Raw genomic sequence first — 57,277 nt, 5'->3', positions numbered from 1 at the left:
GGCGGTGATGCCGCCGGTCCACCACAGGTACGACGGGTCCTGCTCGACCAGGACGTAGACGAGGACGGCGATCAGCAGGACCGGCATCGCCGGCCACAGCGGCATCCGCCAGGCCTTCTTGGGGCCGTGCGCACCACGCCGGGCGAGCAGCGCGGCGATCGCGACCAGCAGGTACAGGCCGGTGACGGCGACGCCGGTGACGCCGTAGAGGGTGTCGAGGTTGACGAAGCAGAGGAAGGCACCGGGGACGCCGACGACGAGGGTGGCGACCCAGGGGGAGCCGAACCGGCCGAGCTTGGCGAGGGCGTTGTTGACCGGGGCGGGCCAGGCCTTGTCGCGGGCGGAGGCGAACAGGACGCGGGAGTTCTGGATGACCATGACGATGCCCGCGTTGATGATCGCGAGGGCGACGCACAGGCTGACGAAGGTGCCGACGGCCGAGTTGCTCCAGGCGATGACCATGCTGCTGATGTCGCCGCCGGTCAGGGTCTTCAGGTCACCGGCGCCCAGGGTGATCGCCACGACCGGCACCAGGATGACGACGCTGGAGATGGCGAGGGTCGCGAGGACGGTGCGGGCGACGCTGCGGCGCGGGTTCTCCAGCTCCTCGGAGAGGTAGATGGCGGTGGAGAAGCCCTGGGTGGCGAAGAGGGCGATGGCGAGCCCGGAGAGGACCATCATGGCCGTGACCGGGTTGACGTGAGCGTGGTCACCGGCCACCTGGAGCGAGCTGACGAGGCTGCCCGCACCGCGGTGGGAGTGGGTGAAGCCGAGCAGGGCGACGACTCCGGCGGCGACGACCTCCAGGACCAGGAAGATGCCGGTGATCCAGGCGTTGGCGCGCAGGTCCAGCAGGCCGGCGAGGGTGGCCGCGATCATCACGCCGGCGCCCGTCATGGCCGGGTCGAGGTGGACGATCGGGGCCAGGTAGTCGGCGGTGCCCATCGCGATGACCGGAGGGACGATCATCACGACGAGCAGCGACATCACGAACGCCAGCCAGCCGGCGAGCCGACCGGCCAGGGTGGAGACGATGGCGTACTCGCCGCCCGCGCTGGGGATGAGGGTGCCCAGCTCGGAGTAGCAGAAGGCGACGGGGATGCAGAGGAGCGCGCCGATGACGAGGCAGAGCGCCGTCGCCGTGCCCAGGCTGGAGAACAGATCGGGCACGATCACGAAGAGCGTGGAGGCGGGCGTGACGCACGAGAGGGTGAGCAGGGTGCCGCCGACGACGCCGATGGACCGCTTGAGTTTCTGAGGGCTGTCAGAAGCGGCTGTCACGGCTGTGTCGACAGAGCGGAGCGTGTCGGTCATGCGGCGGTTCCGATCGACTCGTGCGAGTGAGGGTGGGGGTCGGGAGCGCTATCGCCTCCGGCGGCTGGTCGTACATGCTCTGGTCCGCTCCCGGCGGCTGAATGGAACCCCGACGAAAACCGCCGCGTCAATGGGTGTTCACCTACGGAATCCGCAGCAAAGAAGCGGCCGATCACCGATTCTCGTATCAACGGTCCCTATGGGCGGGCTCTTGCGGCCGTACGAGAATCGCAGCGCCCCCGCGCAAAAAAACAGGGCCGTCCGCTAGCGGACGGCCCTGTCGGGCCCTCTCGATCGCTCAGTGGTTGCGCGGGAAGCCCAGGTCCACGCCCGCCGGTGCATCGGCCGGGTCGGGCCAGCGCGTGGTGACGACCTTGCCGCGGGTGTAGAAGTGCGTGCCGTCGTTGCCGTAGATGTGGTGGTCGCCGAAGAGCGAGTCCTTCCAGCCGCCGAAGGAGTGGTAGCCCACCGGCACCGGGATCGGCACGTTCACGCCGACCATGCCCGCCTCGATCTCCAGCTGGAAGCGGCGGGCCGCGCCGCCGTCCCGGGTGAAGATCGCCGTGCCGTTGCCGAACGGCGAGGCGTTGATCAGCGCCACGCCCTCGTCGTAGGTGCCGACGCGCAGCACGCACAGCACCGGGCCGAAGATCTCGTCCTGGTAGGCCTTGGCGCTGGTCGGCACCTTGTCCAGCAGCGAGATGCCGATCCAGTGGCCGTCCTCGAAGCCCTCGACCGTGTAGCCGGTGCCGTCGAGCACCACCTCGGCGCCCTCGGCCGCGGCCCCGGAGACGTACGACGCCACCTTGTCGCGGTGGGCGGCGGTGATCAGCGGGCCCATCTCGGACGTCGGGTCGTTGCCCGGACCGATCTTGATCTTCTCGGCGCGCTCGCGGATCTTCTCCACCAGCGTGTCACCGATCGAGCCCACGGCCACGACCGCGGAGATGGCCATGCAGCGCTCGCCCGCCGAGCCGTAGGCCGCGCTCACGGCGGCGTCTGCGGCGGCGTCCAGGTCGGCGTCCGGCAGCACCAGCATGTGGTTCTTGGCGCCGCCCAGGGCCTGCACCCGCTTGCCGTTGGCGGAGGCCGTGGTGTGGATGTAGCGGGCGATCGGGGTGGAGCCGACGAAGGACACGGCCTTGACGTCGGGGTGCTCCAGCAGGCGGTCCACGGCCACCTTGTCACCGTGCACGACGTTGAACACGCCGTCCGGCAGACCGGCCTCGGACAGCAGCTCGGCGATCTTGAGCGACGCCGACGGGTCCTTCTCGGACGGCTTCAGCACGAACGTGTTGCCGCACGCGATGGCGATGGGGAACATCCACATCGGGACCATCGCCGGGAAGTTGAACGGCGTGATGCCGGCGACGACACCGAGCGGCTGGCGGATCGCGGCCACGTCGACGCGGCTGGCGACCTGCGTGGACAGCTCGCCCTTCAGCTGGACGTTGATGCCACAGGCCAGATCCACGATCTCCAGGCCGCGCGCGACCTCGCCGAGCGCGTCGGAGTGCACCTTGCCGTGCTCGGCGGTGATCAGCTCGGCGATCTCGTCGCGGTGGGCGTCGAGCAGCGCACGGAACCGGAAGAGGATGGTGGTCCGCTGGGCCAGGGAGGACTGGCCCCAGGTCGTGAAGGCGTCCTTGGCGGCGGCCACGGCCGCGTCCACCTCCTCCACCGACGCGAACGCGACCTTCGTGGTGACCGCGCCGGTCGCCGGGTCGGTGACCGGCCCGTACGTGCCCGACGCGCCTTCGACGGTCTTCCCGCCGATCCAGTGGTTGACGATCTTCGTCATGCCCAGAGACTCCTTATTACAGATGGCGGCGTCGGGTCGAGACGTGCCGTTCGTACAGCTCTCGTGCCTTGACCGCGGACGGTCGGGTCGCGGTCTCGGCCACAGGAACATCCCACCAGGCCTGCGCCGGAGGCGCGCCCGACACAGTGTCGGACGTTTCGGTCTCCACGTAGACACATGTGGGAGTGGCGGCGGCTCGCGCCTCGGCGAGCGCCTCGCGCAGCTCCCGTACGGTCTGCGCGCGCAGCACCCGCATGCCCAGGCTGGCCGCGTTGGCGGCGAGGTCGACCGGCAGCGGGGCGCCCGTGAACGTCCCGTCCCCGGCCTGGAACCGGTAGGCGGTGCCGAACCGCTCGCCGCCCACCGACTCCGAGAGCCCGCCGATGGACGCGTACCCGTGGTTCTGCACCAGCAGGATCTTGATCGCGACGCCCTCCTGCACGGCCGTCACGATCTCGGTCGGCATCATCAGATACGTGCCGTCGCCGACCAGCGCCCACACGTTCCGCTCCGGCGCGGCGAGCTTCACGCCGAGCGCGGCCGGGATCTCGTAGCCCATGCAGGAGTAGCCGTACTCCAGGTGGTACTGGTCCACCGACCGCGCCCGCCACAGCTTGTGCAGGTCGCCGGGGAGCGAGCCGGCCGCGTTGATGATGATGTCGGACTCGTCCACCAGGGCGTCCAGGGCGCCGATGACCTGCGGCTGGGTCGGCCGGGCATCCGGCTCCTCGGCCTCGAAGCAGGCGTCGACGCGCTGCTCCCAGCGCTCCTTGTCCTCGGTGTACTCGGTGACGTACGACTGCGCCACCTTGTGCCCGTGCATCACCAGCGCCTCGGTCAGCTCGCCCAGGCCGCTGCGGGCGTCGGCGACCAGCGGGAGCCCGGACAGCTTGTGGCCGTCGTACGGCGCGATGTTGAGGTTGAGGAAGCGGACGTCCGGGTTCTCGAAGAGGGTGCCGGAGGCGGTGGTGAAGTCGGTGTAGCGGGTGCCGACGCCGATCACCAGGTCCGCGGTGCGGGCCAGTTCGTCGGCGGTCGCGGTGCCGGTGTGGCCGACCCCGCCGACGTCCTGCGGATGGTCGTGGCGCAGGGAGCCCTTGCCGGCCTGGGTGGAGGCCACCGGGATGCGGGTGGCCGCCGCGAACTCGGCGAGGGCCAGCTCGGCGCGGCTGTGGTGGACTCCGCCGCCCGCGATCACGAGCGGTCGGCGTGCCTCCCGGACCGCCCGGACCGCCTCGGCCAGCTCGGTCGGGTCCGCGCCCGGCCGGCGTACCGTCCACACGCGCGTCGAGAAGAACTCCTCCGGCCAGTCGAAGGCCTCCGCCTGCACGTCCTGCGGCAGGGCGAGGGTGACCGCGCCGGTCTCCACCGGGTCGGTGAGGACACGCATGGCCTGCAGGGCGCTCGGGATCAGGGCCTCCGGGCGGGTGATGCGGTCGAAGTACTTCGACACGGGGCGCAGGGTGTCGTTGACCGACACATCGCCGGCGTACGGCACCTCCAGCTGCTGCAGGACCGGGTCGGCGGGGCGGGTGGCGAAGACGTCACCGGGCAGGAGCAGGACCGGGAGGTGGTTGATGGTCGCGAGGGCGGCGCCGGTGACCAGGTTGGTGGCGCCGGGGCCGATCGAGGTCGTCACCGCGTGCGCGGACAGCCGGTTCGACTGGCGGGCGTAGCCGACCGCCGCGTGCACCATGGACTGCTCGTTGCGGCCCTGGTGGTACGGCATGACGTCGGCGTACTCGATCAGCGCCTGGCCGAGCCCCGCGACATTGCCGTGCCCGAAGATGCCCCAGGTGGCGCCGATCAGCCGCTGCCGTGCGCCGTCGCGTTCGGTGTACTGGGCGGCGAGGAAACGGACCAGCGCCTGCGCGACGGTCAGCCGGGTCGTCGTCATCGGTAGCCCCCTGTGCTTTCTACGTGATCGGGGTGGAAGCAGATCCGCCACTCCCGGGTCTCGCCCGGGCCCGCCATGACGTTCAGGTAGTACATGTCATGCCCGGGCTGCGCGATGGACGGCCCGTGCCAGCCGTCGGGGACGAGGACCGCGTCGCCGGAGCGGACCTCGGCGAGCACGTCCGCGCCGCCCGCACGCGAGGGGAACACGCGCTGGTAGCCGAGTCCCTTCGGGCCGTCGATCTCGAAGTAGTAGATCTCCTCCAGCTCGGACTCCTCGCCCGGCCGGTGCTCGTCGTGCTTGTGCGGCGGGTACGACGACCAGTTGCCGCCCGGGGTGATCACCTCTACGGCAATCAGCCTGTCGCAGTCGAAGGAGTCCGCCGAGGCGAAGTTGCGCACCCGGCGGGCGCAGGAGCCGCTGCCGCGCTCCTCGACGGGGACCTCCGGCGCGGGGCCGTAGCGGGCGGGGAGTCGTCGCTCGCACTTCGCTCCTGCCAGGGCGAAGCGGCCTCCCGCGCCGGAGGCGATCTGGACCCGGGCGTCCCGGGGAACATACGCGAAGTCGGAGACGTCCGCGAACACGCTTTCCCGGCCCAGGAGTTGGAACTCGGCATTCTCGTTCGATGCGGTCGCAATTTGTACGGTACATCCGCCTTCCAGCGGAAGCACGATCCACTCACTGTCCCCGGTGGTGAACGTATGTGTGCCACCCGGCGCCAACTCGACCACGCGCAGGCTGCTGTGCGTCCAGCCGGCCAACTTGGGGTCGATGTCGACGGCGTACTGGGCGTTCGCGGTGACGCCCCTGGGCAGATGCAGATCGGTGCTGGTCATGCGGCCCTCACAGCAGTCCTACGGCGGTGTCCACGGCGGCGGCCACATCGCCGTCCGCCGGGTACAGCAGCGAGCGGCCGACCACCAGGCCGCGCACGGTGGGGAGTTGCAGCGCGCCGCGCCACTTCTCGTAGGCGGCGACCTGGTCCTCGGGCGAGTCGCCGATGTCACCGCCGAGCAGGACGGCCGGCAGCGTGGAGGTCTCCATCACCCGGGCCATGTCGTCGGGGTTCTCGGTGACCGGCACCTTCAGCCAGGTGTAGGCGGAGGAGCCGCCGAGGCCGGAGGCGATGGCGATGGACCGGGTGACCGCCTCCGCGGACAGGTCGTTCTTCACCTTGCCCTCGGGGGTGCGGCGGCTGATGAACGGCTCCACGAAGACCGGCAGCCGGCGCGCGGCCATGTCGTCGATGGCGCGGGCGGTGGACTCCAGGGTGGTCAGGGAGCCGGGGTCGGCGTAGTCGATGCGCAGCAGCAGCTTGCCCGCGTCGAAGCCGAGCCGCTGGATGTCCTCGGGGCGGTGACCGGTGAACCGGTCGTCCAGTTCGAAGCTGGCCCCCTGCAGTCCGCCCCGGTTCATGGAGCCCATGACCACCTTGTGGTCGAGGGCGCCGAGCAGCAGCAGGTCGTCCAGGATGTCGGCGGTGGCGAGGACGCCGTCGACACCGGGCCGGCTCAGTGCCAGGCACAGCCGTTCCAGCAGGTCGGCGCGGTTGGCCATGGCGAGCTTGCGGTCACCGACGCCGAGTGCGCCCCGGGCGGGGTGGTCGGCGGCGACGATCATCAGCTTGCCGTTCTCGTTCAGGAGCGGCCTGCGGGCCCGGCGGGTGGCGGCCTCGGCGATCGCCTCGGGGTGGTGGGTGCGGACGCGGACGAGTTCGGCCACGTCGACACGGGGCCTGCGTCCGGCGTCCCCGCCCTCGGTGTGGGTGCCCGCGACCCGGCCGGCCCTCACAGCACCGCTCCGGCGTCGAGCGCGGCGGCCACCTCGTCCGGGGTGGGCATCGCGGAGGAGCACTCCAGGCGGGAGGCGACGATGGCGCCGGCCGCGTTGGCGTGCCGCATGATCGTCTCCAGGTCCCAGCCCTCCAGGAGTCCGTGGCACAGGGAGCCGCCGAAGGCGTCCCCGGCGCCGAGACCGTTGAGGACGTTGACGGGCAGGGGCGGGACCTCGGCGGACTCGCCGTCGCGGCTGACGGCCAGGACCCCCTTGGGTCCCTGCTTCACGACGGCGATCTCGACCCCGAGGTCGAGCAGCGCGCGGGCGGCCGCATGCGGTTCGCGTACGCCGGTGGCCACCTCCACCTCGTCCAGGTTGCCGACGGCGACCGTGGTGTGGCGCAGGGCCTCGGCGTAGAAGGGGCGGGCCGCGTCGGGGTCGGTCCAGAACATGGGCCGCCAGTCGAGATCGAAGACCGTGGTGCCCGCCTTCGCCCGGTGGGCGAGGGCCGCGAGGGTGGCCGTACGGCTGGGCTCCTCGCTCAGGCCGGTGCCGGTCATCCAGAAGATACGGGCGGCACGGATGGCGTCGAGATCGAGTTCATGGGCGTCGATCTCCAGGTCGGGCGCCTTGGGCTGCCGGTAGAAGTAGAGCGGGAAGTCGTCCGGCGGGAAGACCTCGCAGAAGGTGACCGGGGTCGGCAGGCCCGGGACCGGGGTGACCCAGCGGTCGTCCACGCCGAAGCCGCGCAGCGCCTCGTGCAGATAGACGCCGAACGGGTCGTCGCCCGTGCGGGTGATCACGGCGGTGTGCCGGCCGAGCCGGGCCGCGGCGACCGCGACGTTCGTCGCCGACCCGCCGAGGAACTTGCCGAAGGACGACACCTGGGCGAGCGGGACGCCGGTCTGCAGTGGGTAGAGGTCCACTCCGATCCGCCCCATGGTGATCAGGTCGTAGGCCATCGGCTTCCCTTCGTCATGACTCTCCCCGGCTTTCTAGTCCCGTACGGCGAACCCTGTCAATGTTTTGTCCAGACATTCGGACCAGCTCTTGACACCGCTTTCCGCGCACCCGCACGCTGACGCCCATGACGTCGCTGTCACCCTCCTCCTCACTGTCCCGTATCCGCATCGGATCGGCGCCCGACTCCTGGGGCGTGTGGTTCCCCGACGACCCGCGCCAGGTGCCCTGGCAGCGCTTCCTCGACGAGGTGGCCGATTCCGGCTACGAGTGGATCGAGCTGGGCCCCTACGGCTATCTCCCCAGCGACCCCGCGGTGCTCGCGGAGGAGACCGCGCGGCGCGGCCTGAAGGTGTCGGCCGGCACCGTCTTCACGGGCCTGCACCACGGTGAGTCCGTGTGGGACAAGACGTGGGCGCACGTGTCGGACATCGCGGCGCTGACCCAGGCGATGGGTGCCCGGCATCTCGTCGTCATCCCTTCCTTCTGGCGGGACGACAAGACGGGCGAGGTGCTGGAGCCGGACACGCTGACCGCCGAGCAGTGGCGGAACCTGACCTCGCTGACCGAGCGGCTGGGGCGGGAGGTGCGGGAGCGGTACGGGCTGACGATCGTCGTCCATCCGCATGCCGACACCCACATCGACAGCGAGGAGAACGTCAGCCGTTTCCTCGACGGCACGGACTCCGACCTGGTGTCACTGTGCCTGGACACCGGGCACTACGCGTACTGCGGCGGGGACAGCGTGCGCTTGATCGAGACGTACGGCGAGCGGATCGGGTATCTGCACCTCAAGCAGGTGGATCCGGGGATCCTGGCGGACGTACGGGCCGAGGGGACGCCGTTCGGGCCGGCGGTGGCTCGGGGCGTGATGTGCGAACCGCCGCACGGGGTGCCGGAGTTGGGGCCGGTACTGGAGGCCGCGCAGCGGCTGGGGGTGGATCTGTTCGCGATCGTCGAGCAGGACATGTATCCGTGTGCGCCGGATGCGCCGCTGCCCATCGCCCGGCGGACTCGGGCGTTTCTCCGGTCTTGCGGGGTGTAGGGGCGACTGTCGACCAGCGGGTCGCGGTTGCCGCTCGTAGCATGGGCGGCGTGTCCTGGGAGACCGTGCCTGCCCGGCCGCATCCGGCATTGCGGCCCGGTGTGATCACTTATCGCGGTGTCCGGGTGCACCTCGACCGGCCGCGCCGCCGGCTGGAGGCGCCGATCGGGGCGGCCACGTTGCTGCTGGGTTTCGAACAGCCGGTGCGCATCTCCCGTGCCGGGCGGCCCCCGGTGTCGCTGGTGTCCGTGGTCAACGGGCTGACCACCGTCCCGGCCCTCGGCGAGCACGGGGGCCGGATCTCCGGCATCGAGGTGCTGCTGGAACCCTGGGCCGCGTTCGGCCTGTTCGGAACGGAGCAGTACGAACTCGCCAACCGGTCGATCGGCCCGGACCAGCTGGACCCGGGCCTCGGCCAACTGGCGGGCGCCCTCGCCGCGTTGCCCACCTGGCCGGAGCGGTTCGCCCTGCTCGACCGGGTGTTGCTGGAGCGGTTCCGTGCCGGTGTGCCCGTCTCCGAGCGGGTGGTGCACGCCTGGTCACTGCTGCGGCGGCACTCCGGCGTGCTTCCGGTGCCCCGGCTGGCCGAGGAGGTGGGCTGGAGCGTACGGCATCTGGAGAACCGCTTCCGGGAACAGATCGGTCTGCCTCCGAAGGCCGCGGCCCGGGTGCTGCGGCTGCAGCGGGCGCGGCGGCTGCTGGCCGCGGGACACGGGCAGGCGGAGACCGCGGCGGTGTGCGGGTACTACGACCAGGCGCACTTCAGCGGCGAGTTCAAGGCCATGACGGGCTGCACTCCCGGGGAGTTCCTGGCGGCCCGGAGGCTGCCGGCGGCGAGCGCGGTGAACGACCGGCTGGCGGGCGAGGCCACCAGCCTGCTGCTCACCTCCGGGCGGGGTGCGCTTTTTTCCAAGACCCGCGCGGGCAGCACCAGGCACGCTGATCGCCCGGCCATCAGGCTCCCGGGGGAAGCGGGGGCCTCCGGCGGCCAGGGGGACTGATCCGGGAGGACGCCCCCGGGAAAGCGGCCGCCGGGGGGCGCGGGGAAGCCGGCGGGCGCGGGGGGAAGCCGGCGGGCCGGGTCTGACGCAGCGGACCCGGCCCGCCCTCGCGACCTGGTGCCACCGGGCCTGGACCGCCTGGTTCGTTGCCCCGGATCGGCCTGGTTCGTTGCCGTGGATCGGCCTGGTGCGTTGCCGTGGATCGGCCCGGTTCGTTGCCGTGGATCGGCCTGGTGCGTTGCCGTGGATCGGCCCGGTTCGTTGCCGTGGATCGGCGCGAAATCAACGCGCCGCGCCGACACCCGGGCGTATGCCTTTGCGTCGGCCGTGTCACAAAAACCCCTTCTGTGTCACACATGTTGCGTGTACGCGGATTCTGCGTCACATGGTGTCGACAGGCGCTTTCCCCTGGTCACTCTGCGTCGTTCACCGGTCGCAGGCTTGGTGATCGCCAGCGCAGCGCCCGGCTCCCCCGACGGCCGTCCACGGTCGCCGCTGCGGCGCGCGCAGGGAGGTGCAACTCATGACCGACCGAAGGCTCTGGTCCTACAAGGAGATCGCGGCGCACATCAGGGTGCAGCCGGACACCGTACGGTCCTATCGCAAGCACGGGCTGCTGCCCCCGCCCGACCATGTGGAGGGCGGCAAGCCCTACTGGTACGCCGAAACCGTCCGCGCCTGGGTCGCCTCCCGGCCGGGCAACCGCAGCCGCAACTGACCTCCCCGTGAATCGGCCGGCAGGCCGCTCTCAGCGCCACGGCTCGATGACCGTGACCCCGGCCCCCGGTGCCGTCCCCATCGCCGCGAGTGCCGCCGGTGCGGCGTCGAGGGTGATGGTGGACGTCACCAGGAGGTCGGGGCGCAGGGCGCCGGAGCGGACCAGGCGGAGCATCTCGGGGTAGGTGTGGGCGGCCATGCCGTGGCTGCCGAGGAGTTCAAGCTCCAGGGCGATGGCACGGGCCAGCGGGACGGGGGTGGTGCCGTCGGCCGAGGGCAGCAGCCCGACCTGGACGTGCCGGCCGCGGCGGCGCAGGCCGTTCACGGAGTTCGCGCAGGTGGCGGGCGAGCCAAGGGCGTCCAGGGAGAGATGGGCACCGCCGCCCGTCAGCTCCCGGACGGCGGCGGCCGTGTCCGGTGTGCCGGTCGCGTCCAGGCACTGCGCGGCGCCGAACTTCCGCGCGAGGTCGAGCGCCTGGGGTGACACGTCGACGGCGATCACGCGTGCCCCGGCCGCCGCCGCGATCATCACCGCCGACAGCCCGACCCCGCCGCAGCCGTGCACCGCGACCCGCTCCCCCGCCGCCACCCGGCCCTGCTGCACCACCGCGCGGAAGGCGGTGGCGAAACGGCAGCCGAGCGCGGCGGCGGTGGTGTACGCCATGTCGCCCGGGATCGCTACCAGGTTGACGTCGGCGTGGTCGAGTGTGACGTACTCGGCGAAGGAGCCCCAGTGGTGGAAGCCCGGCTGGGTCTGGCGTTCGCACACCTGCTGGTCGCCCGCCGCACAGGCCGGGCAGGTGCCGCAGGCGCAGACGAACGGCGCGGTGACCCGGTCGCCGGGCCGCCACCCAGTTACCCGGGAGCCCACCGACGCGACGACACCGGCGAGTTCGTGCCCGGGCACGTGCGGCAGCGTGATGTCGGGGTCGTGGCCCATCCAGCCGTGCCAGTCGCTTCGGCAGAGGCCGGTCGCTTCGACCCGCACGACGACGGCGTGCTCGGCGGGTTCCGGGTCGGGTACGTTCCGCACCTCTGCCGGCTCACCGTATTGCTCGAAGACCACCGCTCGCATCTGCGCTCCCATCGCCGTTGCGGTCTGCGGGTACATCGTGGCTGGTCGCTCCCCCAAGGTCTCGGCTTCGCTCGAACCCTGGGGGACCCCCATCGCGGCGGTAGCCGCACATTCAGCGCAGTCCCGCGCCCCTGTCGGGGCTCTTGTCGTCCCCCTCGCTCACACCGAACCGTTCGTGGAAGCGCCGCAACGGCGCCGGCGCCCACCACGTGGCCCTGCCCGTCAGCCGCATGATCGCCGGTACCAGCAGGCTCCGGACGACCATCGCGTCCATCAGGACCGCGAGGGCGATACCCAGGCCGAGCATCTTGGTGTTGGTCACCCGGGAGGTGCCGATGGCGACCATCACCACCGCGAGGATGACCGCCGCCGCGGTGATCAGCCCGCCGGTGCGCTGGAGTCCGTGCCGCACCGCCGCGTCGTGGTCGCCCGTGCGGTCGTACTCCTCCTTGATGCGGGAGAGCAGGAACACGCCGTAGTCCATGGAGAGCCCGAAGGCCACGCAGAACATCAGCACGGGCAGGGTGGTCTCGATGGAGCCGGAGCTGGTGAAGCCGAGCGCGCCGGAGAGGTGGCCGTCCTGGAAGACCCAGACCACGGCACCGAACATCGCGGTCAGACTGAGCGCGTTGAGCACCACGGCCTGCACGGGTATCAGCACGCTTCCGGTGAGCAGGAAGACCAGAAGGAGCGTGACGACGGCGATGAACACGGCCGCCCAGGGCAGGCGCTGGGCTATCGCGTGCTTGGTGTCGACGAGGACGGCGGCCGTGCCGGTCACCTTGGCGCCGAACGGCGCATGCAGTGCGCGTATGTCGCCCACCAGGCGCTGGGCCGGGTCGTCGACCGCTTCGCCCTTCGGCTGCACCGTGAAGTAGGCGGCATCGCCCCTGACCAGCGGGCCGTCGACGCGGGCCACCTCGGGCAGGGCGGCCACCTGCTGCTTGTAGGCGGCGTACTGGGCAGCGGTGGCCCTGCCCTCGGCGAGGACCTCCAGACCACCGCCGGGGCTGCCCGGGAAGCCCGCGCGGATGTGCTCCTGCACCACATGGGACTCGGCGGTCGAGGGCAGCTGGCGGTCGTCGGCGGTGCCGAACTTCACGCCCAGGAACGGCAGTCCGAGGATGACCAGGAGGACCGTGGTGCCCAGCGCGAAGAGAGGGGCGCGGCGCATCACCAGGCCGGCGGCTCGCGCCCAAGCGGTCCCGGTGGTCGCCGTGGTCCCGCTGGTCGCCGTGGTCCCGGTGGCCCCCTCGGCGGGCTTCGGGGCGCGTCGGCGGCGGAACAGGCGCCGCAGGTCCAGGGAGTTGACGCGGTGGCCGAGCAGGACCAGCGCGGCCGGGAGCAGGATCAGGGCGGCAGCCGCAGCGAGCAGGACCACGGCGATGCCGGCGTAGGCGAAGGACCGCAGGAAGTACTGCGGGAAGACCATCATCGCGGCCAGGGACACCGCCACCGTGAGGGCGGAGAACAGGATCGTGCGGCCTGCGGTGCGCAGGGTCGTACCGACCGCCGTCAACGGGGTGGCGCCCGTGGACAGTTCCTCGCGGAAGCGGCGGACGATGAACAGGGCGTAGTCGATGGCCAGGCCGAGGCCGAGCGCCGTGGTGAGGTTGAGCGCGAAGACGGAGACGTCGGTGAAGGCCGTCAGACCGCGCAGGACGGCGTTGGTGCCGAGGATGGCGACGATGCCGATGCCGAGCGGCAGCAGGGCGGCGATCGCGCTGCCGAAGACCATCACCAGCAGCACCAGCGTGATCGGCAGGGCGATCATCTCCGCGCGGGCCAGGTCCTCCTTGATGATCGTCTGCATCTCGTGCCGGACCGCGACGACACCGCCGATCTTCACCTGAACCGGGCCGTGCGCGCCCCGGTAGTGCGGGGCGATGCGGTCGAGCGTTCTGCCCATCGCGTTGTCGTCGCCGGTGATGCGGGCGGCGATCAGCGCCTCGTGGCCGTCCTTGGCGCGCAGGGCCGGTGACCTGCTCTGCCAGTAGGAGCCGACGCCGGTCACGCCCTTCTCCCCCGCCAGCCGGCCGGCCAGGTCGCGGGCCTCGGCGGCGACCTGCGGATCGTCGACGGAGGCTCGGCCCGAGTCGACCATGAGCAGCAGGTTCGGCTGGGAGTCGGGGAACTCGCGCTCCAGGGCCTTGGTGGCGTAGGTCGACTCGGCGGCCGGATCCTCCCAGCCGCCACTGCCGAGACGGTCCGCGACGCCACCGCCGGCCAACACGGCGAGGGCGGTGAGCACCAGGGCCACCAGGAGTGACAGGCGTGGGCGGGCGGTGACGAAGCGGGTGTAGCGGCCGGGCCGGGGCGGTGTCCGCTCAGGCGTCCCCTCCGGCGCGCCTTCCGATGTCCCCTCGGACGCCCCCTCGCCCGTCCGCGGCGGCGTGTTGACTTCGGTCATCTTGCGGTGTCCCCTTCACCGTGACCCATGTCTGTGCAGGCAGGCAGCATGAGTCGGTCATTGCCAATAGACTGACAAACACGAGAGATCGCTCGCGTTTCTCTAGAATGCGAGCGACCACTCGCATTTGTCAATCACGTTCGGAGAGCTGGGGATAGCGCGTGCCCGACAACCCGCAGACACAGAAGGAGCAGCCGCGTCGCCGGCAGGCCCGCGGGGAGCGCCGTATCGCCCAACTGCTCGAAGCCGCCGCTCGGGTCTTCTGCACCACCGGCTACACCGCCGCCAGCACCAACGCCATCGCGCGCGAGGCCGGCGTCTCACCGGGCACGCTCTACCAGTTCTTCCCGAACAAGGAGGCGATCGCGATCGAGCTGGGCGACCGGCTCGTGCACGAGATGCGGGAGACATACGGCGAGGCGCTGGCCCCCGTCGACCCCGCCACCCCGCTGGAGGAGGCCATCGGTTCCGCCATCGACCGGTTCATGGCCTTCAACACCGAGCACCCGGTGTTCTTCGCACTGATGCACGGCCCCGACATCCCGGGCCGGATGGCCGAGACGCACGACCAGCTGCACTCCACGCTGACCGGCCGGATCGAGGACCTGCTCGCCTCCCTCATGCCCGGCGCCACCTCGGCCGACGTCACCCGCACGGCGCACATCTGCCTCGGCATCTACAAGTCCGGCCTGGAGCTGGTCCTCGCCCATGAGGGCCCCGAGCGCGCGGCCTACGTCCAGGAGATCAAGAACGTCCTGGTCCGCTACCTGCAACCGCTGGTGGGCGACCGTCTCGGCCGCGGGTGATCCGGGAGGCCCCAGGCACAGGCCCCCGTGCCCCCACCGCTCCACCCGGACTGCGGCCCCTGGCGCATCTGCCTAGAGTGCGGATAGATCGCCCAGCCGCTGTCCGAGGGGATCCCCGTGAGCCACTCCCCGCCTCCCGGCACACCCAAGGCCCGCATTCCCGGCCCCCAGCAGCCGCCACCGCCGTACCCCCGCATCACCGCGGGCCTGTGGCGGCGCTTCGCGGGCGGCGGGCTCGCCCTGTGGGCGCTGATCTCGTGGGTCACGTACGAGACGCGGAACAGCACGCTGCTGCCGACGCTGATCCTGCTCGGCAGCTTTCTCGTGCCAGTCGCCTTCATGCTGTGGGCGTACGAGCGGCACGGCCGTGACCTGGGCGTCAGCGCGATCCTCGGCTCATTCCTGGCCGGCGGGACCCTCGGCGTGCTCGGCGCCTCGCTGTCGGACTCGCATGTGCTGTACCCCTCGCCGGTGACGTTCACCGGCGTCGGCCTCATCGAGGAGGCCGCCAAGCTCGTGGCGCTGGTGTTCGTGCTGCGCCGGCAGCCGGCCATCCGCGGCCTGCGCGCCGGACTGGTGCTCGGCGCGGCCGTCGGCTTCGGCTTCGCCGCGCTGGAGAGCGCCGGGTACGCCTTCAACGCGGCCGTCTCCACCGAGGGCACCGATCTGCGCGCCCTGCTGGAGACGGAGATCCTGCGCGGGCTGCTCGCCCCCTTCGGGCACGGGCTGTGGACCGCGATCGCCGGTGGCGTACTGCTGTCCCGGCGCCGCCTGAACGGGCACTTCCGCGTCTCCGCCCCGGTCGTCGGCACCTGCCTGGGCGTGACCCTGCTGCATGCGCTGTGGGACTCCACGCGCGGCATCGCGGTCTGGGTGGTGGCCCGGCTGACCGGCAGCGGACCGGAGAGCCGGTTGTTCGCGCCGGGGTACCTCGTCCGGCCGAGCACCGAGCAGGAACACCTGTTCACGCTGTTCTCGGTCGGCGGGCTGGCCTTGGTGGCTCTGGCCGGGGTCGGCTGGGTGCGGTCGCTGGCGCGCCGGGGCCCCTCTTGGTGAGGTACCCCCTAGGGGTATAGTGTGGAGAGCGTGGGGTTCCCTCGCGGGCCCCACCGGCCCCACACGCCTCGACGAGGAGTAACGACATGACCGCCCACACCGACACCCCCGGCTCCGTCACCGCCGTCTACAAGGTGACCGGCATGAGCTGCGGCCACTGCGAGGGCTCCGTCTCCGGCGAGATCTCCCAGCTCCCCGGCGTCAGCTCGGTGAAGGCCGTCGCGTCCACCGGCGAGGTGACCGTGGTCTCCGAGCACCCGCTGGACGACGAGGCCGTGCGCGCCGCCGTGGACGAGGCCGGCTTCGAGCTCGCCGGCCGGGCCTGACAAGCCCGCATTCTTCCCATTCCCCGACCGGGCCGTGCCGACCAGCTGATACTGCCTCCGCACGGTCCGGTCCGATGTCTGGAGTCCGGACATGACGAGCACCACCGCAGAGACAGCCATAACCACGGGTGAGACCTCCGAAGCAGAGCTGCTCATCGGCGGGATGACCTGCGCCTCCTGCGCCGCCCGGGTGGAGAAGAAGCTCAACCGGATGGAGGGCGTCAGCGCCACCGTCAACTTCGCCACCGAGAAGGCGAAGATCACGTACGGCGCGGGCGTCCAGCTCGCCGACCTGATCGCCACCGTGGAGCGGACCGGCTACACCGCCGAGGAGCCCACGCCGCCGGCGCCCGAGCCCGAGGCGGCCCCCGAGGCCCCCGGGCAGGACCCGGAACTCGGCGCGCTGCGGCACCGCCTGCTCGTCTCCGCGCTGCTCGCCGCGCCCGTGGTGCTGCTCGCGATGATCCCGGCGCTGCAGTTCGACAACTGGCAGTGGCTCTCCCTCACGCTCGCCGCGCCGGTCGTCGTCTGGGGCGGATGGCCCTTCCACCGGGCCGCCTGGACCAACCTCCGGCACGGCGCCGCCACCATGGACACCCTGGTCTCGGTCGGCACGCTGGCGGCGTTCGGCTGGTCGCTGTGGGCGCTGTTCTTCGGTGACGCGGGCGTGCCCGGCATGCACGACGAGTTCCGCCTGACCCCCGGAGCGGTAGCGACCAGTGTCACCGCGCGCATGGACGGCGCCTCCACCATCTATCTGGAGGTGGCCGCCGGAGTCGTCGCGCTGATCCTGCTCGGCCGCTATCTGGAGGCCGGCTCCAAGCGGCGCGCGGGCGCGGCCCTGCGGGCCCTGATGGAGCTGGGCGCCAAGGACGTGGCGGTGCTGCGGGACGGCCGCGAGGTGCGGGTCCCGGTGTCGTCCCTGGCCGTCGGCGACCGGTTCGTCGTACGGCCCGGAGAGAAGATCGCCACCGACGGCACGGTGGTGGAGGGCGTGTCCGCGGTGGACGCGGCCATGCTGACCGGCGAGTCGGTGCCGGTCGACGTCGGCCCCGGCGACCGGGTCACCGGCGCCACGGTCAACGCGGGCGGGCGGCTCGTCGTCCAGGCGACCCGGGTCGGCGCCGACACCCAGCTCGCCCGGATGGCGAAGCTGGTGGAGGACGCGCAGAACGGCAAGGCCGAGGTGCAGCGGCTCGCCGACCGCATCTCCGCGGTGTTCGTGCCCGTCGTCATCCTCATCGCGCTCGGCACTTTCGGCGTCTGGCTGGGCCTCACCGGGGACACGGTCGCCGCGTTCACCGCCGCCGTCGCCGTGCTGATCATCGCCTGCCCCTGCGCGCTGGGCCTCGCCACACCGACCGCGCTGATGGTCGGCACCGGGCGCGGCGCCCAGCTCGGCATCCTCATCAAGGGCCCCGAGGTGCTGGAGTCCACCCGCCGCGTCGACACGGTCGTCCTCGACAAGACCGGCACCGTCACCACCGGCCGGATGACCCTCCAGGCGGTGTACGTCGCCGCCGGCGAGGACGAGAAGGAGCTGCTGCGGCTCGCCGGCGCCCTGGAGCACGCCTCCGAGCACCCGGTCGCCCGCGCTATCGTGGCCGGCGCGGAGGAACGCGCCGGAGCGTTGCCCACGGTCGAGCACTTCGAGAACGTCCCCGGGCGGGGCGTGCGTGGGCGCGTGGACGACCATGCGGTGGCCGTGGGGCGCCTGTACGATGAGCTGCCGGAGGAGTTGGCCCGTGCGGCACGCGCGGCCGAGCTGGAGGGTCGTACGGCCGTTGTGGCCGGCTGGGACGGGCAGGCCCGCGGGGTGCTCGCCGTCGCCGACGCGATCAAGGAGACCAGCGCCGAGGCGGTACGCGAACTGCGTGCGCTGGGCCTGCGGCCGGTGCTGCTCACCGGGGACAACCGCACGGTCGCCGAGGCGGTCGCCAAGAGCGTCGGCATCGACTCCGGGGACGTGTTCGCCGAGGTCCTCCCCGAGGACAAGGTGGACGTCGTACGACGGCTGCAGCGCGAGGGGCGAGCCGTGGCGATGGTCGGCGACGGCGTGAACGACGCGGCCGCGCTGGCCACCGCCGACCTGGGCCTCGCCATGGGTACCGGCACGGATGCGGCGATCGAGGCCGGCGATCTGACCCTCGTCCGGGGCGATCTGCGGGTCGCGGCCGACGCCATCCGGCTGTCCCGGCGGACGCTGGCCACCATCAAGGGGAACGTGGTGTGGGCCTTCGGCTACAACGTGGCCGCGCTGCCGCTGGCCGCGACGGGGCTGCTCAATCCGATGATCGCCGGTGCCGCGATGGCCTTCTCCTCGGTCTTCGTGGTGACCAACAGCCTGCGGCTGCGACGCTTCCGCTGAAGTCCCGTGGGGTTACCGGCGGTTCGCTCCAGCCGAAGTAAGAGACCCTCTAGAGTCCGGCGCGAGCCTCACATAAGCTCTTCACAAGGCTCGCGCATCATCCTTACGCTTGGGCTCCGATCGTCGTATCGGGGCTCTTGCGCACCTAAGGGACATATGCAAGAGACGCAGATCACAGTGATGCGAACGTAACCATCGAAGGGGTTCGAAGGTCTAAGTTGGCGATGTCAGCACAGCGTCTTGGGGGGCGCTGACTGGCATCTGGGGATGTCTTGGGGGACTTCCTCAGAGATGCGTTGCCGGGGCACGTGCGCCGGGAAGCTTTGAGCGGCCCTCCCAGCGTGCGTTGTCCCGGCAGATCGCAGTGCATCACTGGAGCAGGACGAGTTTTGCTCATTCTGCTCGAAGACAGCGATTCAGGCGCTGTCCTCTCCGAGCGCCCGGCCGGATCCCGTGGGGGGAATCCGCACCGGGACATGGGAAGGCGCCCTGGTCGTCGGCCCGTGGGGGGACCGGCGTCTCAGGGCGCCTTCTGCTTTTCGCATGTCTGTACGATTTTTCGGTTGCCTCTACGACTTCTTCCGCGACGAGTCCGTCAAGCGCCGGGAAGCGCACCGCGCCCCGGGCGCCCGGAGGAAACGAACTCGGCGCCCCCTCGACCGACACGAAGTCGAGCCCGACCGCGCGCTTGGCCCTGCTGCCAAGCTGGACGGCATCCCCGTGGGGCGACCACCCGAACGCCGAGCGCCTGGACGCCGACTGCCCGGCCTCCGGCCGCCCCGGAGCCATCGGCCGAACCGGACCCCGGCCATACCGAACCCACCAGCCGAACCGAACCCCGGCCATGCCGAACACGCAGCCCGGGAAGCCGGCCGGTACCGCCGCCGCGGAAAGCCGGCAACGAGGGGCACCACCGGGATGGCGCCCCCACCGGCAGGTGTCAGCGCTCCTCGACCGGCACGAAGTCGCGCAGTTCCACGCCCGTGTAGATCTGGCGCGGGCGGCCGATGCGGGAGCCCGGCTCCTTGATCATCTCGGTCCACTGGGCGATCCAGCCCGGCAGGCGGCCCAGGGCGAACAGGACCGTGAACATCTCGGTCGGGAAGCCCATGGCCCGGTAGATCAGACCGGTGTAGAAGTCGACGTTCGGGTACAGCTTGCGCTCGACGAAGTAGTCGTCGGACAGCGCGTGCTCCTCCAGCTTCAGGGCGATGTCGAGGAGCTCGTCCTCCTTGCCCAGCGCGGAGAGCACATCGTGCGCGGCGGCCTTGATGATCTTGGCTCGCGGGTCGAAGTTCTTGTAGACCCGGTGGCCGAAGCCCATCAGACGGACGCCGTCCTCCTTGTTCTTCACCTTGCGGATGAAGGTGTCGACGTCGGAGCCGGAGTCGCGGATGCCCTCCAGCATCTCCAGCACGGACTGGTTGGCACCGCCGTGCAGCGGGCCCCACAGCGCGCTGATGCCGGCCGAGATCGAGGCGAACATGTTGGCCTGCGAGGAACCGACCAGGCGGACCGTCGAGGTCGAGCAGTTCTGCTCGTGGTCGGCGTGCAGGATCAGCAGCTTGTCCAGCGCGGCGACGACGACCGGGTCCAGCTCGAACTCCTGCGCCGGGACCGAGAAGGTCATACGCAGGAAGTTCTCGACGTAGCCGAGGTCGTTGCGCGGGTAGACGAACGGGTGGCCGATCGACTTCTTGTACGCGTACGCCGCGATCGTCGGAAGCTTCGCGAGCAGCCGGATCGTGGAGAGGTCGCGCTGCTTCTCGTCGAACGGGTTGTGGCTGTCCTGGTAGAAGGTGGACAGCGCCGAGACGACCGAGGACAGCATGGCCATCGGGTGGGCGTCGCGCGGGAAGCCCTTGTAGAAGTTCTTGACGTCCTCGTGCAGCAGGGTGTGCCGCGTGATGTCGTTCTTGAACGTCGAGAGCTCGTCGACGGTGGGCAGCTCGCCGTTGATCAGCAGGTACGCCACCTCGAGGAAGGTGGAGCGCTCGGCCAGCTGCTCGATGGGGTAGCCGCGGTAGCGGAGGATGCCCGCCTCGCCGTCGAGGTAGGTGACCGCGGATTTATAGGCGGCCGTGTTGCCGTAGCCGCTGTCCAGAGTCACCAGACCGGTCTGGGCGCGGAGCTTCCCGATGTCGAAGCCCTTGTCGCCGACGGTGCTGTCGACCACCGGGTAGGTGTACTCGCCGTCGCCGTACCGCAGTACTACAGAGTTGTCGCTCACGTCTTCCCTCACCGACGTAGTGCCTCATCTTCGAGGTGCCCTGACTGTCTCTACCATCCCCCATTTGGCTCAGGAGAGTGCACTCGGGGTCGACCATTGGGCCTATTGGCGGCACTCAGTGCCGCCAACCTGCTCATCCTGCCCCCTCCGAACGGCATCTGGAAGTGCTCTGTGACCTTCACGACTCATTTGATCGATCATTTTTTGTGATGCAGGTCGCTGCGCCTGCTCAACGGCAGGTCAGGAGCCGTGCAGCCGGAAATCCAGTGCCGTGCACCGCCGTCCCGCGGACACCGTGCGCACCGCCTGTCCGATCGCCTTGCGTGAACCGACGAGAACGACCAGTCGCTTGGCCCGTGTCACCGCCGTGTACAGCAGGTTCCGCTGCAGCATCATCCATGCCCCGGTCGTGACGGGAATCACCACAGCGGGATATTCACTTCCCTGCGAACGGTGGATGGTGACCGCGTACGCGTGCGCCAGTTCGTCCAGTTCGTCGAATTCGTACGGAACCTCCTCGTCCTCGTCCGTCAGCACCGTGAGCCGCTGGTCGACCGGATCGAGCGAGGTGACGACACCCACGGTGCCGTTGAAGACACCATTCTTCCCTTTCTCGTAATTGTTGCGAATCTGGGTGACCTTGTCGCCGACCCGGAAGACCCGGCCGCCGAACCGCTTCTCGGGCAGGTCGGGCCGGCCGGGGGTGATGGCCTGCTGGAGCAGGCCGTTCAGCACGCCCGCACCGGCCGGCCCCCGGTGCATCGGCGCGAGCACCTGCACATCCCGGCGTGGATCGAGCCCGAACTTGGCCGGAATCCGGCGGGCGGCCACGTCCACGGTGAGCCGGCCGGCCTCCTCCGTGTCGTCCTCCACGAAGAGGAAGAAGTCCTTCATCCCCTCGGTGAGCGGATGCTGCCCCGCGTTGATCCGGTGCGCGTTGGTGACGACACCGGACTGCTGGGCCTGCCGGAAGACCCGGGTGAGCCGGACGGCCGGGATGGGGCCGCCCTCGGCGAGCAGGTCGCGCAGCACCTCCCCGGCGCCGACGCTGGGCAACTGGTCGACGTCACCGACGAAGAGCAGATGGGCGCCGGGCGGCACGGCCTTGACCAGCTTGTTGGCGAGCAGGAGGTCGAGCATGGACGCCTCGTCGACGACGACGAGATCGGCATCGAGCGGCCGGTCCCGGTCATAGGCGGCATCCCCACCGGGCTTGAGCTCCAGCAGCCGGTGGACGGTGGAGGCCTCGGCACCGGTCAGCTCGGACAGGCGCTTGGCGGCACGTCCGGTGGGGGCGGCGAGCAGCACCTTGGCGCGCCTGGCGCGGGCCAGCTCCACGATCGAGCGGACGGTGAAGGACTTGCCACAGCCGGGCCCGCCGGTGAGCACCGCGACCTTCTCGGTGAGCGCGAGCTTGACGGCGGCTTCCTGCTCCGGGGCGAGATCGGCGCCGGTACGGCCTTTCAGCCAGCCGAGGGCTTTGCCCCAGTCGACCCCCTGGAAGCCGGGCATGCGGTCCTGGTCCGTGCGCAGGAGGCGCAGGAGCTGGGAGGAGAGGGAGAGTTCGGCGCGGTGGAAGGGGACGAGATAGACGGCGGTGACGGGTTCGGAGTCGTCGCCGTCGGGGCCGGGCACCTTCTCCCGTACGACACCGGGATCGTCCCGTACGACACCGGGGTCGCCGCCGTCCTGAGGGGGTTCGGCCAGCTCGGCGAGGCACTCGATGACAAGCCCGGTGTCCACGGCGAGCAGCTTCACCGCGTCGGAGATCAGCCGCTCCTCGGGCAGGAAGCAATGGCCCTGGTCGGCGGACTGGGACAGGGCGTACTGCAGCCCGGCCTTCACCCTCTCCGGGCTGTCGTGCGGGATACCGACGGACTGGGCGATCTTGTCGGCGGTGAGGAAGCCGATGCCCCAGACGTCGGCGGCCAGGCGGTAGGGGTGTTCCTTGACGATTCGGATCGACGAGTCGCCGTACTTCTTGTAGATCCGTACGGCGATGGAGGTGGAGACCTCGACCGTCTGCAGGAAGAGCATGACCTCCTTGATCGCCTTCTGCTCCTCCCAGGCGTCGGCGATCTTCTTGGTGCGCTTGGGGCCGAGGCCGGGGACCTCGATGAGCCGCTTGGGCTCCTCCTCGATGATCCGGAGCGTGTCCAGCCCGAAGTGCTGGGTGATCCGGTCGGCGAAGACCGGTCCGATCCCCTTGACGAGGCCGGACCCGAGATAGCGCCGGATGCCCTGGACTGTGGCGGGCAGGACGGTCGTGTAGTTCTCCACATGGAACTGCTTGCCGTACTGAGGGTGCGAGCCCCAGCGGCCCTCCATCCGCAGGGATTCCCCGACCTGGGCGCCGAGCAGCGCACCGACCACCGTGAGGAGGTCGCCGCCGCCTCTGCCCGTGTCGACCCGGGCGACCGTGTAGCCATTCTCCTCATTGGCGTACGTGATGCGTTCAAGCACGCCGTCCAGCGTCGCGAACCGCCGTTCGCCGGTCTGGGTCCCCGCCTGTTGAGCCATGATCCGACGGTACCGGTGGGGTGTGACAGGGCGGTGGGGGTGAGCCGCCCGGAGTTGTCTGCCACGGAGTGAGCACGTGGCCGTTGTGGGGCGCGGGTGCGCATCGCGGGCGTGGCGGGTGGGTCGGCGGCTTGCGGGTCGAGGGGGGAGGAGCGGGTGGGCGGGTCGGTGGTGGTGGGAGTGGAAGAGCGGTGTCGCGTCAGGCCGTGGTCGGCCGCCGCGTGGGTGCCGGGTGCGCCGGCCGGGACGAGGTGAGTCGGTCCGGCCGGCGCGTCCGGGGTGTGGTGGTGTCGGTCAGTTCAGGTGCCGGGCGAAGAACTGCAGGGCGTTGTCCACTTCGAAGGACGGGACGTCTCCGTGCTTGCCGGGGTTGGCGTGCAGTGTCTTCTCCGGCGAGGCGAAGGCGTCGAACAGCGCCAGGCTCTGGTCGCGCGGCACCATCTGGTCGTCCCACTGGACCAGGAACTGCACCGGCACGGTGATCCGCGCGGCGTCCTCGGCCAGCCCGTGCACACCGAGCAGGCCCAGCACGGCGGCGCGGATCCGGGGCTCTGCCGCGATGAGCGGGATGCCGAGGCCGCAGCCCATCGACATGCCGCAGTAACCCACCGGGCCGGCGCCGACGTGGTCGAGGCTCTGGACGGCGGTCAGGACCGCCTGCCAGTCCGCGACCGCCTGGCCGGCCAGGTGGCTGTGCATGGTGGCGACCAGTGCGCCCGGGTCCTCGCCCGCGGCCATGCCGGCCCGCAGGTGGGCCGCTATGCGGCCGAACTCCTCGTCCTGGGGTCGGTCGCCGTGGTTGGGCGCGTCGATCGCGACCACCGCGAAGCCCTCGGCGGCGTAACGGCGCGCACGGGTCACGGTGTTGGGCGCCGTCTTGTGCTGCCTGCCGCCGTGGCCCAGCAGGATCAGGGGGCGGGGGCCGGAGGCGTCTTCCGGCGTCCAGAGCACGCCGGGGATCTCGTCGAGGGTGAAGAACTGCTCGGTGACGCCGTCCGACGACGTCCGGGAGATGAAGCGCATCAGCGTTTCGGGCCTTTCGGGATGCCTTGTGCGGGCGCTCCCTAGGCCATGCGGAAGAGGGAGCCCCGACGCGTCACAGTGTTGATCGGACTCACCTCCTCAGTTGCGCAGTAGTGCACGGCGCCGCCGAAGCTACCACAGGGATCGTGCGGGATCGGAGGATTTGTGCCAACGGGCTCTGGCGGAGCCCCAGGTCGGCCTCCTGCTTTCGGGGGGCGTGGAACAAAGCTGCCGATCAGTGCCGTTCCCCGTCCTGGGATCCGGTCAACTCCCTTGTTCGGGCGGTAATCTGGGGCGGGTGAGTGATCCCGTATCCGTCGAGCCGCCGGACGTGCTCACCGCGCTCGGCGCCGTCTTCCGGCTGTGTGAGCATCCCGGTGTGGTGGAGCCCGTCGAGGTGTGCGCCGCCCTGGGCGTTCCGCTGGAGCGGACCGTGAAGACCCTGGCCTTCGTCACCCCGAAGGACCGGCTGCTGCTGGCCGCGCTGCCCGGTCATGCGCGGCTGCGGTACGGCCCCCTGGCGCGGGCCGCCGGGCTACGCCGCGGCGATCTGTCCCCTGCCGGCGCCGGTCGGCTGGCGCGGGCGGGGATGCGGCCCGGCGGGGTGTGCCCGGTGTCGTCGGACGGGGCCGCGCTGGTCGTCTTCGACGAGACCGTCGGTGGTCTGGGGCGTGTGCACTGCGGCAGCGGGCGGGCCGACAGGAGTATCGAGATCGAGGCGCGGGCGCTTGTCGCGGCTGTGCCGGCTGCCGTCACGACGGCGATCGGGGACGTGCCCGGCGGGCGCGCATGAACACACTGTGCGGGCGTGGTACGGGGGGCGTGAGGTGACCGCGTGACCGGGATCGTGCGGATCGAGGGCGCCACCGCGCTCGTGACCGGCGCCAACCGCGGGCTCGGGCGGGTGATGGCCCGGATGCTCGTCGAGCGGGGGGCGCGGCGTGTCTACGGTGGGGCCCGTGATCCGCGCGAGGTCGCGGAGCCCGGTGTCGTTCCGGTACGGCTCGACGTCACCGATCCCGCCCAGGTGGCCGCGGCCGCCGAGACGTGTGCCGACCTGACCCTGCTCGTCAACAACGCCGGAGTGCTCACCGACAGCCCGCTGCTGGCCGCGCCCGACCTCGCGGCCGCCCGCACGGAGATGGAGGTCAACTACTTCGGCACGCTCGCCATGTGCCGCGCCTTCGCGCCGCTGTTGGTCGGCAACGCGCCCGGCGCCATCGTCAACGTGCTGTCCATCGCCAGCTGGTTCACCAACCCGGCGATGGGCTCGTACAGCGCCTCCAAGGCCGCCGCCTGGGCCATGACCAACGGGGTCCGGGAGGAGCTGCGGGACACCGGTGTCCTTGTCGTCGGCGTGCACTGCGGTTACATCGACACGGACATGGCCGCCCATGTGAGCGGGCCCAAGAACACGCCGGAGTCGATCGCCGCGCAGGCCTTCGACGCCGTCCAGGCCGGTCGTACGGAAGTCCTCGCCGACGAGCGCACCCGGCGGGCCAAGGCCGGTCTGGGGCGTCCCGGCCCCGCCTGACCCTCCGGTCACGATTAGGTTTCGGACAACCTTCAACCTCTTGCCTCTTTCCGTGTAATCGTTTCCAATCCTTCCTACGGCGTGGATGTAATCGTTTCCACGACCGCACGGATCTCAGGAGTCTCACAAGGAGGTGAGCCGGGAGATGGCGAGCATCAAGGACGTCGCAGCCGAGGCAGGGGTCTCCGTCGCCACGGTCTCGCGCGTCCTGAACGCGCACCCGTCGGTCAGCGCCGACGCACGCACGCGCGTGCTGGCCGCCGTCGAGGCGCTCGGGTATCGGCCCAATGCCGTCGCCCGGTCCCTGCGCACCGACCAGACCCGCACCCTCGGGCTCGTGATCAGCGATGTGCTCAATCCCTACTTCACCGAGCTGGCCCGTTCCGTGGAGGAGGAGGCCCGTGCGCTCGGGTACAGCGTGATCATCGGCAATGCCGACGAGCAGCCCGAGTTGCAGGACCACCACGTGCGGAACCTGCTGGAACGGCGGATCGACGGGCTGCTCGTCTCGCCCACCGACGGCGGCTCTCCGCTCATGCTCGACGCGGCCCGCGCCGGGACCCCGATGGTCTTCGTCGACCGGTGGATCCCGGGGGTCGACGTGCCCGTCGTACGGGCCGACGGGCGGAGGGCCATACGGGATCTGGTCGCGCATCTGTACGCGCTCGGGCACCGGCGCCTCGCGATCATCGCGGGGCCCGCCGCCACCACGACCGGCAGCGAGCGCGTCGAGGCCTTCCGGGAGGCGATGGGCGAGTACGGCCTTCCGCTTCCGGAGGCCTACACGGGCCAGGGCGACTTCCAGGCCGAGAGCGGGCGGCGGGTCACCGAGGGCTTCCTGGATCTGCCCGAGCCGCCGGAGGTCGTCTTCGCCACCGACAACCTCATGGCACTCGGTGCCCTGGACGCCGTACGCGCGCGTGGGCTGCGCGTACCGGACGACCTCGCACTGGCCGCGTTCGACGACATCCCGTGGTTCGTGCACACCGATCCGCCCGTCACCGCGATCGCCCAGCCGACCGGCGAGCTGGGACGGGCCGCCGTACGCGCCCTGGTCGATCGCATCGAGGGGCGGGCGGCCGCGTCCGTCGCCCTCACCGCCCGGCTCGTCGTGCGCCGCTCGTGCGGCGAGCCACCCGCCCCATCTCCAGTGCAGTCCCCCTCCCCAGTGCAAAGGAGCACGTCGTGAGCAACCCGGACGAGTTGCTGCGCATCGAGGGCATACGCAAGACCTTCCCCGGCGTGGTCGCGCTCGACGGCGTCGACTTCGATCTGCGCCGGGGCGAGGTCCATGTGCTGCTCGGTGAGAACGGCGCCGGCAAGAGCACGCTCATCAAGATGCTCTCCGGGGCCTATACGCCCGACAGCGGCCGGATTCGCGTCGGCGGTCAGGAGGTGCGCATCCATGGCGCGCCGAACGCCGAGCGGCTCGGGATCGCCACCATCTACCAGGAGTTCAACCTCGTTCCCGATCTGACCGTCGCCGAGAACATCTTTCTCGGGCGGCAGCCCCGTCGGTTCGGGCTGATCGACCGGAAGCGGATGGAGGCCGACGCCGAGGTCCTGCTGCGGCGCGTGGGCGTGAATGTGTCGCCACGCGCGCGTGTGCGTGAACTCGGCATCGCGCGGCTGCAGATGGTCGAGATCGCCAAGGCGCTCAGCCTGGACGCGCGCGTGCTCATCATGGACGAGCCGACCGCCGTGCTCACCTCGGAGGAGGTCGAGAAGCTCTTCGGCATCGTGCGGTCGTTGCGGGCGGACGGCGTGGGGGTCGTCTTCATCACGCATCATCTGGAGGAGATCGCCGCCCTGGGTGACCGGGTCACCGTCATCCGGGACGGCAAGAGTGTGGGGCAGGTGCCCGCCTCGACCCCCGAGGACGAGCTCGTGCGGCTCATGGTCGGGCGGTCCATCGAGCAGCAGTATCCGCGGCAGCGGCCCGAGAAGGGCGCCGCGTTGCTCAGTGTGGACGGGCTCACCCGTGACGGTGTCTTCCACGACGTGAGCTTCGAGGTGCACGCCGGTGAGGTCGTCGGGATCGCGGGGCTTGTGGGCGCGGGCCGTACCGAGGTGGTGCGGGCCGTGTTCGGGGCGGATCCGTACGACGGCGGGGCGGTGAAGGTCTCCGGAGCCGCGCTCAAACGGCATGACGTGAACGCCGCGATGGCCGCCGGGATCGGGCTCGTGCCGGAGGACCGCAAGGGGCAGGGGCTGGTGCTGGACGCCTCCGTCGAGGAGAACCTCGGGCTGGTGACCATGCGGGCCGCGACCCGGGCCGGACTCGTCGACCGCAGGGCGCAGCATGTCGCCGCCGAGCGGATCGCCGGGCAGCTGGGCGTGCGGATGGCGGGCCTCGGGCAGCACGTGCGGACCCTGTCCGGCGGCAATCAGCAGAAGGTCGTCATCGGCAAGTGGCTGCTGGCCGACACCAAGGTGCTGATCCTCGACGAACCGACGCGGGGCATCGACGTCGGCGCCAAGGTCGAGATCTACCAGCTCATCAACGAACTCACCGCTCAGGGTGCCGCCGTGCTCATGATCTCCAGCGATCTGCCGGAGGTGCTCGGCATGAGCGACCGGGTGCTGGTGATGGCCCAGGGCCGGATCGCCGGTGAACTCGCGGCCGCCGAGGCCACCCAGGACGCCGTCATGGCACTCGCCGTCTCCACCCCGGCCACCGAAGCCGGCGCCACCCCAACCACCCAGAAGGAGGCCACCCGTGGCCACTGACACGCTCAAGAGCCGGTCGGGCGCGAGTGGCGCCCCCGCCCCGGGGGCCTTGCGCCGGCTGCTCCTCGACAACGGCGCGCTCACCGCGCTGATCGTTCTCGTCATCGCGCTGTCGGCGCTGTCCGGGGACTTCCTGACGACCGACAACCTGCTCAACATCGGCGTCCAGGCGGCCGTGACGGCCATCCTCGCCTTCGGTGTGACCTTCGTGATCGTCTCGGCGGGCATCGATCTGTCCGTCGGGTCCGTGGCCGCGCTGTCGGCGACCGTGCTGGCCTGGAGCGCCACCCAGCACGGTGTGCCGGTGGCGGTCGCGGTGCTGTTCGCCGTCGCCACGGGCGTGGTCGCGGGTCTGGTGAACGGTTTCCTCATCGCCTACGGCAAGCTGCCGCCGTTCATCGCGACGCTGGCCATGCTGTCGGTGGGCCGTGGTCTCGCCCTGGTGATCTCGCAGGGCTCCCCCATCGCCTTCCCGGCCTCGGTCTCGCACCTCGGGGACACCCTCGGCGGGTGGCTGCCGGTGCCGGTGCTGGTCATGGTCGTCATGGGGCTGATCGCCGCGCTGGTGCTGGGGCGGACGTACATAGGCCGCTCGATGTACGCGATCGGCGGCAACGAGGAGGCCGCGCGGCTGTCCGGTCTTCGGGTGAAGAAGCAGAAGCTCGCGATCTACGCGCTGTCCGGCATCTTCGCGGCCGTCGCCGGCATCGTGCTGGCCTCCCGGCTGTCCTCGGCGCAGCCGCAGGCCGCCGACGGCTATGAGCTGGACGCGATCGCGGCGGTCGTCATCGGCGGTGCCTCGCTCGCGGGCGGCACCGGCAAGGCGTCCGGCACGCTGATCGGCGCGCTGATCCTGGCGGTGCTCCGCAACGGCCTCAACCTGCTGAACGTCTCCGCCTTCTGGCAGCAGGTCGTGATCGGTGTCGTCATCGCGCTGGCGGTGCTGCTGGACACCGTGCGCCGCAAGGCCGGCGCGACTCCCGTCGCCTCCGGCGCGGGCGGGCCGAAGGGCAAGCAGGCGGCGACCTACGCCCTCGCGGCCGTCGTCACCGTCGCTGTCGTCGGCGCGACCTCCTTCCTGCACAGCGGGTCCTCGTCCGCCACGAGCCCGAAGATGGGCCTGTCGCTGTCCACCCTCAACAACCCGTTCTTCGTGCAGATCCGGGCCGGCGCCCAGGCCGAGGCGAGGAAGCTGGGCGTCGACCTGACCGTGACCGACGCCCAGAACGACGCCTCCCAGCAGGCCAACCAGCTGCAGAACTTCACCAGTTCGAACCTGGGCGCGATCATCGTCAACCCAGTGGACTCGGACGCGGCGAGCAACTCGGTCAAGGCCGCCGACAAGGCGAGGATCCCGGTGATCGCCGTCGACCGGGGCGTCAACAAGGCCGCCGTGAACGCGCTGGTGGCCTCCGACAACGTGGCGGGGGGTGAGCTGGCCGCGAAGACCATCGCCGAGAAGCTCGGCGGCAGGGGCAGGATCGTGATCCTGCAGGGTCAGGCGGGAACCTCGGCGGCCCGGGAGCGCGCGCAGGGCTTCGCGCAGGGTCTGAAGGCCTACCCCGGCATCCAGGTGGTGGCCCAGCAGCCGGCCGACTTCGACCGCACCAAGGGCCTCGACGTGATGTCGAACCTGCTCCAGGCCCACCCCGACGTCCAGGGTGTCATCGCCGCCAACGACGAGATGGCGCTCGGCGCGATCAAGGCGCTCGACTCCAAGGCCGGGAAGTCCGTCCAGGTCGTCGGTTTCGACGGCACCCCGGACGGGCTGACGGCGGTGAAGAACGGCACGCTGTACGCGTCGGTCGCCCAGCAGCCCACCCAGTTGGGGAGGATCGCCGTGGACAACGCGCTGAAGGCGGTCCAGGGCAAGAAGGTGGAGCCGACGGTGAAGGTGCCGGTGAAGGTGGTCACGAAGGACAACGTGGCCGGTTTCAGCGGCTGACAACGGGCGGCGCGGGCGGGCGGTCGTACACCATGGGTCACCCGGCATGGGTCACCATGGGTGACGGCCGCCCGCCTGGGGGCATCTCTCAGGGGAATCAGGGGAGTCAACTGATGTACGACTACGACCTGCTGGTCGTGGGTTCGGCCAACGCCGACCTGGTGATCGATGTCGAGCGGCGGCCCGCCGCCGGCGAGACGGTGCTCGGCGGCGACCTTGCCGTCCACCCGGGCGGCAAGGGCGCCAACCAGGCGGTCGCCGCCGCCCGGCTCGGCGCGGGTACGGCCCTGCTGGCCCGGGTCGGCGACGACGGCCACGGCCGGCTGCTGCTGGACTCCCTGCGCGCGGCCGGCGTCGACACGGTCGGCGTGCTGGTGGGCGGAGCGCCCACGGGCGTGGCACTGATCACCGTGGACCCCTCGGGGGACAACAGCATCGTGGTGTCGCCGGGCGCCAATGCCCGCCTCACCCCGGCGGACATCCGGGCCGCGGTGAGCCTGTTCCTGGCCTCGCGGGTGGTGTCGGCACAGCTGGAGATCCCGCTGGAGACGGTCGTGGAGGTCGTTCGGAACCTGTCCCCGGACAGCCGTTTCGTGCTGAACCCGTCCCCGCCCAGGCCCCTGCCCACGGAGGTGCTCGCGGCCTGCGACCCGCTGATCGTGAACGAGCACGAGGCCCGGGTGATCCTCGGCGAGGCCTGTGTGAGCGAGGACCCGGCGGACTGGGCGCGGCTACTGCTGGCCAAGGGTCCGCGCTCGGTGGTGGTGACGCTGGGCGCGGGAGGGGCGCTGGTGTGCGACTCCCTGGAGGTGACCCGGGTGGCGCCGGTGAAGGTGGACGCGGTGGACACGACAGGTGCCGGGGACGCGTTCACGGCGGCGCTGGCGTGGAAGCTGGGCACGGGTGCGGATCTGCCGGAGGCGGCGGCCTACGCGGCCCGGGTCGGCGCGGCGGCCGTGACCAAGCGGGGCGCGCAGGAGTCGTATCCGACGGCGGAGGAGGTCGAGGCGCTGTGAAGAAGGCGGGGATCCTCAACCGCCATCTGGCCGGGGCGCTCGCCGAGCTGGGGCACGGGGACGGGGTGCTGGTGTGCGACGCCGGCATGCCGATCCCGGACGGGCCGCGCGTGGTGGACCTGGCGTTCCGCGCCGGGGTGCCGTCGTTCGCGGAGGTCCTGGACGGGCTGCTGGCCGAGCTGGTGGTGGAGGGCGCCACGGCGGCGGTGGAGCTGCGCGGCCGCAACCGGGCCCTGCTGGAGGGCCACTTCCCACGGCTGTCCCTGGTCCCGCACGAGCGTCTGAAGGAGCTGTCGGCGGGCGCACGGCTGGTCGTGCGCACGGGTGAGGCACGGCCGTACGCGAATGTGCTGCTGCGGTGCGGCGTGTTCTTCTGAGGCCCGTATACGGCTTCGAGGCCCGTACGACTTCGAGGGGGCGGCCCCGGTCCGTCGACCGGGGCCGCCCCCTCGGCTTTCCCCTCCGTATCAGAACCCCGTGAATCCCCCCCGGGTCCCCTCCCGGGTTCTGATGACATGTACGACACTCAGAGCCCGGGAAGGGTTGCACGCGTTCTCAAGATTCTTTGTGCACGTGTTTCACGAACCGCTCCACCGTCTCCGCCAGCACCTCCCGGCCGTCCCGGGCCCACAGCTCCTCGTTGAAGAGTTCGACCTCGATGGGACCGGTGTAGCCGGCCGCCTCCACATGGCCCCGCCACTCGCGCATGTCGATCGCGCCGTCGCCGAGCTGACCGCGGCCGTTGAGGACGCCCTCGGGCAGCGGGGTGATCCAGTCCGCGAGCTGGAAGGTGTGGATACGGCCGCCCTCCCCCGCGCGGGCGATCTGCGCGGGAGCCTGGTCGTCCCACCAGATGTGGTACGTGTCCACCGTGACGCCGACTTGATCAGCCGGGAAGCGCTCGGCCAGGTCCAGGGCCTGGGCCAGCGTCGACACCACGCAGCGGTCGGCGGCGTACATGGGGTGCAGGGGCTCGATGGCCAGGCGGACGCCGTGGTCCTCGGCGTGGGGCGCGAGGTCGGCGAGGGCGTCCGCGATGCGTTCGCGGGCCGCCCTCAGGTCCTTGCTGCCGGGCGGGAGGCCGCCGGAGACCAGGACCAGGGTGTCGGTGCCGAGCGTGGCCGCCTCCTCGATCGCCCGCCGGTTGTCGGCCAGGGCACGGGACCGCTCCTCCGGGTCGATCGCCGTGAAGAAGCCGCCCCGGCACAGGGTCGTCACCGTCAGGCCCGCGTCCCGGATCAGTTTCGTCGTCTCCGCGACGCCGTATGCCTGGACCGGTTCGCGCCACAGGCCGACCTGGCCGACACCCGACTGAGCGCAGGCGTCCGCCAGTTCCGGCAAGGACAGCTGCTTCACCGTCATCTGATTGATGCTGAAGCGCGCAAGATCGGTCACTGGTTCACCCCGTACAGCGACAGCAGGTTCTTCATCCGTTCCTCGGCGAGCTTGGGGTCCGGGAACAGGCCGAGGCCGTCGGCGAGTTCGTAGGCGCGGGCCAGGTGCGGGAGGGAGCGGGCCGACTGCAGGCCGCCGACCATCGTGAAGTGGGACTGGTGACCCGCCACCCAGGCCAGGAAGACCACGCCCGTCTTGTAGAAGCGGGTGGGGGTCTGGAAGAGGTGGCGGGACAGTTCGACCGTGGGGTCGAGCAGTTCACGGAAACCGGTCCTGTCCCCGGTGTCCAGGACCCGTACCGCCTGCGCCGCCAGCGGCCCCAGTGGGTCGAAGATGCCGAGCAGGGCGTGGCTGAAGCCCTGGTCGTCGCCCGCGATCAGCTCGGGGTAGTTGAAGTCGTCGCCGGTGTAGCAGCGGACCCCGCGCGGCAGTCGGCGGCGGAGGTCGATCTCCCGCCGCGCGTCCAGCAACGACACCTTGATGCCGTCCACCTTGTCCGGGTGCGCGGCGATGACCTCCAGGAACGTCTCCGTCGCCGCGTCCAGGTCGGCCGAGCCCCAGTAGCCCTCCAGCGCCGGGTCGAACATCGGGCCCAGCCAGTGCAGGATCACCGGCTCGGCGGACTGGCGCAGGAGATGGCCGTAGACCTCCAGGTAGTCCTCGGGGCCGGAGGCTTCCGCGGCCAGCGCCCGCGACGCCATCAGGATCGCCTGGGCGCCCGACTCCTCCGCCACCGCGAGCTGCTCCTCGTAGGCGGCGCGGATCTGTGCCGGGGAGCCGCCCCCGATCTGGTCGGTGCCGACCCCGCACGCGATACGGCCGCCCACCGACCGCGCCTCGGCCGCGCTCCGGCGGATCAGCTCCGCCGCGCCCGCCCAGTCCAGGCCCATGCCCCGCTGGGCGGTGTCCATCGCCTCGGCGACGCCGAGTCCGTGGGACCACAGGTGGCGGCGGAAGGCGAGGGTGGCGTCCCAGTCGACGGCGGCGGGCGAATCGGGGGACACGTCCGCGAGCGGGTCGGCCACGACGTGCGCGGCCGAGAAGACCGTACGGGAGGTGATGGGCGTGCCCGGCGTGATCGCCAGCGGCTCGGTACGGGGTTCGTACGTACGCAACGAACCGTCCACCGAGGGGAGTTGGATGGTCACAGGGCGATCTCCGGTACCTCGATGCGGCGGCCCTTCGTCGAGGACTTGAGGCCCAGCTCGGCCAGTTGGACGCCACGGGCGCCGGCCAGCAGGTCCCAGTGGTACGGCGCGTCGGCGTGGACGTGCCTGAGGAACAGCTCCCACTGGGCCTTGAAGCCGTTGTCGAAGTCGCCGTTGTCCGGTACCTCCTGCCACTGGTCGCGGAAGACCTCGGTGGCCGGGATGTCCGGGTTCCAGACCGGTTTGGGGGTCGCCGACCTGTGCTGCGCCCGGCACTTCCTGAGTCCCGCCACCGCGGAGCCCTCGGTGCCGTCGACCTGGAACTCCACCAGCTCGTCGCGGTTGACGCGGACCGCCCAGGAGGAGTTGATCTGGGCGATCGCGCCGCCCTCCAGCTCGAAGATGCCGTACGCCGCGTCGTCCGCCGTCGCGTCGTAGGGCTTGCCCTGTTCGTCCCAGCGCTGCGGGATGTGGGTGGTGGCGAGGGCCTGGACGGACTTCACCCGGCCGAACAGTTCGTGCAGGACGTATTCCCAGTGCGGGAACATGTCGACGACGATGCCACCGCCGTCCTCGGCGCGATAGTTCCAGGAGGGGCGCTGGGCGGGCTGCCAGTCGCCCTCGAACACCCAGTAGCCGAACTCGCCCCGCACGGAGAGGATCCGGCCGAAGAAGCCGCCGTCGATGAGCCGCTTCAGCTTCAGCAGGCCCGGCAGGAAGATCTTGTCCTGGACGACGCCGTGCTTGATGCCCTTGGCGTGGGCCAGCCTGGCCAGCTCCAGGGCGCCCGCCAGGCCCGTCGCCGTCGGCTTCTCGGTGTAGATGTGCTTGCCGGCCTCGATCGCCTTCTTGATCGACTCCTCACGGGCCGAGGTGACCTGGGAGTCGAAGTAGATGTCCACGGACGGATCGGCCAGCACCGCGTCCACGTCCGTGGAGACCTGGTCGAGGCCGTGGCGGTCGGCGATCTCCCGCAGGGCGTGCTCGCGGCGGCCGAGCAGGATCGGCTCCGGCCACAGCACGGTGCCGTCGCCGAGGCCGAGGCCGCCCTGCTCGCGCAGGGCGAGGATCGACCGTACGAGGTGCTGGCGGTAGCCCATGCGCCCGGTCACGCCGTTCATGGCGATTCGCACCGTCTTGCGTGTCACGTGAGTCCCCTCTGTTCACCCTGGCAGCAAGCGCTTTCTACACTGAGAAACTAGCCTCTGGACGGTGATCTGTACAAGACCGTGTCCCCTTCGAGTTGTTCGAGGGGGCGAACAATCGGGGGCCATGGCTTTAAGGTCTGCTCGACGGATTCTCGGAACCAGCAGCAGGACCTGGCTGTCTACGAGGGCGTACGACACGATGCGCGACCGGAGGACGACGAGATGACGGTGACCCTGGCGGATGTGGCGGCCCGCGCCCAGGTCTCACCCGCGACGGTGTCGCGCGTGCTGAACGGCAACTACCCGGTGGCCGCCTCCACGCGCGAACGGGTGCTGCGGGCGGTGGACGAGCTGGACTACGTCCTCAACGGCCCGGCGAGCGCCCTCGCTGCGGCCACCTCCGACCTGGTCGGCATCCTCGTCAACGACATCGCCGACCCCTTCTTCGGGATCATGGCGAGCGCGATCCAGGCGGAGATCGGGGGCGTCGGGGGTGGCCGGGCGGGCGGTGAGCGGCTCGCGGTGGTCTGCAACACGGGTGGCTCGCCGGAGCGTGAGCTGACGTATCTGACGCTGCTGCAGCGGCAGCGGGCGGCCGCCGTGGTGCTGACCGGCGGGGCCGTGGAGGACGCGCCGCACGCGGCGGCGGTCGCGGCGAAGCTGCGCAAGCTCGCCGAGGCCGGGACCCGGGTGGTGCTGTGCGGGCGGCCGCCGGCGCCCGACACCGAGGCCGTGGCGCTGCCCTTCGACAACCGGGGCGGAGCGCACCGGCTCACCGAGCATCTGCTCGGCCTCGGCCACCGCCGCCTCGGCTACATCGCGGGCCCCGAGGAGCGTACGACGACCCGGCACCGGCTGGAGGGCCACCGGGCGGCACTGGCCGCGGCGGGCGTCGAGGAGGACCCGCGCTGGACGGTGCACGGCCGTTACGACCGGCAGTCCGGGTACGAGGCCACGCTGGAGCTGCTGCGCCGGGATCCCTCCCTGACCGCCGTCGTCGCCGCGAACGACTCCGTCGCGCTCGGGGCGTGTGCGGCGCTGCGGGACTCGGGGCTGCGGATCCCGGACGACGTGTCGGTCGCCGGGTTCGACGATCTGCCGTTCAGCGTGGACGCGGTGCCTTCTCTTACGACCGTGCGGTTGCCGCTCGCGGAGGCGGGGGCCAGGGCCGGGCGGATCGCCATGGGGCGGGAGGAGGCGCCCCCCGGCGGGATCGCGACCGTCCGGGGGGAGCTGATGGTGCGGGGGTCTTCGGGAGTGCCCCGGTCAGCCGGAAAGTGACCTTCCCAGCAGCGGCATCGGTGCCTCGCCCCTCCTGCGGTCCCGGTACCAGCGCCTGCCGGTCTCGTAGGCCCGGCGGGCCCTGCGTACGGCGGGGATCTGGGTGGCGAGGTGGACCTGGTAGCGCCACGGGGCCTGGTGGCCCTGACGTACCGACATGGCGTAGGCGAAGGAGACCGGGTCGCGGTCCAGGTAGTCGTCCAGCTGCTCGAACCAGGCCATGCTGGTGCGCGCACCCGCCTGGATGGGGTGGAGTTCGGCGCGGCGGTGCTGGTCGTACTCGCGCAGTGCCACCCGCGGATCCGGGTACTGGGAGAGGCTGTGGGCCAGTACGATCGCGTCGATCATCGCGAGCCGGGTTCCGGAGCCGAGCGTGAAGTGGGTGGTGTGCGCGGCGTCGCCGGCCAGGACGACGTTGCCGTCGACCCAGGTCCGGTTGCTGATGTGCTGGAACCGCTGCCATTTCGCCGGTTCGCCGCGTGATCTGCTGATCAGGGAGTGGCCGTCGAGCGCCCGGTGGAAGATCTTCTCCAGCAGGGGCATGGCGTCCTCGGGATCGAGCGTGTCGAGGCCGAGGCCCTGCCAGGTCTGCGGTGAGCACTCCACGATGCAGGTGCTGATGCCGTGGAACGACGGATAGGCGTGGAACCAGATCCAGCCGGCCGGGGTCTCCTCGAAGCAGAACTCGAAGCTGTCGAACTGCCGGTCCGTGCCGAGCCAGATATAGGGGTTGCGGCCGGTCTCCACCTTGGTCCCGAAGTGCTCGGCGCGGCTCTGCCGGATCCGGCTGCCCGCGCCGTCGGCGGCCACGATCAGGTCGGCGTCGGGCAGGTCGGCGGGGTCGGCGAGCTTCTCGTGGCGGACGTCGACGCCGAGCGCCCGTGCGCGGCGGGTCAGCACGTCCAGCAGGGCGGCGCGGCCCATGCTGTAGCCGTAGCCGCCGAAATACGCCGTGCCGTCGTGCCGACTGCCGTGCAGGTGGATCTCCTGGTCCTGCCAGAGCACGGAACCGGCGCTCACCGCCCGTGCGCTCTCGGGGTCGTTGCTATGCAGGATGTCCAGCAGATCGTTCCAGTACACGACCCCCCAGCCGTACGTCGCCTCCGGCGGGTCCCGCTCGATCACAGTGATCTCGTGACCGGCGTCCCGCAGTTTCGCGGAGATCGCGAAGTACAGCCCTGCCGGGCCTCCGCCCACGCAAACGATCCTCATCCGGTACTACCTCCGTTGTCACGGCCACACTGGAACATCACTTCTGTTACGTGCTCGTGCATATGGATCCGGGTGCCCGTGAGGTCGGGCACCCGGATCCACCCTTGGTTTGTCGTCAGGGGGTGTCGGCTGTTGGTGTCGGCTGTTGGTGTCGGCTACTGGTGTCGGCTACTGCTGGGCGCTCAGTCGCAGCCCCAGCCGCCGCCCCAGCCCCAGCCGCCGCCGTCACCCCAGCCCCAGCCCCAGCCCCAGCCGCCGCCCCAGCCCCAGCCCCAGCCGCCGCCGCCCCAGCCCCAGCCCCAGCCGTCTCCGTGGTACGTGGCGACATGTGCGGGAGCAGACGCAGGAGCAGAGGAGGTGGCAGCCTGGGCCGCTCCAGCTCCGGCCACGATGGCCAGGATCGGCGCCGAGCAGACCGCTATGGCCACTCTCTTCATCCGGGTGGTGTGTGCGCGCATGATGAGCCCCTCTCCGGAGGGTATGGTTGAGTTGCCGGACGGCCTCGACGGGCCGTCCGTTGCGCTCCAGCCTGCGCGTCGCTCGGAGCGCCGCCCGCCGCCACGTGATAGGCGCTCTCGCGGCGGACCGCCACGTCCGCCATAAAACGGACATAAGTGGCGTTCTTCATCAAAGCTACGACGAGGTTGCGACGTAGTCAAAAGCAGGACTCCCCACCGGCCTAAAGAACAGGCAAAGGAAGCGGACCCGGGTCCGGCTAGCCAACGCCCCTGCGCCCCAGCACATTTGATACGCCGCCGAACCGGGCCGTGGACGCGGGCGGGCGGCAGGCCTAGGCTCCGGAGGACGGCATCTCTGACTGAGTCAAACATCGGGGGGCGATCATGACCGTCCAGGACGTCCGCGCCTTCAACCGCTTCTACACGGGCCTCATCGGCGCCCTCGACTACGGCCGCCATCTCTACGCCCCGTACACCCTCACCGAATCCCGAGTGCTGTACGAACTCGCCCAGGTCCCGCACCTGGACGCGGTCGATCTGCGCACGCTGCTCGACCTGGACGCCGGGTATCTGAGCCGGATCCTCAACAAGTTCGAGGACGCCGGGCTGATCGAGCGCGGCCCCTCGCAGAGCGATCCGCGCCGGCGGCGGGTGCGGCTCACCGCGCAGGGACGGGAGGCCGCCGCCCTGCTCGACGAGCGGGCCCGGGAGACGGTCGGGGCCATGCTCGCCACCGTGGCACCGGCCGACCTGCCACGGCTGGCGCAGGCCATGCGGACCGTCCAGGAAGTCCTCGGCGAGGGCGGGGTCCGGAACGGCGAGGTCGTGCTGCGCGAGCCGCGTCCGGGCGACCTCGGCTGGATCGTGCAGCGCAACGCGGCCCTGTACGCGGCCGAGTACGGCTGGAACGCCGACTACGAGGGCCTGGTCGCCCGGATCGTCGCCGACTTCGCGGAGGACCACGACCCGCATCTGGAGCGGGTGTGGATCGCCGAGCTGGCCGGGCGCCCGGTGGGCTGCGTGATGTGCGTACGGGACGACGCACCCGGTACCGCGCGGCTGCGGCTGCTGCTCGTCGAGCCGGAGGCACGCGGGCACGGCATCGGCGACCGGCTGGTACGGGCCGTGGTCGACTTCGCGCGCGGGGTCGGCTACCGCGACCTGGTGCTGTGGACCAACGACGTGCTCAGCGGCGCCCGCCGGATCTACCAGCGGCACGGCTTCGTCCTCGTCGCGGAGAAACCGCACCGTTCCTTCGGCAAGGATCTCGTGGGCCAGGACTGGCGACTGGATCTGCACGAATCGGACGGGTGACGAGTCACGAATCGGACGGATGACGGGTAGGGTCCGGGCCATGAAGCTGGCGTTCTCCACTCTCGGTGTCCCCGGCCTGCCCGTCCCTGAGGTCCTGGCGCTCGCGACCGCGCACGGCTACCACGGCGTCGAACTGCGCGCCCATCCGGAGGAGCCGGTCCATCCCGGCCTCTCCCCCGCCGAACGCGCAGCGACCGCGGCCCGGTTCAAGGAGGCCGGGGTCGAAGTGCTGGGCCTCGCCGGGTACGCGCGCGTGGCCGCGCCCGGTGACGACGCACCGGTACTGGCGGAGATCCGGGATCTCCTCCATCTCGCCCACGACCTGGGCGCGCCCTTCGTCCGGGTCTTCCCCGGCGCGGACCCCGACCGCCCCCGCGAGGAGTCCGACGCCCTGGCCGCCCGGCGGCTCGGCACCGCCGCGGAGGACGCCACCGCGCTCGGGGTGCGGATCCTGCTGGAGACGCATGACTCGCATCGCACCGGCGCCGACGTGATCCGGGTGCTGGGCCCGGTCGGGCACCGGCAGGTGGGCGCGCTGTGGGACGTCATGCACACCTGGCTGGGCGGCGAGCAGCCCGCCGACACCTATGCGGCGCTCGCTCCGCATCTGGGGTATGTGCAGGTCAAGGACATCGCGTCGGCCGACGACACGGGGCCGCTGCCGCTGGGCTCGGGGGTGCTTCCGCTCACCGAGTGCGTGGATGTGCTGTGCCGGCACGGGTGGGACGGGTGGCTGTGCTGGGAGTACGAGAAGCGGTGGTACGGGTCGGCTGCGCCGCTTGCGGGGTTGTTGGGGGCGGGGCGGGAGCATTTGCTGCGCTTGCTGGGTGAGGCGGCGTAGTACCCGTTAATTCGCTGGCCGGTGCCTTGGTGCCCGGTTAGCCTCCCCCGGTGATTCAGCCGCTCATCGACATACGGCCCCTGCGCGCCTCGCCCCTCTTCCGGCGGCTGCTGGTCGGGCGGACCGTGTCCACGCTCGGCGGGTTCATGACCATGGTGACGGTCATGTACCAGGTGTGGGACATGACCCGCAGCACGGCGTGGACCGGTGCGGTGGGGCTCGCGCAGGCGCTGCCGCTGGTGGTGTTCGGGCTGTTCGCGGGCGCCTGGGTGGACCGGGCGGACCGGCGGCGGATCTTCCTGACGGCGACCGTGGGCCAGGCGGCCTGTTCCGCGCTGCTGGCCGTACAGGGCTTCACCGGGCACGTCCCGGTGGCGGCCGTTCTCGCGCTGGTCGCCGCGCAGTCGGCGTTCGGTGCGCTGGGCGCCCCGGCGGCCGGGGTCTTCGTACCGCGGCTGCTGCCGAAGGACCAGGTGGCCGCCGGTCTGGCCCTGAACCAGGTCACCGGCCAGTCGATGATGCTGCTCGGCCCGGCCCTGGCCGGTGTGCTGCTGGGCTGGCTGGGCATCGGCACCTGCTATCTGCTGGACGCCCTCAGCTTCGGCGTCGCCTTCTACGGCGCCTTCGGACTGCCCGCGCTGCCGCCGCAGGGCGAGCCGTCGCGGGCGAGCCTGCACGGGGTGCTGGACGGGCTGCGGTTCCTGGCCGGGCACCCGGTGGTGCGGGGCGCGCTGATCACCGACCTCGCCGCGACCGTGCTGTCCTTCCCGGTGAGTCTGTTCCCGCTGGTCAACGCCGAGCGGTTCGGCGACGACCCGCGCACGCTCGGCCTGTTCCTGTCGGCCCTGGCGGTGGGCGGTGTCATGGCCACCGCCCTGTCGGGGGCGGTGACCCGGCTCGGCCGGCCGGGTCCGGTCATGCTGGGCGCGGCCGCCGTCTGGGGTGCCGCGCTGGTGCTCTTCGGGCTGACGACCAACCCGTGGCTCGGTCTCGCCCTGCTCGCCGTCGCGGGCGCCGGGGACGCCATCTCGGTCGTCTCCCGGTCCACGATCGTGCAGACCCGCACCCCGGACGCGCTGCTCGGCCGGGTCACGGCGGCCGAGCAGATCGTCGGGCAGGCCGGCCCCAGCCTCGGCAACGTGCGCGGCGGCCTGCTCGCCGGCTGGACCGACGGCGCGACCTCACTCATCACCGGCGGCCTGCTGTGTCTGCTCGCGGTGGGCGCGGTCGCCACGACGACACCGGAACTACGGGACCGGGCACCGGGTCCGGCCGAAGAGGCCGCCGCCGAGCACGCCTGAACGGGGCTCACATCCCAGTTCCGACGTGCCGTGAGCGGCGTCGTGCCGGATCACGGCGGCGGAGCAGATCGTCGGACAGGCCGGCTCCAGCCTCGGCGACGTGCGAGGCGGCCTGCTGTGTCACATGCCCGGTTCCGGGCGTGCCACGAGCGGTGTCGTGCCGTTCAGGCACCACTCCAGCGCCGCCGGCCAGGGGCCGTACCCGGCGTCGAGGTCGAGGTGGGCGGCGCCGGGGATGATGTCGGCGGGGAGGCCGAGGGGCTCGGCGTAGAGGCGCTGGGCGCCCTCCGCGCAGTACGGGTCGGCGTCGCCGGCGACCAGTCGCGTGGGGCCGGGGAGGGGGGCGTCGAGGGCGGGCGGGACGAAAGCGGAGACCTCCGGCTGCCCGGCGAGGAAGGACCCGGACGGCGGCGCGACGAGCAGTACCCGGTCCGCGTACCGCAGCTGCTCCAGGCCCCGGGCGGCGGCGTGCAGCCACAGCACGGCGGACAGGCTGTGGGCGACGACGACCCGTTCGCCCGAGCCGTCCAACTCCTCCAGGTGGCGGGCGAGTTCGGCGAGCCACACCGCCAGGTCGGGGTCGTCCGGGGCGGGCAGCTGCGGATAGCTGACCCGGTGGCCCAGCTCGGTGAGGCGGTCGGCGAGCCGGTGCTGCCAGTGGTCCTCGGGGCGGTGGTTCTGCCAGCCGTGCAGGATGAGGTACGAGCGCGTGGTCATGCCGCCGATGATTTCCGACCCCTGCCGCACGGTCCAGTTAATGTTTCCGCGTGGAACAGGTAAGCAGCACCTTCACGATCGATCTGCGGCGGCTGACCGTGCTGCGGGAACTGGAACGCCGGGGCAGCCTGGCCCGCACCGCGGAGGCTCTGCATCTGACCCCGTCGGCGGTGTCCCAGCAGATCGCGGCGCTGGCCCGGGAGTTCGGGGCGCCGCTGACCGAACGGGACGGGCGGGGCGTACGGCTGACCGGGCAGGCCCGCATCCTGCTGAGCCACGCCGAGACCATCGCCGCCCAACTGGAGCGGGCGCGGGCCGACCTGGCGGCGTACGGGTCCGGTGGGCGCGGGCAGGTCACGATCGGCTGCTTCGGCAGCGGCGTCCTCGGACTGCTGCCGCCGGCCCTGCGCGCACTGGCCGAGCGGCTTCCGCGCCTCGGGGTGGACGTGGTGGAGGCCGAGCCGCCGGACGTGTTCACCGCGCTCGACGCGGGCCGGCTGGACGTGGTGGTGGCCGTCGACTTCGCGGCGACTCCCCCGCACACCGACCGCCGCTACACCCGCACCGACCTGCTGACGGACATCCTCGACCTGGCGCTGCCCGAGGACCACCCACTGGCCGCCCGCGACCGCGTCCCGCTGCGCGAACTGGCCGCCGAACCATGGATCGTGGGCGCGGCCGAGAGCTGCTGCGGCGCGGTGGCCCGCGCGGTGTGCGCGGCGGCGGGCTTCACCCCGGACATCCGCCACGCGGTGAACGACTGGAGCGCCCTGACCGCACTGGTGGAGACGGGCGCCGGGGTGGCCCTGGTCCCGCGCCTCGTCCGTCCGCTGTACGCCCACCGCCGCCTCGCCGTACGACCGGTGGCGGGCCGACCGCCGTCCCGGAACGTGTTCGCGGCGGTGCGGACGGGGGCCGGGGGAGATCCGGTGCTGGGCGCGGTGCGCGATCAACTCCGGCTGGCGGCAGTGCAGTTGGCCTCGGCAGACGGACCGGTGCCGACGACGGACTGAGCGCAGGCGACTCCCCTTCCTTCACAGCCGCCGCGCACAGCCCACCGGCCTGCTCCCGCCCAGTTGGACGTACAACGCCGTCGATGCCGGGCAGTCCACCCGGTCGGGGACGGCCTTCGTGATCCGGTACTCGGGTTTTCGGCGGCCCGAGCCGTCGCACGCCGTCTCGCGGACCTGGCCCTTGCCGGAGTCGTACACGCAGTCGCCGGGGATCGTGCGGGGGCCGCCCCCGCCGCCGGGGTCGCCCGGGTGCGGGCGCTCCAGGTTGCGCATGCAGGCGTAGCCCTGGGGGACCGCGCCGTCGCCGTCCTCGTCGGCGGTCGCGGACCGGGCGCTGATGTGCAGCACGAAATCGGTCGTCGCCGGGCACAGGGGGCCGTCGGCCAAGGCGCCGTCGTAGCGGGCGATGACCCTGGCCACCGCCCGCTCGCTCGCACAGGGCACCTCGGTGAAGCCGGTCGTGCCGAAGGAACTGCACTCGCCGACCGCGAGGAACTCGGCGCCGTAGCCGCGGCTCGCGGCCGGCGTGGGGCGGGCGTCGCCGACGGGGGTGCCCGGCGTGCCCCGGCAGCCGGACAGCAGCGCGGCCGGCAGCAGGAACGCGAGGCACGCGGCCCTCACGGCACCTTTCCCACGCATGGCCATCCCCCCTGACACCCCGGTCCAGCGTGACCCTTGGCGGCGTGGCCACGCCAGACATGCGGGAGGGTTTCCCCCAGTTGGGGGTATTGCGCCCGGTGTGTGGCGTACGGCTAGTACGTCAGCCCGTACCCGATCGGATACAGCACCTGCGTGGGGTCGTCGGCCCGCTGCACCGGCACCGGCAGCTTGCCGCGCGGGGGCACGCGTCCGGCGATCACCCGGGCGGCGGCGCGCACTTCGACGTCCGTCCAGCCGTAGGAGGCCAGCGCGGCCTTGACGGAGGGGTACTGGGCCACGTCGTAGGGGTTGCGGACGGCCAGTGCGGCCAGTGGCTTCCCCGTGGACAGCAACTGTTCCACCAGGGTGCTCTGGGCGTTGCCCGCCGTCACGTTGTAGGTCGCGACGACCACTGCGTCCGCGTTCTGCGCGGCCGTGACCGCCTGGGCGATGGTCGCGGCGGAGGGCGCGGTGCCGGTGGACAGGGCCGTGGCGGTGAAGCCCAGCTCGGTGAGGGCGGCGGCAAGCACGCCGGTGGGCGGGCCGGTGGTGCCGGAGGGGGAGGCCGGGTCCGCACCCACGACCAGGAGGCGGGGCTCGGTGCGCGGGGAGAAGGGGAGGACATGGTCCTCGTTGACCAGGAGGGTCGTGGTGCCTTCGGCGATCCTGTCGGCGGCGGCCAGGTGCGCCTCGGTGCCGACCCTGCCGAGATCCGTCCGGCCGCCGCGCCGGTCGTCGAAGAGGCCGAGCCGGGCCTTCAGGCGCAGGATGCGCAGGATCGATTCGTCGAGGCGGGACTCGGTCAGCTCGCCGCCCTGGACGGCCTTGAGTACGGCGTTCCAGGCCACGTCGAGGGACGGCGGGTTGAGCAGCTGGTCCACGCCGGCCTTCAGCGCGAGCACCGGCACCCGGTCGTCGCCGTACTTGGTGCGGACGCCCTCCATGCCGAGGGAGTCGGTGATCACGACCCCGTCGTAGCCGAGTTCGCCGCGCAGGATGCCGGTGAGGATCGGGGGGGAGAGGGTGGCCGGGTCGCCGGAGTCGTCGAGGGCCGGAAACTGGATGTGCGCGGTCATGATCGAGTCGATGTCCGCGGCGATCGCGGCCCGGAAGGGTACGGCGTCCAGCTTCTCCCACAACTCCCGGCTGTGCGTGATGACCGGGAAGCCGGTGTGGCTGTCGGTGGCGGTGTCGCCGTGCCCGGGGAAGTGCTTGGCGGTCGCCGCGACCCGGGAGGCCTGATAGCCCCTCACCTCGGCGGCCACCAGCGCGCCGACGGCGTCCGGGTCGGCGCCGAAGGACCGTACGCCGATGACCGGGTTGGCCGGGTTGACGTTGACGTCGGCGTCCGGGGAGTAGTCCTGGTTGATGCCCATCGCGCGCAGTTCGGCGCCGGAGATCCGGCCGAGGGTGTGCGCATCCGCGCGGGAGCCGCCGGCGCCGATCGCCATGGCGCCGGGGAAGAGGGTGGCGGGCTTGCCGACCCGGCAGACCGCGCCGTGCTCCTGGTCGGTGGCGATGAGCACCGGCAGGCCGCGCGGCTGGGACAGGGAGGCCTGCTGGATGCCGTCGGAGAGGTCGGCGATCTGGTGCGGGTCGCGGGTGTTGTGGGCCCAGGCGAAGTAGATGATCCCGCCGACGCGGTACTTGGCGATCAGCTCGGCGGCCGTGCGGACGCCGATCTCGTTGAGGTTGGCGTCGATGTCGGCCTGGTCGGGGGCGGTCGCGGAGTGGCCGTAGACCCGCATCACGAAGAGCTGGCCGACCTTCTCCTGAAGCGTCATCCGGGAGATCAGGGCGCGCAGCCGGCGGTCGTCGCCGGGCGTGGCGGCGCGGGCGGTCGTCGGCACGGTCAGCGCGGCGGTGAGGCCCGCGGTCGCGGCGAGGACGGCGCGTCTGGAGGGTCTTGCGGTGTTTCCGGTGCTTCCCGTGCTGATGTCGCTTCCCGTGCTGGTATCGGGCACGTGCGCTCCTTCCGGAGGAGAACCGCTGAAGGAAACTTCCGAGGAGTCACCAATATCCAGGAAGTTTCTTTCCGTCAAGGGAATGCACGGTAACCGCGAAGGGGCCGCCACCGGCGCAAGGGAGGGGGGCGCGCCGGTGGCGGCGGGCGGCCGGCCGTGCCGCGGCGAAGAGGGTGGGTCGGCGTTCGCGGCCAGTCGCGAGGGGCCGACACCACGGCACGGAAGACTCGTCCGGCAACCCGCGCATTGGACGAGCGGCGATACGGGGCGGTTCCCCGCGAAGCGAGCCGAGCGGCCGGCCTGCCGTCAGCAGAGGATCCAGCCGGAGCTGACCGAACCATGCGACCCCACCGCGCCCTTGACCCACACGCAGCGGTGACCGGCGTGGACCGTCACCGGCCCCGCGTGGTGCCGGTAGGTGCCCTCGTCGACGACCGGGCGGCTGCCGCGCGCCTGGACGCTGACGGACATCGTCTGGGCGGGGCCGGGGTGCCGGGCGACGGTGACGGCGCAGACGTACCCGTCACTCCTGTAGACATGGGTGACCCCGCTGCTGAACGGCAGGGCCCGCACCTCGTGCCCGGCGCAGCCGCCGACCGTGCTCGCCTGGGCGGTGCCTGACGTCACGAGGGCGAGCGTCCCGCTCGCCGCCAGCAAGGCCGTACCGAGCGCCAGACGCCGGCGTATCGCACCAATGTCCACTGTCGTCCTCCCCGTACCACGGTCGTGTCTCATCCTGCGGCCGTACTGATGTACGGACGCATGACGTATGCCGGATGGTTGCACGACCGTCAGCGGGACGCGGTGACCGGCTCCTCCGGTTCGGGGCGGCCGACGAAGGTGCGCCACAGTTCGGCGTACCGGCCGTCGCGGGCGAGGAGTTCGTCGTGGGTGCCGTCCTCCGCGACCCGGCCGTGGTCCATCACCACCACCCGGTCGGCGCGGGCCGCCGTGGTCAGCCGGTGGGCGACCACCAGTGTCGTGCGGCGGCCCGCCAGGCGGTCGGTGGCCTGGTTGACCTGGGCCTCGGTGGCCAGGTCCAGGGCGGCCGTGGCCTCGTCCAGCAACAGGATGTCCGGGTCCACCAGTTCGGCCCGGGCCAGTGCGATCAGCTGGCGCTGGCCCGCCGAGAGGTTGCGGCCGCGCTCGGCGACCTCGTGCAGATAGCCGCCCTCCAGCGTGGCGATCATCTCGTGCGCGCCGACCGCCCGCGCCGCCGCCTCCACCTCGGCGTCGGTGGCGTCCGGGCGGCCGTAGGCGATGGCGTCGCGGATCGTGCCGGGGAACAGGTACGCCTCCTGCGGGACGACCCCGAGCCGGTGCCGGTACGACGTCAGGTCCAGGGCGCGCAGATCCGTGCCGTCGACCGTGACCCGCCCCGCGGTGGGGTCGTAGAACCGCGCGACCAGCTTGACGAGGGTCGACTTGCCGGCGCCCGTCTCGCCGACGAAGGCCACCGTCTGCCCCGCGGGAATCGTCAACTCGATGCCGGTGAGCGCCTCTTCGTCGTCACCGTACGCGAAGTGCACGTCCTCGAAGGCGATGTCGCCCCGCAGGGACGGCACTTCCCGGGGCTCGTCCGCCGACCTCGTGGACGTCGGCTCGCGCAGCAGTTCCTGGATGCGGCCCAGGGAGACGGTGGCCTGCTGGTAGCCGTCGAAGACCTGGGACAGCTGCTGGACCGGCGCGAAGAACAGGTCGATGTAGAGGAGATAGGCGACCAGGGCGCCGGTCGTCAGGGTCGCCGCCTCGATCCGGTGCGCGCCCGCGATCAGCACGCATGCTGCCGCCACCGACGACAGCAGCTGCACGAACGGGAAGTAGACGGAGATCAGCCACTGGCCGCGGATGCGGGCGTGCCGGTAGCTGTCGCTGCGCTCGGCGAACCGCCGCCCGCCGTCCCGCTCGCGCCGGAAGGCCTGCACGATCCGCAGGCCGGCGACGGACTCCTGCAGGTCGGCGTTGACCACCGAGACGCGTTCCCGGGCGAGTTCGTACGCCTTCACGCTCGCCCGGCGGAAGAAGAAGGTCGCGACGATCAGCGGGGGCAGGGTGGCGAAGACGACGAGCGCGAGCCGGAGGTCGATCACCAGCAGGACGCCCATGATGCCGAAGAAGGTGACGACCGAGACGAACGCCGTGACCAGCCCCGTCTGGAGGAAGGTGGACAGGGCGTCGACGTCCGTCGTCATCCGGGTCATGATCCGGCCGGTCAGCTCGCGCTCGTAGTAGTCGAGCCCGAGCCGCTGGAGCTGGGCGAAGATCTTCAGCCGCAGCGTGTACAGCACCCGCTCGCCGGTACGGCCGGTCATCCGGGTCTCGCCGATCTGCGCGACCCACTGGACGAGCACGGTGACCAGGCCCAGCAGGGACGCCGCCCAGACCGCGCCGAGGGCCATCTTCGTCACGCCCGCGTCGATGCCGTGCCGGATCAGCACCGGCAGCAGCAGGCCCGCGCCCGCGTCCGTGGCGACCAGCAGCAGGCTGAGGAGGAGGGGCAGGCCGAAGCCGTGCAGCAGACGGCGCAGGCCGTAGGAGTCCTCCGGGAGGACCGCCCGGGCCTCGTCGATGCCGGGGGTGTCGATGGCCGGGGGCAGCGCCTCCACCTGGGCGAGGAGTTCCGGGGTGGCGGGGGTGCCGGAGAGCGCCTGGTCCCTGGGCGTGCGGTCGCCGGTCCACAGCCGGGGGGTCACCCCCCGCTCGGCGTCGAACTCGGCGTCCAGCTCCTCGCGGACGGAGGTGTCCTCCTGGGGCAGGGCGGGCGCGGCGTGGCCCGGGGAGACCCCGCCCAGCTCGTCCGGATCGGTGAGCAGCCGGCGGTAGAGGGCGGACCGCTCCTGGAGTTCCTCATGCGTGCCGAGGTCGGCGAGCCGGCCGCCGTCGAGGACGGCGATGCGGTCGGCGAGGTTGAGGGTGGAGCGGCGGTGCGCGATGAGCAGGGTGGTACGGCCCTCCATGACGTGCTTGAGGGCTTCGTGGATCTCGTGTTCCACGCGGGCGTCTACGGCGGAGGTGGCGTCGTCGAGGACGAGCAGCCGCGGGTCGGTGAGCAGGGCGCGGGCGAGTGCGACGCGCTGGCGCTGGCCGCCGGAGAGGGTCAGGCCCTGCTCGCCGACCTTGGTGTCGTAGCCCTCGGGGAGCTCGGCGATGAAACGGTCCGCCTGGGCGGCGCGGGCGGCGGCCTCGATCTCCTCCCGGGTGGCGTCCGGGCGGCCGTACGCGATGTTGTTGCGCACGGTGTCGGAGAAGAGGAAGGAGTCCTCCGGGACGAGCCCGATCGCGGCCCGCAGGCTGTCCAGGGTGAGCTCACGGACGTCGTGGCCGCCGATCAGGACCGCGCCGTGGGTGACGTCGTAGAAGCGCGGCAGGAGCAGGGAGAGGGTGGACTTGCCGGAGCCGGAGGAGCCGACGACGGCGAGGGTCTCGCCGGGCCGGATCTCGAAGGTCAGCCCGTCCAGGACCGTGGATCCGCCGTCGTACCCGAAGGACACGTCGTCGAACTCGACGGTCGCGGGCGCGTCGGCCGGGAGGGTCCTGGTGCCCTCCCGGAGCGTCGGCTCGGTGTCGATCAGCTCCAGCACGCGCTCGGTGCCGGCGCGGGCCTGCTGGCCGACGGTGAGGACCATCGCGAGCATCCGGACCGGGCCGACCAGCTGGGCGAGGTAGCTGGAGAAGGCGACGAAGGTGCCGAGCGTGATGTGCCCGCGCACGGCCAGCCAGCCGCCGAGGGCGAGCATGGCGACCTGACCGAGGGCGGGGACCGCCTGGAGAGCCGGGGTGTACTTGCTGTTCAGCCGGATCGTGCGCAGCCGCCCCGCGAACAGCCTGCGCCCGACCTCCCGGAGCTTGCCGGTCTCCTGCTCCTCCTGCCCGAAGCCCTTCACCACGCGTACGCCGCTGACGGCGCCGTCGACCACGCCCGCCACGGCGGCGGCCTGGGCCTGGGCGTACCAGGTGGCGGGGTGGAGCTTGCTGCGGCTCCGCCTGGCGATCCAGCCGAGCGCGGGCGCGACGGCGAGGGCGACCAGGGTCAGCGGCAGCGACAGCCACGCCATGATGACCAGGGAGATCAGGAAGAGCAGGACGTTCCCGATGGTCATCGGGAGCATGAAGAGCAGGCCCTGGATCAGCTGCAGGTCGCTGGTGGCCCGGCCGACGACCTGGCCCGTGGACAGCTCGTCCTGACGGCGGCCGTCGAGGCGGGTGATCGTGCCGTACATCTCGGTCCGCAGGTCGTGCTGGACGTCGAGGGCGAGGCGGCCGCCGTAGTAGCGGCGGATGTAGGTGAGGGCGTAGACGAGCAGGGCCGCGCCGATCAGGGCGCCGGCCCAGGGAGCCATGGAGCGGGTGTGGTTCCCGATCACGTCGTCGATGATCACCTTGGTGATCAGCGGGACGACGGCCGTGACGGCCATGCCGGCGAGGGAGGAGCCGAGGGCGAGGAGCACGTCCTTGGGGTATCGCCAGGCGTAGCTCGCGAGTCGTCTTGCCCATCCCCGTTGCGGTGACACGCGGGTGCCTTCCTGTCGACCTGCTCTACCGGAAGGCACCAACGCGCAGGTGTGCGGATTTCATCCCTCCGCAGCAAAACGAAGGGGAAGCTCAGACCCGTACCCGGAGGTAATAGAACCGGGTCGTCTGGACCGGGTTCTGGTTGTCGTCGCTCACCAGCAGTACCCGCAGGCGGCGGGCACGGTCACGGCCGGTGATCGTCATGCCTTCGATGTTGTCCAGCAGGGGATTGGGCTGGGGCTGCTTGGCCGTGGCGCCCAGCGACGGGCAGGCGGCGACATCCGTCAGCAGGGTCTTCTTGATCAGGTGGACGGACGGCTGTCCCGTCAGGTTCTCGATGCCGCTGGTGTCGGTCGCGTGGCGGAGGTCGGCCAGGTAGAGGCGGACGGTGTTGCCGACGCCGGAGGTGAAGCCGCGTTCCAGGACGAGGAGGCGGCCGTCGGGCGTGGCCTGGACCTCGGGGACGCCGAGGCCGGCGTCGGTGCGGTAGGCGTACTGGGCGGAGAGGCGGAAGTGGTCGCCCTTGGTGCGCTGCCACGTCTGGAAGCGGACGATCCCCGTGGAGTCGCCCGAGATCGCGTCCTCCATGGAGGCCAGCAGGGTGTGACCGCCGGGCAGCAGGGTCAGGCCCTCGAAGGTCTGGTTGGCGGTGGCGCGGCCGGCCGGGGCGACCAGGAGGGAGGAGGGGACCGGGAGCCGGTCGAGGATGCGGCCGTCGCGGGAGTAGCGGCGGACGGACGGCTCGGTCTCGGAGGCGACGAGGCGGGTGCCGTCCCTCTCGATGACCAGGCCCTCGGAGTCGAGGTCGGCGCCCTTCTCGTCGGCGAGGTGGACGGCGGACCTGGGCTGGAGGGTCCGCGGGTCCAGGCTGAAGAGGGAGGAACGGTCCTCCAGGGCGGCCAGGGAGCCGTCCCGGTCCACCGCGAGCGCGGAGAAGTTGCCGACGAAGGTGCCGTCGAACGTCGTCTTGTCGAGCGCGTCGGAGAAGCGGTCGATGGAGACGGTGGGCGAACAGGCGTTGTCGCTCGCCATGTCGGCACTCGCGGGCCCGGCGGCGGTCAGGGAGGTGGCCGCCGCCAGGCCGGCGGTCAGGGCGGCGAGTACGGTTCTCAGGCGCATGCCCGTCACCGTAGGCCGGGCGGGTGTCCTGCGCGAGACCGGCTCGTGAACCGGCTTTCGCGGGTCAGCCCTGCGGCGGCACCGGGACCAGGGCCTCGCTGGGCCGGCTGGTCGGGGCGTAGAGCGCGGTCGCGGAGGTGGTCGGCACGAGGTCCTTGTGGATGACCTTGGCGACGTTCTGGATGGTGGTGACGCCGTAGTCCATGGTGCTGTCGTCCTGTGTCAGCACCGAGATCATGTAGTCGTGGCCGGCGCCGTTGAAGGTGCCGAGGCTGTGCACCCGCCAGCCGTGCGTGGCGCGCTGCAGCCAGCCGTTCTTGACGTGCACGGAGACCGTGGACGGCGCGCCCGCCGGGGTGCCCCAGCGCTGCGAGGAGATGACCTCGCCCATCAGCTTCAGGATGTAGGCGCGGGAGCTGTCGCTCAGCACGCTGTTCTTCGCGGTGACGAGCTTGAGCAGCTTCTGCTCGTCGGTGACGTTCTCCTGGGTCAGTCCCCAGTAGCCGTTCGCGCCGGGCACGGTCTTCGTCATCCCGGCAGCGGCGAGGAAGCCCTTGATCTTGGTGAGGCCGAGCTGCTTCCACAGCGCGGTCGTCGCGTCGTTGTCCGACCGGGTGATCATGGCCTTGGTGAGTGTGACCTCACGGTCGGTCAGATAGCGATTGTGCTTCTTGGCGTCCCACAGCAGCGTGGCGAGCACGGTGACCTTGACGGTGCTGGCCGAGTCGTAGGAGCTGGTGGCGCGCAGGGTGCAGGTGGTGCTGGTGCTGCGGTCGTACAGGCCGAGCGCCACGGTGCTTCTGCGGTTGGCGAGGGCGGCCGTGATGTCCTTCTGCAGCTTGGCGGCGAGGCCCGCCTTGGCAGACGTACAGCTGACGGTGGGCGTGGCCGCGGCGGCGGGGGTGGCGGCGGTGGCCACCGGTATGAGCAGCGCGGCACCGAGGGCGGCGGCGAGCGCGCCGGAACGTCTTGATGTCCGGGGATCCATACCAGCGTTGACGCACGGAACCCGCCGAATGGTTGTACGCCTGTTCCCGCGACGGAAGTTCCAAAGGTCCGGCGCGTGGCAATGATTCGTTCATGTCGGACCAGAAGAAGAGCCAACTCGGCCAGTCGGGGCGGTTGTTCGCGGCACTAGCGGTCCTACGCCTCGCCGCCGGGAAGGACACCAGGCTGCGCACACCGGAGGACCGGCCCACGGGGGACCACCCACAAGGCCGCCTGAACGACGTCAAACGGGACTTGTACGAGCTCCTCACGACGGCCCGCGACAAGGGCGGCGAGCGGTGGGAAGCGGCAGCCGAGGCATTCCGGTCGATACCGGGCTTCCTGGAAGGGGGAAACGTGCCTCACGGCAACTTGAACGACCCGGGGTTCGCCGCCTTCAAGGCGGGCTACGACGCACAGATCGCCGTATTCCGGGACAAGTTCTCCGGGCTGCTTACCTGACTCTCACCGCCCCACAGCTTCCCCTCAGGTGCACCACAGCGCGCGCCCATCGCCGCTCTGCATGGTGCAGTGGTGACATCTGCCACCGATCCCCTCCCCCACACGACGACCGCTACCCCGCCTCCGGCGGCGCCGGACACCGTACCGCCGGAGCGCGCGCCCCGCTGGTCACTGCCCGCGCTGCTCGCGATCCTGCTGCTGGCCGCGGTGCTGTACACCTGGAACCTCTCCGGCTCCGGCCTCAACAGCTTCTACAGCGCGGCCATCTACAGCGGCACACAGAGCTGGAAGGCGTGGTTCTTCGGCTCGCTCGACGCCGGGAACTTCCTCACCGTCGACAAACCGCCGTTCGCCAACATGGTCATGAGCCTGTCGTGCCGGATCTTCGGCTTCGGCACCTGGCAGATGATGCTGCCGGAGGTCGCGGCCGGGCTCGCCACGATCTGGATCCTGCACTCGTCCGTGAAGCGGGCGTTCAGCCATGCGGCGGCCGCGGTGGCCGCCCTGATCCTCGCGCTGACCCCGATCACGGTCGCCATCAACCGGGACAACAACCCCGACACGATCCTCGTCCTGCTGATGGTCGGCGGCGCGGCGCTGGCCCTGCGCGCGGTGACGAACGGCCGGCTGCTGCCGCTGCTCGGCTCGGCGGTGTGCTTCGGCCTCGCCTTCAACACGAAGATGCTGGCGGGGTACATCGCAGTGCCCGCCGTCTTCGCGGTCTACCTGCTCGCGGCACGCCCGAAGCTCGTGCAGCGGATGGTGAACCTGCTGATCGCGGGCCTGGTCCTGGCGGTCTCCAGCTTCTGGTGGGCGATCGCCGTGTCCCTGGTCCCCGCCTCCGAGCGGCCGTACATCGGCGGTTCGACGGACGGCACCGCCTGGAACCTGATCATGGGCTACAACGGCCTCGGCCGGATCTTCGGCGGCGAGGGCAACGGCGGGGGCGGCGGGGGCAGCCGAGGCGGCTTCTCCGGCTCGGCGGGTCTCGGCCGGATGTTCAACGACATCCTCGGCGGCCAGATCTCCTGGCTGCTCCCCTTCTCCGCCGTGGCGTTGGCCGCCGGCCTGGTCCTGTGCGGCCGCGCCCCGCGCACCGACCTCACTCGGGCCGCGCTCATCCTCTGGGGCGGCTGGACGGTCCTGCACTACGTCACCTTCGCGACCGCCGAGGGCACGATGCACCCTTACTACACGACCGCCCTGGCCCCCGGCATCGCGGCGCTGTGCGGAGGCGGCGGCGTCATGCTGCTGCGCGCGTTCCGCACCGACAAGCGCTGGATGTGGGTGCTGCCGGCGGGCCTCGCGGTAACGGCCGCCTGGTCGATCGTGCTGCTGCGCCGGGCGTCCGGCTGGCACAGCTGGCTGTGGCCGACCGTCGGTGTGGTCATGGCGGCGGCGATCGCCGGCCTGCTCGTCTTCCGCTCCGGGGGCCGGGTACGGCTGCTGGCGGCATCTGTCGCGGCGGCGGTGGTCGCGGCGCTCGCGGGCCCGGCGGCGTACGCCTGGTCGGTGCCGTCCGGTTCGGTCGGCGGCATGGGCGGGACGAACCCGACGGCCGGCCCCTCGACGGGCGGCGGCTTCGGCGGCGGCCCCGGCGGGGGCGGCGGCCGGGGCGGCTTCCCCGGCGGCGGTGAGCTGCCGGGCCGGAACGACGCCCAGGGCGGCGGCAACGCCGAGGCGGGCGGCGGCATACCCGGCGGCGGAACCGCGCCCGGCGGGACGGCGAGCGGCGCGCCCGGTGACGCCCCCGGCGGGGAGATGCCGGGCGGCGGACAGGCCGGTGGCTTCCCGGCCGGCGGCCAGAACGGTGAACTCCCCGGCGGCCAGGGCACATCGGGCGGTACGACGGCCCCGGATGGCACCGGCGCCCCGAACGGCGGCTCGGGAAGCACGAGCGGTCGTATGGGAGCCGGAATGCGCGGCGGCATGATGGGCGGCATGGGAGGCGCGAACAACGAACTGATCGCGTACCTGAAGAAGCACCGGGACGGCGCCACCTGGCTGCTCGCGGTCTCCAACTCGCAGAGCGCGGCGCAGATCGAACTGAGCGCGAGGGTACCGGTCATCTCCATGTGGGGCTTCACCGGCACGGACAAGGCGATGACCGTCGCCAAGCTCGAGGAGCTGGTGAAGAAGGGCGAACTGCACTACATCCAGCTCGGCGGCGGCATGATGGGCGGCGGTCCCGGAGGCGCCAACAACAGCGTGTCGTCCCAGGTGACGGCCTGGGTGAAGAAGCACGGGACGAAGGTGAAGGAGAGTGCGTACAGCAAGACTTCAAGCTCTTCCTCCACCACCGAACAGTCCACGATCTACCGCCTGGACCCGTCGGACGCCGGCTGAGCCGCACGCCCACCGAGCGCGCCAAGGGCCTCGACGACCTTTGGCGCGCTGCGCTGTCGACGCCACGGCGACGATTGGCAGATCCGTTCCACCCCCACCCCCTCGGCCATCGGCCCGACCTGCTCATTCACCCGACGCCCCCGGCACAAACCTGCCAATCCCCACCCCGCCCACCCGCACCCACCCACCCACCGCAAGCCGTCGAACCCACCCGGCGTGCCCACGAGACGTACGCGCCCCTCACCGACGGGACACACGCAGCCGCCCCAGGGGCCGGTACCGGTCAGGGCCACTGCCCTTCCGGGCCGCTCGCTCGCTTCTTCCCCGTGCTGGAGCGAGGTGGGTCAAGGGTGGCCCGGAGGGCCATCGGCGAAGCCGACGCGCAGCGCCCTTGACGCACCTCGCGCAGGCACGACACTCGCCGAGAAGCGAGCGGCCCAACGGCTACCTGTTCACTCCTCGGTGAACAGCTCCGTCGCGTCCGTGGCGTGTACGGCTCGCTGGGCCCAGACCTCCAGTTGATCGAGGTCCGTGCAGGCCTCGACTCGCTCGCGGACGGCGTCGGGCACGGGAAGCTCGCGCCACTCCAGGATGTGCAGGATCATCTCCGCCTTGGCCTCAGCCCGGCCTTGCTCCCGGCCTTGCTCCCGGCCTTGCTCCAAGCCCTGTTCTCGGCCCTCCTCCCGTACCTGCTCGGCAAGCGGGTGTCGCCAGAAGTACTGGATCGCCGTCATCAGATCCCTCCACATCTGCTTCGCCTGGGGGTCGGCCAGGCAGGAGTCGACGAACTGCACGAAGACCGCGGCATTGTCCGGGTCGATGGTCCGCAGGGCGGCGGCCAGGGATTCCAGTATGGCCGGAGCCTGCGGTCCACGCCCGTGCGTCATGGCCGAGAGCACCGCAAGGGCGACATCCTGCTCCGCCTGCCGCTCGTCCGCGATCACCGGCACGTTGTCCGGACCCAGCACCAGCGGCCGCACCGTCAACGAGTCCCAGCCCGTGAAGCCGAAGCGGATCGGACGCGAGGCCCACTGGGCGGTCCTGCTGCTCTGGGTGATGACGATCAGCACCGGCTCACAGCGGTACTTCTCATACAGATACGACAGGTAGTACGGCCACCGGAGCGAGCCTCGACTTCGCGGCCACCGCCTTCACCTCGTTCATCGAAACCCTGAAGGCGACTCACACCACGAAGTCGGACCTCACCGACCGGTGAAGTACATCTGCCTCGACCCGGACGGCACAGGCACCGGGCAGGGCTGGATGTTCGTCATCGTGGCGGCACGGACCGGGGTCGTCTACCAGGTCCAAGGCGGTGGCTGCGGCTGTGCGCAGTACGCGCAGGAGGGTTATCTGATCCCCGTGTTCGGGCGGGACCTGGACCAGGAGCTGAAGGAGATCTTCGTCGGTGGGTTGAAGGGGCAGGGGGCCCGGCGCGGGGACTGGCCGGCCGGTCTGCTCCAGCGGCTCAGGGAAGCCGTCGCCTTGCACGTCTACGGTTCCGCCAACCGGGACGACCTCTTCCCCACCTCGCTCGTCCTCGACGAGTCCCGCCTCGCCGAGGCCGACGAGGCGTGGGTGCCGGTCGTCACCCCGGACGGGCCGGGGATGCTCGTCCGGGAGAACTCCGACTAGCCACTGCTCCTCCGGGCCGGAGCGTCTTCACCACCGTCGGCCCGGGGAAGCTCGGCGCGCCGCGGGCAGGTCAGGTCGTGAGATGCGTCGGCGCGAACATCCGCAGCACCGCCGGGAGGACGACCACCGACGGACCCGGCGCCGCCAGCGCCTTCGCCAGGTCCTCCTCCAGGGTGTCCGGGGTCGTGCGGACACCGGGCACGCCGAAGGACTCCGCCAGGGCCACGTAGTCCGG

At 71.3% G+C, this 57,277-nt stretch carries 46 protein-coding genes and 1 pseudogene (2 of these 47 running past the window's edge); 22 read left to right on the top strand and 25 right to left on the bottom strand.

What is annotated here, in order from left to right:
• The 6 genes from ACWCQS_RS08780 to iolC all read right to left on the bottom strand — a co-directional run.
• A protein-coding gene (locus tag ACWCQS_RS08780; protein ID WP_451003781.1) for an APC family permease crosses the window boundary here: on the bottom strand, positions 1-1,314 show its 5' portion. The gene continues 159 nt to the left of window position 1, outside the view; only the first 1,314 of its 1,473 coding nucleotides appear in the window; the start codon lies at positions 1,312-1,314; the stop codon falls past the left edge of the window.
• A 298-nt stretch (positions 1,315-1,612) separates the two neighbouring features.
• Entirely contained in the window at positions 1,613-3,115 is a 1,503-nt protein-coding gene (gene mmsA, locus ACWCQS_RS08775; protein ID WP_451003780.1) for a CoA-acylating methylmalonate-semialdehyde dehydrogenase, read from the bottom strand.
• A 16-nt stretch (positions 3,116-3,131) separates the two neighbouring features.
• Entirely contained in the window at positions 3,132-5,012 is a 1,881-nt protein-coding gene (gene iolD, locus ACWCQS_RS08770) for a 3D-(3,5/4)-trihydroxycyclohexane-1,2-dione acylhydrolase (decyclizing) (RefSeq protein ID WP_451003779.1), read from the bottom strand.
• The gene (gene iolB, locus ACWCQS_RS08765) at positions 5,009-5,848 is read right to left on the bottom strand and encodes a 5-deoxy-glucuronate isomerase (RefSeq protein ID WP_451003778.1); all 840 of its coding nucleotides are present in this window, start codon (positions 5,846-5,848) and stop codon (positions 5,009-5,011) included. The genes iolD and iolB overlap by 4 nt, the downstream gene beginning before the upstream one ends.
• 7 nt (positions 5,849-5,855) lie before the next feature.
• A complete protein-coding gene (locus ACWCQS_RS08760; protein WP_451003923.1) occupies positions 5,856-6,734 on the bottom strand; it encodes a Cgl0159 family (beta/alpha)8-fold protein in 879 nt (292 codons plus the stop codon).
• A 65-nt stretch (positions 6,735-6,799) separates the two neighbouring features.
• Complete coding sequence (iolC, locus tag ACWCQS_RS08755) at positions 6,800-7,750, bottom strand: 5-dehydro-2-deoxygluconokinase (RefSeq protein WP_451003777.1); 951 nt, start codon at positions 7,748-7,750, stop codon at positions 6,800-6,802.
• Positions 7,751-7,875: 125 nt separating this feature from the next.
• Between iolC and ACWCQS_RS08750 the strand changes: the two genes are divergently transcribed.
• The 3 genes from ACWCQS_RS08750 to ACWCQS_RS08740 all read left to right on the top strand — a co-directional run bounded on the left by ACWCQS_RS08750 (position 7,876) and on the right by ACWCQS_RS08740 (position 10,512).
• Complete coding sequence (locus tag ACWCQS_RS08750) at positions 7,876-8,793, top strand: sugar phosphate isomerase/epimerase family protein (protein WP_451003776.1); 918 nt, start codon at positions 7,876-7,878, stop codon at positions 8,791-8,793.
• Between the two features lie 41 nt (positions 8,794-8,834).
• Positions 8,835-9,794 carry a helix-turn-helix domain-containing protein gene (locus ACWCQS_RS08745; RefSeq protein WP_451003775.1) on the top strand — a complete coding sequence of 320 codons (960 nt, stop codon included), beginning with the start codon at positions 8,835-8,837 and terminating at the stop codon, positions 9,792-9,794.
• Between the two features lie 523 nt (positions 9,795-10,317).
• Complete coding sequence (locus tag ACWCQS_RS08740; RefSeq protein WP_451003774.1) at positions 10,318-10,512, top strand: helix-turn-helix transcriptional regulator; 195 nt, start codon at positions 10,318-10,320, stop codon at positions 10,510-10,512.
• A 30-nt stretch (positions 10,513-10,542) separates the two neighbouring features.
• On the opposite strand, the gene ACWCQS_RS08735 is transcribed toward ACWCQS_RS08740, so the two are convergent.
• Positions 10,543-11,586: a zinc-dependent alcohol dehydrogenase family protein gene (locus tag ACWCQS_RS08735; RefSeq protein WP_451003922.1), complete on the bottom strand. Its 1,044-nt coding sequence runs from the start codon at positions 11,584-11,586 to the stop codon at positions 10,543-10,545.
• Between the two features lie 112 nt (positions 11,587-11,698).
• Positions 11,699-13,996: an MMPL family transporter gene (locus ACWCQS_RS08730; protein ID WP_451003773.1), complete on the bottom strand. Its 2,298-nt coding sequence runs from the start codon at positions 13,994-13,996 to the stop codon at positions 11,699-11,701.
• 161 nt (positions 13,997-14,157) lie between these two features.
• On the opposite strand from ACWCQS_RS08730, the gene ACWCQS_RS08725 reads away from it, so the two are divergent.
• The 4 genes from ACWCQS_RS08725 to ACWCQS_RS08710 all read left to right on the top strand — a co-directional run bounded on the left by ACWCQS_RS08725 (position 14,158) and on the right by ACWCQS_RS08710 (position 18,552).
• Positions 14,158-14,802, top strand: coding sequence for a TetR family transcriptional regulator (locus ACWCQS_RS08725; RefSeq protein ID WP_451003772.1), 645 nt, complete (start codon positions 14,158-14,160; stop codon positions 14,800-14,802).
• Positions 14,803-14,919: 117 nt separating this feature from the next.
• Positions 14,920-15,858 (top strand): PrsW family intramembrane metalloprotease, encoded by a 939-nt coding sequence (locus ACWCQS_RS08720; RefSeq protein WP_451003771.1) that lies wholly within the window; start codon positions 14,920-14,922, stop codon positions 15,856-15,858.
• An 86-nt stretch (positions 15,859-15,944) separates the two neighbouring features.
• Entirely contained in the window at positions 15,945-16,184 is a 240-nt protein-coding gene (locus tag ACWCQS_RS08715) for a heavy-metal-associated domain-containing protein (protein WP_451003770.1), read from the top strand.
• A gap of 91 nt (positions 16,185-16,275) precedes the next feature.
• The gene (locus tag ACWCQS_RS08710; RefSeq protein WP_451003769.1) at positions 16,276-18,552 is read left to right on the top strand and encodes a heavy metal translocating P-type ATPase; all 2,277 of its coding nucleotides are present in this window, start codon (positions 16,276-16,278) and stop codon (positions 18,550-18,552) included.
• Positions 18,553-19,492: 940 nt separating this feature from the next.
• Here ACWCQS_RS08710 and ACWCQS_RS08705 read toward each other — a convergent pair.
• The 3 genes from ACWCQS_RS08705 to ACWCQS_RS08695 all read right to left on the bottom strand — a co-directional run bounded on the left by ACWCQS_RS08705 (position 19,493) and on the right by ACWCQS_RS08695 (position 24,325).
• Positions 19,493-20,782: a citrate synthase gene (locus tag ACWCQS_RS08705; protein WP_208900767.1), complete on the bottom strand. Its 1,290-nt coding sequence runs from the start codon at positions 20,780-20,782 to the stop codon at positions 19,493-19,495.
• Between the two features lie 240 nt (positions 20,783-21,022).
• Positions 21,023-23,302, bottom strand: a complete 2,280-nt coding sequence (gene recD2 / locus ACWCQS_RS08700; RefSeq protein WP_451003768.1) for an SF1B family DNA helicase RecD2 — start codon at positions 23,300-23,302, stop codon at positions 21,023-21,025.
• A 294-nt stretch (positions 23,303-23,596) separates the two neighbouring features.
• Positions 23,597-24,325 (bottom strand): dienelactone hydrolase family protein, encoded by a 729-nt coding sequence (locus ACWCQS_RS08695; RefSeq protein WP_451003767.1) that lies wholly within the window; start codon positions 24,323-24,325, stop codon positions 23,597-23,599.
• Positions 24,326-24,623: 298 nt separating this feature from the next.
• Here ACWCQS_RS08695 and ACWCQS_RS08690 point away from each other — a divergent pair, with 298 nt between their 5' ends.
• The 7 genes from ACWCQS_RS08690 (at position 24,624) to rbsD (ending at position 31,927) form a co-directional block, all read left to right on the top strand.
• Positions 24,624-25,118 (top strand): YbaK/EbsC family protein, encoded by a 495-nt coding sequence (locus ACWCQS_RS08690; RefSeq protein WP_451003766.1) that lies wholly within the window; start codon positions 24,624-24,626, stop codon positions 25,116-25,118.
• Positions 25,119-25,169: 51 nt separating this feature from the next.
• Positions 25,170-25,859, top strand: a complete 690-nt coding sequence (locus ACWCQS_RS08685) for an SDR family oxidoreductase (RefSeq protein WP_451003921.1) — start codon at positions 25,170-25,172, stop codon at positions 25,857-25,859.
• A gap of 145 nt (positions 25,860-26,004) precedes the next feature.
• Entirely contained in the window at positions 26,005-27,048 is a 1,044-nt protein-coding gene (locus tag ACWCQS_RS08680) for a LacI family DNA-binding transcriptional regulator (RefSeq protein ID WP_451003765.1), read from the top strand.
• Positions 27,045-28,589, top strand: coding sequence for a sugar ABC transporter ATP-binding protein (locus ACWCQS_RS08675; protein ID WP_451003764.1), 1,545 nt, complete (start codon positions 27,045-27,047; stop codon positions 28,587-28,589). The genes ACWCQS_RS08680 and ACWCQS_RS08675 overlap by 4 nt, the downstream gene beginning before the upstream one ends.
• Positions 28,579-30,534 (top strand): ABC transporter permease/substrate-binding protein, encoded by a 1,956-nt coding sequence (locus tag ACWCQS_RS08670; protein WP_451003763.1) that lies wholly within the window; start codon positions 28,579-28,581, stop codon positions 30,532-30,534. The genes ACWCQS_RS08675 and ACWCQS_RS08670 overlap by 11 nt, the downstream gene beginning before the upstream one ends.
• A gap of 113 nt (positions 30,535-30,647) precedes the next feature.
• Positions 30,648-31,550 (top strand): ribokinase, encoded by a 903-nt coding sequence (locus ACWCQS_RS08665; protein WP_451003762.1) that lies wholly within the window; start codon positions 30,648-30,650, stop codon positions 31,548-31,550.
• On the top strand, positions 31,547-31,927 hold the full coding sequence (rbsD, locus tag ACWCQS_RS08660; protein WP_451003761.1) for a D-ribose pyranase: 381 nt from the start codon (positions 31,547-31,549) through the stop codon (positions 31,925-31,927). Before ACWCQS_RS08665 ends, rbsD begins: the two co-directional genes overlap by 4 nt.
• 178 nt (positions 31,928-32,105) lie before the next feature.
• Here the strand turns inward: rbsD and ACWCQS_RS08655 are convergent, their stop codons facing one another.
• Genes ACWCQS_RS08655 through ACWCQS_RS08645 form a run of 3 tightly spaced genes read right to left on the bottom strand, consistent with a single transcriptional unit; the run spans position 32,106 to position 35,241 of the window.
• On the bottom strand, positions 32,106-32,912 hold the full coding sequence (locus ACWCQS_RS08655) for a sugar phosphate isomerase/epimerase family protein (RefSeq protein WP_451003760.1): 807 nt from the start codon (positions 32,910-32,912) through the stop codon (positions 32,106-32,108).
• A gap of 29 nt (positions 32,913-32,941) precedes the next feature.
• On the bottom strand, positions 32,942-34,093 hold the full coding sequence (locus ACWCQS_RS08650; RefSeq protein ID WP_451003759.1) for a dihydrodipicolinate synthase family protein: 1,152 nt from the start codon (positions 34,091-34,093) through the stop codon (positions 32,942-32,944).
• A complete protein-coding gene (locus ACWCQS_RS08645) occupies positions 34,090-35,241 on the bottom strand; it encodes a Gfo/Idh/MocA family protein (RefSeq protein ID WP_451003758.1) in 1,152 nt (383 codons plus the stop codon). Before ACWCQS_RS08645 ends, ACWCQS_RS08650 begins: the two co-directional genes overlap by 4 nt.
• Positions 35,242-35,463: 222 nt before the next feature.
• On the opposite strand from ACWCQS_RS08645, the gene ACWCQS_RS08640 reads away from it, so the two are divergent.
• Positions 35,464-36,522 (top strand): LacI family DNA-binding transcriptional regulator, encoded by a 1,059-nt coding sequence (locus ACWCQS_RS08640; RefSeq protein ID WP_451003757.1) that lies wholly within the window; start codon positions 35,464-35,466, stop codon positions 36,520-36,522.
• On the opposite strand, the gene ACWCQS_RS08635 is transcribed toward ACWCQS_RS08640, so the two are convergent.
• Together ACWCQS_RS08635 and ACWCQS_RS08630 are read right to left on the bottom strand one after the other, a co-directional pair.
• Positions 36,508-37,719, bottom strand: a complete 1,212-nt coding sequence (locus ACWCQS_RS08635; RefSeq protein ID WP_451003756.1) for an FAD-dependent monooxygenase — start codon at positions 37,717-37,719, stop codon at positions 36,508-36,510. The genes ACWCQS_RS08640 and ACWCQS_RS08635 overlap by 15 nt on opposite strands.
• 197 nt (positions 37,720-37,916) lie before the next feature.
• Entirely contained in the window at positions 37,917-38,192 is a 276-nt protein-coding gene (locus ACWCQS_RS08630; RefSeq protein WP_451003755.1) for a hypothetical protein, read from the bottom strand.
• A 384-nt stretch (positions 38,193-38,576) separates the two neighbouring features.
• On the opposite strand from ACWCQS_RS08630, the gene ACWCQS_RS08625 reads away from it, so the two are divergent.
• The 3 genes from ACWCQS_RS08625 to ACWCQS_RS08615 are packed head-to-tail and all read left to right on the top strand — an operon-like array spanning position 38,577 to position 41,648.
• Positions 38,577-39,506 carry a bifunctional helix-turn-helix transcriptional regulator/GNAT family N-acetyltransferase gene (locus ACWCQS_RS08625; protein WP_451003754.1) on the top strand — a complete coding sequence of 310 codons (930 nt, stop codon included), beginning with the start codon at positions 38,577-38,579 and terminating at the stop codon, positions 39,504-39,506.
• A 40-nt stretch (positions 39,507-39,546) separates the two neighbouring features.
• Positions 39,547-40,347: a sugar phosphate isomerase/epimerase family protein gene (locus ACWCQS_RS08620; protein ID WP_451003753.1), complete on the top strand. Its 801-nt coding sequence runs from the start codon at positions 39,547-39,549 to the stop codon at positions 40,345-40,347.
• 50 nt (positions 40,348-40,397) lie between these two features.
• On the top strand, positions 40,398-41,648 hold the full coding sequence (locus ACWCQS_RS08615; RefSeq protein ID WP_451003752.1) for an MFS transporter: 1,251 nt from the start codon (positions 40,398-40,400) through the stop codon (positions 41,646-41,648).
• Positions 41,649-41,768: 120 nt separating this feature from the next.
• Here ACWCQS_RS08615 and ACWCQS_RS08610 read toward each other — a convergent pair whose 3' ends face one another.
• Entirely contained in the window at positions 41,769-42,365 is a 597-nt protein-coding gene (locus ACWCQS_RS08610; RefSeq protein ID WP_451003751.1) for an RBBP9/YdeN family alpha/beta hydrolase, read from the bottom strand.
• Between the two features lie 50 nt (positions 42,366-42,415).
• Between ACWCQS_RS08610 and ACWCQS_RS08605 the strand changes: the two genes are divergently transcribed.
• Entirely contained in the window at positions 42,416-43,378 is a 963-nt protein-coding gene (locus ACWCQS_RS08605) for a LysR family transcriptional regulator (protein ID WP_451003750.1), read from the top strand.
• 21 nt (positions 43,379-43,399) lie between these two features.
• Here ACWCQS_RS08605 and ACWCQS_RS08600 read toward each other — a convergent pair whose 3' ends face one another.
• The 6 genes from ACWCQS_RS08600 to ACWCQS_RS08575 form a co-directional block, all read right to left on the bottom strand.
• Positions 43,400-44,017, bottom strand: coding sequence for a hypothetical protein (locus ACWCQS_RS08600; protein WP_451003749.1), 618 nt, complete (start codon positions 44,015-44,017; stop codon positions 43,400-43,402).
• 113 nt (positions 44,018-44,130) lie between these two features.
• The gene (locus ACWCQS_RS08595; RefSeq protein ID WP_451003748.1) at positions 44,131-45,981 is read right to left on the bottom strand and encodes a glycoside hydrolase family 3 protein; all 1,851 of its coding nucleotides are present in this window, start codon (positions 45,979-45,981) and stop codon (positions 44,131-44,133) included.
• Positions 45,982-46,287: 306 nt separating this feature from the next.
• Positions 46,288-46,683 (bottom strand): hypothetical protein, encoded by a 396-nt coding sequence (locus ACWCQS_RS08590; RefSeq protein ID WP_451003747.1) that lies wholly within the window; start codon positions 46,681-46,683, stop codon positions 46,288-46,290.
• Between the two features lie 89 nt (positions 46,684-46,772).
• Positions 46,773-50,492 (bottom strand): ABC transporter ATP-binding protein, encoded by a 3,720-nt coding sequence (locus tag ACWCQS_RS08585; protein WP_451003746.1) that lies wholly within the window; start codon positions 50,490-50,492, stop codon positions 46,773-46,775.
• Between the two features lie 91 nt (positions 50,493-50,583).
• Positions 50,584-51,612: an esterase-like activity of phytase family protein gene (locus tag ACWCQS_RS08580; protein ID WP_451003745.1), complete on the bottom strand. Its 1,029-nt coding sequence runs from the start codon at positions 51,610-51,612 to the stop codon at positions 50,584-50,586.
• A gap of 64 nt (positions 51,613-51,676) precedes the next feature.
• Positions 51,677-52,600, bottom strand: coding sequence for a serine hydrolase (locus tag ACWCQS_RS08575; RefSeq protein ID WP_451003744.1), 924 nt, complete (start codon positions 52,598-52,600; stop codon positions 51,677-51,679).
• A gap of 92 nt (positions 52,601-52,692) precedes the next feature.
• Here ACWCQS_RS08575 and ACWCQS_RS08570 point away from each other — a divergent pair, with 92 nt between their 5' ends.
• The gene (locus ACWCQS_RS08570; RefSeq protein ID WP_451003743.1) at positions 52,693-53,061 is read left to right on the top strand and encodes a hypothetical protein; all 369 of its coding nucleotides are present in this window, start codon (positions 52,693-52,695) and stop codon (positions 53,059-53,061) included.
• 72 nt (positions 53,062-53,133) lie between these two features.
• Positions 53,134-55,407 carry a glycosyltransferase family 39 protein gene (locus ACWCQS_RS08565; protein ID WP_451003742.1) on the top strand — a complete coding sequence of 758 codons (2,274 nt, stop codon included), beginning with the start codon at positions 53,134-53,136 and terminating at the stop codon, positions 55,405-55,407.
• A gap of 452 nt (positions 55,408-55,859) precedes the next feature.
• On the opposite strand, the pseudogene ACWCQS_RS08560 reads toward ACWCQS_RS08565, so the two are convergent.
• A pseudogene (locus ACWCQS_RS08560) lies at positions 55,860-56,546 on the bottom strand (hypothetical protein); the annotation flags it as partial.
• Positions 56,547-56,619: 73 nt separating this feature from the next.
• Here ACWCQS_RS08560 and ACWCQS_RS08555 point away from each other — a divergent pair.
• Positions 56,620-57,042, top strand: a complete 423-nt coding sequence (locus ACWCQS_RS08555) for a DUF6210 family protein (RefSeq protein WP_451003741.1) — start codon at positions 56,620-56,622, stop codon at positions 57,040-57,042.
• A 70-nt stretch (positions 57,043-57,112) separates the two neighbouring features.
• On the opposite strand, the gene ACWCQS_RS08550 is transcribed toward ACWCQS_RS08555, so the two are convergent.
• Positions 57,113-57,277, bottom strand: partial view of a thiamine pyrophosphate-binding protein gene (locus ACWCQS_RS08550; protein WP_451003740.1) — the 3' end only. Its footprint extends 1,524 nt past the window's final position; 165 of the gene's 1,689 nt are visible here — the last part of the coding sequence; its start codon lies off the right edge, out of view; its stop codon occupies positions 57,113-57,115.

The organism is Streptomyces sp. NPDC002076 (assembly GCF_053593835.1).
Note: the sequence above shows the minus strand (reverse complement) of the source record. Positions and strands in the feature narration are given on the sequence as shown.

What these genes read in the sequence shown, in the direction of transcription:
- ACWCQS_RS08680 (WP_451003765.1), top strand. Translation starts at nt 26,005, where the DNA reads ATGGCGAGCATCAAGGACGTCGCAGCCGAGGCAGGGGTCTCCGTCGCC.
- ACWCQS_RS08630 (WP_451003755.1), bottom strand. Translation starts at nt 38,192, where the DNA reads ATGCGCGCACACACCACCCGGATGAAGAGAGTGGCCATAGCGGTCTGC.
- ACWCQS_RS08710 (WP_451003769.1), top strand. Translation starts at nt 16,276, where the DNA reads ATGACGAGCACCACCGCAGAGACAGCCATAACCACGGGTGAGACCTCC.
- ACWCQS_RS08665 (WP_451003762.1), top strand. Translation starts at nt 30,648, where the DNA reads ATGTACGACTACGACCTGCTGGTCGTGGGTTCGGCCAACGCCGACCTG.
- mmsA (WP_451003780.1), bottom strand. Translation starts at nt 3,115, where the DNA reads ATGACGAAGATCGTCAACCACTGGATCGGCGGGAAGACCGTCGAAGGC.
- recD2 (WP_451003768.1), bottom strand. Translation starts at nt 23,302, where the DNA reads ATGGCTCAACAGGCGGGGACCCAGACCGGCGAACGGCGGTTCGCGACG.
- ACWCQS_RS08695 (WP_451003767.1), bottom strand. Translation starts at nt 24,325, where the DNA reads ATGCGCTTCATCTCCCGGACGTCGTCGGACGGCGTCACCGAGCAGTTC.
- iolC (WP_451003777.1), bottom strand. Translation starts at nt 7,750, where the DNA reads ATGGCCTACGACCTGATCACCATGGGGCGGATCGGAGTGGACCTCTAC.
- ACWCQS_RS08640 (WP_451003757.1), top strand. Translation starts at nt 35,464, where the DNA reads ATGACGGTGACCCTGGCGGATGTGGCGGCCCGCGCCCAGGTCTCACCC.
- ACWCQS_RS08570 (WP_451003743.1), top strand. Translation starts at nt 52,693, where the DNA reads ATGTCGGACCAGAAGAAGAGCCAACTCGGCCAGTCGGGGCGGTTGTTC.
- ACWCQS_RS08715 (WP_451003770.1), top strand. Translation starts at nt 15,945, where the DNA reads ATGACCGCCCACACCGACACCCCCGGCTCCGTCACCGCCGTCTACAAG.
- ACWCQS_RS08740 (WP_451003774.1), top strand. Translation starts at nt 10,318, where the DNA reads ATGACCGACCGAAGGCTCTGGTCCTACAAGGAGATCGCGGCGCACATC.
- ACWCQS_RS08600 (WP_451003749.1), bottom strand. Translation starts at nt 44,017, where the DNA reads ATGCGTGGGAAAGGTGCCGTGAGGGCCGCGTGCCTCGCGTTCCTGCTG.
- iolB (WP_451003778.1), bottom strand. Translation starts at nt 5,848, where the DNA reads ATGACCAGCACCGATCTGCATCTGCCCAGGGGCGTCACCGCGAACGCC.
- iolD (WP_451003779.1), bottom strand. Translation starts at nt 5,012, where the DNA reads ATGACGACGACCCGGCTGACCGTCGCGCAGGCGCTGGTCCGTTTCCTC.
- ACWCQS_RS08575 (WP_451003744.1), bottom strand. Translation starts at nt 52,600, where the DNA reads ATGGATCCCCGGACATCAAGACGTTCCGGCGCGCTCGCCGCCGCCCTC.
- ACWCQS_RS08735 (WP_451003922.1), bottom strand. Translation starts at nt 11,586, where the DNA reads ATGCGAGCGGTGGTCTTCGAGCAATACGGTGAGCCGGCAGAGGTGCGG.
- ACWCQS_RS08610 (WP_451003751.1), bottom strand. Translation starts at nt 42,365, where the DNA reads ATGACCACGCGCTCGTACCTCATCCTGCACGGCTGGCAGAACCACCGC.
- ACWCQS_RS08625 (WP_451003754.1), top strand. Translation starts at nt 38,577, where the DNA reads ATGACCGTCCAGGACGTCCGCGCCTTCAACCGCTTCTACACGGGCCTC.
- ACWCQS_RS08745 (WP_451003775.1), top strand. Translation starts at nt 8,835, where the DNA reads ATGGGCGGCGTGTCCTGGGAGACCGTGCCTGCCCGGCCGCATCCGGCA.
- ACWCQS_RS08730 (WP_451003773.1), bottom strand. Translation starts at nt 13,996, where the DNA reads ATGACCGAAGTCAACACGCCGCCGCGGACGGGCGAGGGGGCGTCCGAG.
- ACWCQS_RS08620 (WP_451003753.1), top strand. Translation starts at nt 39,547, where the DNA reads ATGAAGCTGGCGTTCTCCACTCTCGGTGTCCCCGGCCTGCCCGTCCCT.
- ACWCQS_RS08750 (WP_451003776.1), top strand. Translation starts at nt 7,876, where the DNA reads ATGACGTCGCTGTCACCCTCCTCCTCACTGTCCCGTATCCGCATCGGA.
- ACWCQS_RS08655 (WP_451003760.1), bottom strand. Translation starts at nt 32,912, where the DNA reads ATGACGGTGAAGCAGCTGTCCTTGCCGGAACTGGCGGACGCCTGCGCT.
- ACWCQS_RS08580 (WP_451003745.1), bottom strand. Translation starts at nt 51,612, where the DNA reads ATGCGCCTGAGAACCGTACTCGCCGCCCTGACCGCCGGCCTGGCGGCG.